This window comes from Actinoplanes sp. NPDC024001 (assembly GCF_040638955.1).
GTDB lineage: Bacteria > Actinomycetota > Actinomycetes > Mycobacteriales > Micromonosporaceae > Actinoplanes.
This window is the reverse complement of sequence record NZ_JBEZZB010000034.1, coordinates 1-56,025: the sequence shown is the minus strand read 5'-3', so window position 1 is coordinate 56,025 and position 56,025 is coordinate 1. Positions and strand designations below refer to the sequence as shown.

At 69.2% G+C, this 56,025-nt stretch carries 53 protein-coding genes (1 of these 53 only partly in view); 28 read left to right on the top strand and 25 right to left on the bottom strand.

Annotated features, from left to right (window positions below; all coding sequences use genetic code 11):
• On the top strand, positions 1 to 1,085 hold the 3' portion of the coding sequence (locus tag AB0F81_RS15835) for a PP2C family protein-serine/threonine phosphatase (protein ID WP_360197167.1). Its footprint begins 124 nt before the window's first position; the window shows 1,085 of its 1,209 coding nt (coding positions 125-1,209); the start codon falls outside the window, past its left edge; it ends in the stop codon at positions 1,083 to 1,085.
• Positions 1,086 to 1,093: 8 nt separating this feature from the next.
• Positions 1,094 to 1,441: an STAS domain-containing protein gene (locus AB0F81_RS15830; RefSeq protein WP_360197164.1), complete on the top strand. Its 348-nt coding sequence runs from the start codon at positions 1,094 to 1,096 to the stop codon at positions 1,439 to 1,441.
• On the opposite strand, the gene AB0F81_RS15825 is transcribed toward AB0F81_RS15830, so the two are convergent.
• The 3 genes from AB0F81_RS15825 to AB0F81_RS15815 all read right to left on the bottom strand — a co-directional run bounded on the left by AB0F81_RS15825 (position 1,436) and on the right by AB0F81_RS15815 (position 3,670).
• Complete coding sequence (locus AB0F81_RS15825; protein ID WP_360197161.1) at positions 1,436 to 1,876, bottom strand: SitI3 family protein; 441 nt, start codon at positions 1,874 to 1,876, stop codon at positions 1,436 to 1,438. The genes AB0F81_RS15830 and AB0F81_RS15825 overlap by 6 nt on opposite strands.
• 136 nt (positions 1,877 to 2,012) lie before the next feature.
• On the bottom strand, positions 2,013 to 3,077 hold the full coding sequence (locus AB0F81_RS15820) for a nitronate monooxygenase (RefSeq protein ID WP_360197158.1): 1,065 nt from the start codon (positions 3,075 to 3,077) through the stop codon (positions 2,013 to 2,015).
• Entirely contained in the window at positions 3,074 to 3,670 is a 597-nt protein-coding gene (locus tag AB0F81_RS15815; protein WP_360197155.1) for a flavodoxin family protein, read from the bottom strand. The genes AB0F81_RS15820 and AB0F81_RS15815 overlap by 4 nt, the downstream gene beginning before the upstream one ends.
• Positions 3,671 to 3,753: 83 nt before the next feature.
• Here AB0F81_RS15815 and AB0F81_RS15810 point away from each other — a divergent pair, with 83 nt between their 5' ends.
• Positions 3,754 to 4,392: a TetR/AcrR family transcriptional regulator gene (locus AB0F81_RS15810; protein ID WP_360197152.1), complete on the top strand. Its 639-nt coding sequence runs from the start codon at positions 3,754 to 3,756 to the stop codon at positions 4,390 to 4,392.
• Between the two features lie 151 nt (positions 4,393 to 4,543).
• Here AB0F81_RS15810 and AB0F81_RS15805 read toward each other — a convergent pair whose 3' ends face one another.
• From AB0F81_RS15805 to AB0F81_RS15785, 5 genes are read right to left on the bottom strand one after another with little or no spacing between them, the layout of a single operon-like run.
• Positions 4,544 to 5,368, bottom strand: a complete 825-nt coding sequence (locus AB0F81_RS15805; protein ID WP_360197149.1) for a carbohydrate ABC transporter permease — start codon at positions 5,366 to 5,368, stop codon at positions 4,544 to 4,546.
• On the bottom strand, positions 5,358 to 6,299 hold the full coding sequence (locus tag AB0F81_RS15800; RefSeq protein WP_360197146.1) for a sugar ABC transporter permease: 942 nt from the start codon (positions 6,297 to 6,299) through the stop codon (positions 5,358 to 5,360). The genes AB0F81_RS15805 and AB0F81_RS15800 overlap by 11 nt, the downstream gene beginning before the upstream one ends.
• Positions 6,296 to 7,537, bottom strand: coding sequence for a sugar ABC transporter substrate-binding protein (locus AB0F81_RS15795; protein WP_360197143.1), 1,242 nt, complete (start codon positions 7,535 to 7,537; stop codon positions 6,296 to 6,298). The genes AB0F81_RS15800 and AB0F81_RS15795 overlap by 4 nt, the downstream gene beginning before the upstream one ends.
• A 15-nt stretch (positions 7,538 to 7,552) precedes the next feature.
• Positions 7,553 to 9,151 carry an FAD-dependent oxidoreductase gene (locus AB0F81_RS15790; RefSeq protein WP_360197140.1) on the bottom strand — a complete coding sequence of 533 codons (1,599 nt, stop codon included), beginning with the start codon at positions 9,149 to 9,151 and terminating at the stop codon, positions 7,553 to 7,555.
• Positions 9,144 to 10,148 (bottom strand): LacI family DNA-binding transcriptional regulator, encoded by a 1,005-nt coding sequence (locus tag AB0F81_RS15785; protein WP_360197137.1) that lies wholly within the window; start codon positions 10,146 to 10,148, stop codon positions 9,144 to 9,146. Before AB0F81_RS15785 ends, AB0F81_RS15790 begins: the two co-directional genes overlap by 8 nt.
• Positions 10,149 to 10,460: 312 nt before the next feature.
• Here AB0F81_RS15785 and AB0F81_RS15780 point away from each other — a divergent pair, with 312 nt between their 5' ends.
• Together AB0F81_RS15780 and AB0F81_RS15775 are read left to right on the top strand one after the other, a co-directional pair.
• Positions 10,461 to 11,411, top strand: coding sequence for a hypothetical protein (locus AB0F81_RS15780; protein ID WP_360197134.1), 951 nt, complete (start codon positions 10,461 to 10,463; stop codon positions 11,409 to 11,411).
• An 84-nt stretch (positions 11,412 to 11,495) separates the two neighbouring features.
• Entirely contained in the window at positions 11,496 to 11,987 is a 492-nt protein-coding gene (locus AB0F81_RS15775) for a hypothetical protein (protein WP_360197131.1), read from the top strand.
• Here AB0F81_RS15775 and AB0F81_RS15770 read toward each other — a convergent pair.
• A complete protein-coding gene (locus AB0F81_RS15770) occupies positions 11,984 to 13,045 on the bottom strand; it encodes an alpha/beta fold hydrolase (protein ID WP_360197128.1) in 1,062 nt (353 codons plus the stop codon). The genes AB0F81_RS15775 and AB0F81_RS15770 overlap by 4 nt on opposite strands.
• Positions 13,042 to 13,380 carry a hypothetical protein gene (locus tag AB0F81_RS15765; RefSeq protein ID WP_360197125.1) on the bottom strand — a complete coding sequence of 113 codons (339 nt, stop codon included), beginning with the start codon at positions 13,378 to 13,380 and terminating at the stop codon, positions 13,042 to 13,044. Before AB0F81_RS15765 ends, AB0F81_RS15770 begins: the two co-directional genes overlap by 4 nt.
• A 74-nt stretch (positions 13,381 to 13,454) precedes the next feature.
• Between AB0F81_RS15765 and AB0F81_RS15760 the strand changes: the two genes are divergently transcribed.
• Positions 13,455 to 14,006 carry a helix-turn-helix domain-containing protein gene (locus AB0F81_RS15760; protein ID WP_360197122.1) on the top strand — a complete coding sequence of 184 codons (552 nt, stop codon included), beginning with the start codon at positions 13,455 to 13,457 and terminating at the stop codon, positions 14,004 to 14,006.
• 205 nt (positions 14,007 to 14,211) lie between these two features.
• On the opposite strand, the gene AB0F81_RS15755 is transcribed toward AB0F81_RS15760, so the two are convergent.
• Together AB0F81_RS15755 and AB0F81_RS15750 are read right to left on the bottom strand one after the other, a co-directional pair.
• Entirely contained in the window at positions 14,212 to 14,514 is a 303-nt protein-coding gene (locus AB0F81_RS15755; RefSeq protein WP_360197119.1) for a hypothetical protein, read from the bottom strand.
• Entirely contained in the window at positions 14,511 to 14,699 is a 189-nt protein-coding gene (locus AB0F81_RS15750; RefSeq protein ID WP_360197117.1) for a hypothetical protein, read from the bottom strand. The genes AB0F81_RS15755 and AB0F81_RS15750 overlap by 4 nt, the downstream gene beginning before the upstream one ends.
• A gap of 71 nt (positions 14,700 to 14,770) precedes the next feature.
• Between AB0F81_RS15750 and AB0F81_RS15745 the strand changes: the two genes are divergently transcribed.
• The 3 genes from AB0F81_RS15745 to AB0F81_RS15735 all read left to right on the top strand — a co-directional run bounded on the left by AB0F81_RS15745 (position 14,771) and on the right by AB0F81_RS15735 (position 17,092).
• Positions 14,771 to 14,920 carry a hypothetical protein gene (locus AB0F81_RS15745; protein ID WP_360197114.1) on the top strand — a complete coding sequence of 50 codons (150 nt, stop codon included), beginning with the start codon at positions 14,771 to 14,773 and terminating at the stop codon, positions 14,918 to 14,920.
• 195 nt (positions 14,921 to 15,115) lie between these two features.
• Positions 15,116 to 16,684, top strand: coding sequence for a DEAD/DEAH box helicase (locus tag AB0F81_RS15740; RefSeq protein ID WP_360197111.1), 1,569 nt, complete (start codon positions 15,116 to 15,118; stop codon positions 16,682 to 16,684).
• 54 nt (positions 16,685 to 16,738) lie between these two features.
• Entirely contained in the window at positions 16,739 to 17,092 is a 354-nt protein-coding gene (locus tag AB0F81_RS15735; RefSeq protein ID WP_360197108.1) for a nucleotide pyrophosphohydrolase, read from the top strand.
• Here AB0F81_RS15735 and AB0F81_RS15730 read toward each other — a convergent pair.
• On the bottom strand, positions 17,083 to 18,183 hold the full coding sequence (locus AB0F81_RS15730) for a cellulose binding domain-containing protein (protein ID WP_360197105.1): 1,101 nt from the start codon (positions 18,181 to 18,183) through the stop codon (positions 17,083 to 17,085). The genes AB0F81_RS15735 and AB0F81_RS15730 overlap by 10 nt on opposite strands.
• Positions 18,184 to 18,583: 400 nt before the next feature.
• Between AB0F81_RS15730 and AB0F81_RS15725 the strand changes: the two genes are divergently transcribed.
• From AB0F81_RS15725 to AB0F81_RS15705, 5 genes are all read left to right on the top strand, one after another.
• On the top strand, positions 18,584 to 18,832 hold the full coding sequence (locus AB0F81_RS15725) for a GntR family transcriptional regulator (protein WP_360197102.1): 249 nt from the start codon (positions 18,584 to 18,586) through the stop codon (positions 18,830 to 18,832).
• 1,348 nt (positions 18,833 to 20,180) lie between these two features.
• Positions 20,181 to 21,407 (top strand): IS21 family transposase, encoded by a 1,227-nt coding sequence (gene istA, locus AB0F81_RS15720; RefSeq protein WP_360197099.1) that lies wholly within the window; start codon positions 20,181 to 20,183, stop codon positions 21,405 to 21,407.
• The gene (gene istB / locus AB0F81_RS15715; protein ID WP_360197096.1) at positions 21,407 to 22,201 is read left to right on the top strand and encodes an IS21-like element helper ATPase IstB; all 795 of its coding nucleotides are present in this window, start codon (positions 21,407 to 21,409) and stop codon (positions 22,199 to 22,201) included. The genes istA and istB overlap by 1 nt, the downstream gene beginning before the upstream one ends.
• A gap of 299 nt (positions 22,202 to 22,500) precedes the next feature.
• On the top strand, positions 22,501 to 22,986 hold the full coding sequence (locus AB0F81_RS15710) for a nucleoside deaminase (RefSeq protein ID WP_360197093.1): 486 nt from the start codon (positions 22,501 to 22,503) through the stop codon (positions 22,984 to 22,986).
• Positions 22,987 to 23,214: 228 nt separating this feature from the next.
• Entirely contained in the window at positions 23,215 to 25,023 is a 1,809-nt protein-coding gene (locus AB0F81_RS15705; RefSeq protein WP_360197090.1) for a DUF2075 domain-containing protein, read from the top strand.
• A 48-nt stretch (positions 25,024 to 25,071) separates the two neighbouring features.
• On the opposite strand, the gene AB0F81_RS15700 is transcribed toward AB0F81_RS15705, so the two are convergent.
• Together AB0F81_RS15700 and AB0F81_RS15695 are read right to left on the bottom strand one after the other, a co-directional pair.
• Positions 25,072 to 25,749: a hypothetical protein gene (locus AB0F81_RS15700; protein WP_360197087.1), complete on the bottom strand. Its 678-nt coding sequence runs from the start codon at positions 25,747 to 25,749 to the stop codon at positions 25,072 to 25,074.
• Between the two features lie 442 nt (positions 25,750 to 26,191).
• Positions 26,192 to 26,566 (bottom strand): hypothetical protein, encoded by a 375-nt coding sequence (locus AB0F81_RS15695; RefSeq protein WP_360197084.1) that lies wholly within the window; start codon positions 26,564 to 26,566, stop codon positions 26,192 to 26,194.
• 722 nt (positions 26,567 to 27,288) lie between these two features.
• On the opposite strand from AB0F81_RS15695, the gene AB0F81_RS15690 reads away from it, so the two are divergent.
• From AB0F81_RS15690 to AB0F81_RS15670, 5 genes are read left to right on the top strand one after another with little or no spacing between them, the layout of a single operon-like run.
• Positions 27,289 to 28,011: a hypothetical protein gene (locus tag AB0F81_RS15690; RefSeq protein WP_360197081.1), complete on the top strand. Its 723-nt coding sequence runs from the start codon at positions 27,289 to 27,291 to the stop codon at positions 28,009 to 28,011.
• Between the two features lie 35 nt (positions 28,012 to 28,046).
• Entirely contained in the window at positions 28,047 to 29,612 is a 1,566-nt protein-coding gene (locus AB0F81_RS15685; RefSeq protein WP_360197078.1) for a TIGR02677 family protein, read from the top strand.
• On the top strand, positions 29,609 to 30,931 hold the full coding sequence (locus AB0F81_RS15680) for a DUF2398 family protein (protein ID WP_360197075.1): 1,323 nt from the start codon (positions 29,609 to 29,611) through the stop codon (positions 30,929 to 30,931). Before AB0F81_RS15685 ends, AB0F81_RS15680 begins: the two co-directional genes overlap by 4 nt.
• 12 nt (positions 30,932 to 30,943) lie before the next feature.
• Positions 30,944 to 35,185: an SbcC/MukB-like Walker B domain-containing protein gene (locus AB0F81_RS15675; protein ID WP_360197072.1), complete on the top strand. Its 4,242-nt coding sequence runs from the start codon at positions 30,944 to 30,946 to the stop codon at positions 35,183 to 35,185.
• Complete coding sequence (locus AB0F81_RS15670; protein WP_360197069.1) at positions 35,178 to 36,344, top strand: TIGR02679 family protein; 1,167 nt, start codon at positions 35,178 to 35,180, stop codon at positions 36,342 to 36,344. The genes AB0F81_RS15675 and AB0F81_RS15670 overlap by 8 nt, the downstream gene beginning before the upstream one ends.
• On the opposite strand, the gene AB0F81_RS15665 is transcribed toward AB0F81_RS15670, so the two are convergent.
• Complete coding sequence (locus tag AB0F81_RS15665; RefSeq protein WP_360197066.1) at positions 36,345 to 38,138, bottom strand: thiamine pyrophosphate-requiring protein; 1,794 nt, start codon at positions 38,136 to 38,138, stop codon at positions 36,345 to 36,347. It abuts the gene before it with no gap.
• 65 nt (positions 38,139 to 38,203) lie between these two features.
• Positions 38,204 to 38,965 (bottom strand): SDR family oxidoreductase, encoded by a 762-nt coding sequence (locus tag AB0F81_RS15660; RefSeq protein WP_360197063.1) that lies wholly within the window; start codon positions 38,963 to 38,965, stop codon positions 38,204 to 38,206.
• A 102-nt stretch (positions 38,966 to 39,067) separates the two neighbouring features.
• On the opposite strand from AB0F81_RS15660, the gene AB0F81_RS15655 reads away from it, so the two are divergent.
• Positions 39,068 to 39,967: a helix-turn-helix transcriptional regulator gene (locus AB0F81_RS15655; RefSeq protein WP_360197060.1), complete on the top strand. Its 900-nt coding sequence runs from the start codon at positions 39,068 to 39,070 to the stop codon at positions 39,965 to 39,967.
• A gap of 90 nt (positions 39,968 to 40,057) precedes the next feature.
• On the opposite strand, the gene AB0F81_RS15650 is transcribed toward AB0F81_RS15655, so the two are convergent.
• Positions 40,058 to 40,363, bottom strand: a complete 306-nt coding sequence (locus tag AB0F81_RS15650; RefSeq protein ID WP_360197057.1) for a putative quinol monooxygenase — start codon at positions 40,361 to 40,363, stop codon at positions 40,058 to 40,060.
• Positions 40,364 to 40,457: 94 nt separating this feature from the next.
• Between AB0F81_RS15650 and AB0F81_RS15645 the strand changes: the two genes are divergently transcribed.
• Positions 40,458 to 41,906: a PLP-dependent aminotransferase family protein gene (locus tag AB0F81_RS15645; RefSeq protein ID WP_360197054.1), complete on the top strand. Its 1,449-nt coding sequence runs from the start codon at positions 40,458 to 40,460 to the stop codon at positions 41,904 to 41,906.
• A gap of 376 nt (positions 41,907 to 42,282) precedes the next feature.
• Here AB0F81_RS15645 and AB0F81_RS15640 read toward each other — a convergent pair whose 3' ends face one another.
• Positions 42,283 to 43,077 carry a hypothetical protein gene (locus AB0F81_RS15640; RefSeq protein ID WP_360197052.1) on the bottom strand — a complete coding sequence of 265 codons (795 nt, stop codon included), beginning with the start codon at positions 43,075 to 43,077 and terminating at the stop codon, positions 42,283 to 42,285.
• A 266-nt stretch (positions 43,078 to 43,343) separates the two neighbouring features.
• Here AB0F81_RS15640 and AB0F81_RS15635 point away from each other — a divergent pair, with 266 nt between their 5' ends.
• The 6 genes from AB0F81_RS15635 to AB0F81_RS15610 all read left to right on the top strand — a co-directional run bounded on the left by AB0F81_RS15635 (position 43,344) and on the right by AB0F81_RS15610 (position 48,103).
• Positions 43,344 to 44,210: a transglutaminase-like domain-containing protein gene (locus AB0F81_RS15635; RefSeq protein ID WP_360197049.1), complete on the top strand. Its 867-nt coding sequence runs from the start codon at positions 43,344 to 43,346 to the stop codon at positions 44,208 to 44,210.
• A gap of 487 nt (positions 44,211 to 44,697) precedes the next feature.
• Positions 44,698 to 45,084 carry a hypothetical protein gene (locus tag AB0F81_RS15630; protein WP_360197046.1) on the top strand — a complete coding sequence of 129 codons (387 nt, stop codon included), beginning with the start codon at positions 44,698 to 44,700 and terminating at the stop codon, positions 45,082 to 45,084.
• Between the two features lie 123 nt (positions 45,085 to 45,207).
• Positions 45,208 to 45,645 carry a chemotaxis protein CheW gene (locus tag AB0F81_RS15625; RefSeq protein ID WP_360197043.1) on the top strand — a complete coding sequence of 146 codons (438 nt, stop codon included), beginning with the start codon at positions 45,208 to 45,210 and terminating at the stop codon, positions 45,643 to 45,645.
• A gap of 238 nt (positions 45,646 to 45,883) precedes the next feature.
• Positions 45,884 to 46,351 (top strand): hypothetical protein, encoded by a 468-nt coding sequence (locus AB0F81_RS15620; protein WP_360197041.1) that lies wholly within the window; start codon positions 45,884 to 45,886, stop codon positions 46,349 to 46,351.
• Positions 46,352 to 46,466: 115 nt separating this feature from the next.
• Positions 46,467 to 46,760, top strand: coding sequence for a hypothetical protein (locus tag AB0F81_RS15615; protein ID WP_360197038.1), 294 nt, complete (start codon positions 46,467 to 46,469; stop codon positions 46,758 to 46,760).
• A gap of 698 nt (positions 46,761 to 47,458) precedes the next feature.
• On the top strand, positions 47,459 to 48,103 hold the full coding sequence (locus AB0F81_RS15610; RefSeq protein ID WP_360197035.1) for a hypothetical protein: 645 nt from the start codon (positions 47,459 to 47,461) through the stop codon (positions 48,101 to 48,103).
• Between the two features lie 195 nt (positions 48,104 to 48,298).
• Here AB0F81_RS15610 and AB0F81_RS15605 read toward each other — a convergent pair whose 3' ends face one another.
• The 6 genes from AB0F81_RS15605 to AB0F81_RS15580 all read right to left on the bottom strand — a co-directional run bounded on the left by AB0F81_RS15605 (position 48,299) and on the right by AB0F81_RS15580 (position 55,394).
• A complete protein-coding gene (locus AB0F81_RS15605; protein WP_360197032.1) occupies positions 48,299 to 48,721 on the bottom strand; it encodes a hypothetical protein in 423 nt (140 codons plus the stop codon).
• A gap of 1,213 nt (positions 48,722 to 49,934) precedes the next feature.
• Positions 49,935 to 50,693 (bottom strand): SAM-dependent methyltransferase, encoded by a 759-nt coding sequence (locus tag AB0F81_RS15600; protein ID WP_360197030.1) that lies wholly within the window; start codon positions 50,691 to 50,693, stop codon positions 49,935 to 49,937.
• Positions 50,694 to 50,696: 3 nt separating this feature from the next.
• Entirely contained in the window at positions 50,697 to 52,241 is a 1,545-nt protein-coding gene (locus AB0F81_RS15595; RefSeq protein WP_360197027.1) for a PQQ-binding-like beta-propeller repeat protein, read from the bottom strand.
• Between the two features lie 34 nt (positions 52,242 to 52,275).
• The gene (locus AB0F81_RS15590; protein ID WP_360197024.1) at positions 52,276 to 53,166 is read right to left on the bottom strand and encodes a carbohydrate ABC transporter permease; all 891 of its coding nucleotides are present in this window, start codon (positions 53,164 to 53,166) and stop codon (positions 52,276 to 52,278) included.
• A 7-nt stretch (positions 53,167 to 53,173) separates the two neighbouring features.
• Positions 53,174 to 54,064, bottom strand: coding sequence for a sugar ABC transporter permease (locus AB0F81_RS15585; RefSeq protein WP_360197021.1), 891 nt, complete (start codon positions 54,062 to 54,064; stop codon positions 53,174 to 53,176).
• 1 nt (position 54,065) lies between these two features.
• Positions 54,066 to 55,394: an extracellular solute-binding protein gene (locus tag AB0F81_RS15580; RefSeq protein WP_360197018.1), complete on the bottom strand. Its 1,329-nt coding sequence runs from the start codon at positions 55,392 to 55,394 to the stop codon at positions 54,066 to 54,068.
• 312 nt (positions 55,395 to 55,706) lie between these two features.
• Here AB0F81_RS15580 and AB0F81_RS15575 point away from each other — a divergent pair, with 312 nt between their 5' ends.
• On the top strand, positions 55,707 to 55,901 hold the full coding sequence (locus AB0F81_RS15575) for a hypothetical protein (RefSeq protein ID WP_360197015.1): 195 nt from the start codon (positions 55,707 to 55,709) through the stop codon (positions 55,899 to 55,901).
• Positions 55,902 to 56,025 lie beyond the last annotated feature (124 nt).

The window sequence follows — 56,025 nt, the reverse complement described above, 5'->3', positions numbered from 1 at the left end:
CCACGACCATCTATCTGGTCGATCATGAACAGCGCTCGTTGCGGCCGCTGCCGGAGCCGGGCCGCAAGACGCCGGAGCCGGCGGCGGTCGACCAGACGCTGGCCGGGCGGGCGTTCGCGCTGGTCCGCTCCTACCCCGGTGAGGATGACGGCCGGGCCCGCTGGTGGGTGCCGATGGTCAACGGCACCGACCGGCTCGGCGTGATCGACTTCCTGCTGCCGCCCGGGCTGCCGGCGGAGGCGCCCCGGGTGCGGGACCGCTGCGAGATGTTCGCCGGCCTGGTCGGGCACCTGATCACCACCTGCATGCCGCGCGGCGACGAGCTGCACCGGGTGCGCCGCTCGCAGCCCATGTCACCGGCGTCCGAACTGCTGTGGCAGCTGCTGCAACCGCTGACCGTCGCCACCGACGAACTCGCCGTCGCCGCCGTCCTGGAGCCCTGCTACGCCGTCGGTGGCGACGGCTACGACTACGCGATCGACGGGCACCTGGCCAGCCTCGCCGTCCTCGACGGGGTCGGGCACGGGCTGAGCGCGGGCCTGGCCACCGCGGTCGCGCTGGCCTCGATCCGCGCGGCCCGCCGCGACGGGCAGGACCTGAGCGGGCAGGCGCGCGCCGCCGACGCGGCGCTGTTCGCCGAGTTCCCGGACGCCCGGTTCGTCACCGCGTTCCTGGCCGAGCTCGATCTGCGGGCCGGCCGCCTGCGTCACCTCAACGCCGGGCACCCGGCGCCGCTGCTGCTGCGCCAGTCGACCGCGGTCGCCGAGATCAGCGGCGGGCGGCGGCTGCCGCTGGGGCTCGGCAACCGCGGCGCCCAGGTGGGTGAGCAGCGGCTGGAGCCGGGCGACCGGCTGCTGCTCTACACCGATGGCATCACCGAGGCCCGCGACGCCGACGGGAAACAGTTCGGCCGGGACCGGCTCATCGCCCTCGCCGAACAGCACACCGGCAGCCTGCCGGTGCCGGAGGCGGTGCGGCGGCTCTCGCACGCGGTCGTCGAACACCAGCACGGCCCGCCGCGCGACGATGCCACGCTGCTGCTCGCAGAGTGGTCGCCGGGCGCGGCCCGCCGTGTCGTGCCATGATCCCGGCCATGGCATCCGACATCCTGACCGTCACCGTGGTCGACGGTGACGGCGCCGGCGCGGTCATCACCGCCACCGGCGAGATCGACCGCGACAGCCGCGGCGACCTGCGCGACGCCGCCGAGAACACGTTGAGCCGAGGCCGCCACCAGCTGATCCTGGACCTGGCCGCGGTGACCTTCTGCGACTCCAGCGGCCTGAGCCTCTTCGTCGACCTGCACCGGCAGACCGAGGCCCGCGACGGCTGGCTGCGGCTGGCCGCCGCGTCGCCGGACCTGCGCTCGATGCTGGCCGTCACCCACCTGGACCGGCTGCTCGCCGTCTACGACACGGTCGAGGCGGCCGCGGCGTCATAGCAACGGTTGCGGCAGCCGCCGCATCGGATGCCCGGCGACCGCGTCGACCGTCGACCACAGCTCCCAGTCGCGGTCGAAGACGACCTCGGCCGGCGTCCACTGGGCGATCACCAGCTCGCCGTTGAACAGCAGCACACCGTGACAGGCGTAGCGTTCCACCAGGTCGAGCACGGAGCGCACCATGCAGGCGGTGTTGCGCTCGTCGGTCGCGTCGTCGGCCAGGTCGGAGAAGTGGAACGTCGCGGTGGCCCGGTGCTCGAACCCGAACGGCGCGGTGTCCCGCGGCGTCTCGCCGTCCGCGACGGTCACATACATCCCGTGGCAGAAGACGGTGTGGCCGCAGCAGCCGTCACCCTCGATCTCGGTGGTGAGGAAGGCCCGCAGGGCGGTGGTGCCGCAGTCGGCATCGCACAACAGCGTGTACTCGATGGCCATGGTGGGCTTCTCTCACCGGGGCGGACAGAGCTCGAGCCCAGTCTATGCACCGCCGGGGACCCGGCCTGCTTCTCCAGCGGCTGCGCCGGAAACCGGGTGGACGGAAGGCCACCGCCTTCCGTCCACCTACTCGGGCTCAGATACTCGTGAACCGGTCGGTGTCGTCGGCCGTCAGCATGGCGAGGTATTGCTGCGCGGTGACCGGCTGTGACAGCGCTGCTGACTGTCCCGCCCAGAGGTTGACATAGCGGGCGTCGTTGCGTGCGGTGGCGGCTCGGCGCAGGGGCTGCATCAGCCCGTTCTGTACCGGGTACCGGGGCACGGTCGCCTCCTCCGCCGCGAGCTCCCGGATCAGGGGGTTGATGATCGCCCGGGCGTGGCGGCCGGAGAACAGCCGGGTGAGTACGGTGATCCGGGCGTCGGGGCCGGTGAGGGCGGCCTTGTGCAGTGGGCTGGCCCCGGACTCCGTTGTCGCCAGGAAGCCGGTTCCGATCTGTACGCCGGCGGCGCCGAGTGCGTGTGCCGCGGTCACGCCGCGGCGGTCGGCGATTCCGCCGGCCGCGACGACGGAGATGCGGACCGCGTCGACGACTTGCGGAACGAGCGAGAAGGTACCGACGAGCGATTCGGTGACCGGCCGCAGGAAGGCGCCCCGATGACCGCCGGCGTCGCTGCCGGAGGCGACCACGATGTCGAGTCCGGCGGCTTCCACTGCCACTGCTTCGTCGACGGTGGTGGCGGTGCCGATCGTCACGATGCCGCGGCGGCGTGCCTCGGTCACCACGTCGGCGGACGGCACGCCCATGACGAAACTGATCACCGGTGGTTGCGCTGCCAGTAGCGCGGCCACCTGATCCTCGAAGGCCGGCGGCGGCGTGTACGAGGTCGGCGCCGGCGTGCCGAGCCGCTGGTAGAGCGGCCGGAGCCGTTCGAAGTCGGCGGGTGCGGGGCGCAGACCCGCCTCGTACGGGTGCGGTACCCACAGGTTCACGTTGAAGGGCCGGCCTGCGGGCACCGCCGACTTGAGGTTGGTGACGAGGGCCGTGATCGAGTCGGGGTCCAGGTGGTGGGCGCCGAACGAGCCGAGGCCGCCGGCGCCGCTGACCGCGGCCGTGAGTGCGATGCTGGAGAGGCCACCGCCGAACGGTCCCTGGATGATCGGGACGTCGATGCCGAGAAGTCCGGTCAGGCGGGCGCTCATGCCGCACCGACCAGTCGGCCATGGCGCAGCTCGACCGCGACCTGGGCGACCCGGCGCCCGAGGTGCTCGGCGGTGCGCAGGTCGGCTGTCGCCGGCGCCTCGTCCGGGCCCGCGTCGGAAGGCGCCTGTGCCATCGCTCCGAGGAAGCCGCCCAGCCGGTTGAGGTCTTCCGCGTCGCCGCCGGTGGTGTAGAGCCAGCCGGGCGGCAGGCCGAGCGATACCCAGTGCATGCCGTGCTGTGCGGCGAACACCGCCAGCGACGAGAGGGTGTTCAGCTTGTCCCCGTTCACGCCGGCGGACGTGGTGAATCCTGCGGCGATCTTGTCGCGCCAGCCCTGTTGCGCCCAGACCTGCCCGCTGGCCTCGGCGAAGGCTTGGAAGACGGCGGACTGGCTGCCCATGTAGGTGGGAGTGCCGAAGATGATCGCTTCGGCGTCGGCGAGCGCCTGCCACAGCGCCTCGTCCAGTGCAGCGATGTCGTGCAGGGCAACGGCGACGCCGGGCACTGATGCCGCCCCTGCGGCGACGGCCTGAGCCTGACGCGCGGTATGGCCGTAGCCGCTGTGGTACGCGATGGCGACACTGATGGACATGTCGCTCTCCTTTCGAGAGGTGATGCCCAGAAGGTAGACGACCGGTCAACTAAAAGATAGTTGACCGGCCGTATACTCGTCGCATGGGTCGAACCAGCACCGCCCGTGACCGGCTCCGCGACAGCGCCTGTGAGCTGCTGCACACCCGCGGCTATGCAGCCATCGGCGTGGCCGAGATCTGTGCCCGCGCCGACGTCCGCAAGGGCAGCTTCTACCACTTCTTCGAGTCCAAACAGGCACTGACCATCGAAGTGATCGACACCCACTGGCAGGCCCAGCGGACAGCCTGGCGGGAACGGCTCGCCGGACCCGAACCGGCTGTCGACCGCCTGCAGCGGCTCATCACCTGGCTCGTCGAGACACAGCGCGAGGAGTGGCAGGCAACCGGCCGGGTCGACGGATGCCTCCTGGGCAACCTCGCGATCGAGCTGAGCAACCAGGAGGATGCCGTTCAGCAGCGCCTCACCGCCGCCTTCGACGAACAGGCCGCATTCGTCCACGCCACCCTCGCCGAAGGCGTCCAGGACGGCAGCATCGCGCCCGAATACGCTGATCAGACCACCGCCAAGGCCGTGGTCGCACAGATCGAAGGCGCCGTACTGCTGGCGAAACTCGCCGGTGACGTGAAGCAGCTCGACAATCTGTGGCCGCACGTCCGGCGACTGGTAGCGGTCACCTCCCCGCGGCTGGAGCGGTCACACCAACTCCCTCAGATCAGCTGAGCCATCAACGGGGCCGAACGCACCCCTCGTCGGCATGTGTGTGCGCGCCCCGGCGCCCACGGACGGTGGCGGCGGCTCGGCAGTCGGCGAATCACTGCCCTGCCTCGCCGCGGCGGCCGGGAGCGGGCCGGCTGCCGCTCCCGGCCGGTGGTCAGCCTTTGAGGCCGGTGTGGGCGAGGCCCTCGATGAACTGGCGCTGGGCGATCACGAAGACGATCAGAACCGGGATGGCGGTCATCGACGCCGCGGAGAGTTGGACGTTCCAGAGTTGGCCCTGATAGGCGTCGGTGAACTGGGTGAGCGCCTGCGGCAGCGTGTATTTCGTCTGGGACGAGATGTAGACGACCGGCTCCAGATACAGATTCCAGCTGTGCAGGAACGTGAAGATGGCCACCGCGCCCAGTGCCGGGCGGGCCAGCGGGAGGGCGATCCTGCGGAAGATCGCGGGGCGGCCGAGGCCGTCCATGCGGGCGGCCTCCTCGAGCTCGCCGGGCAGGGTGATGAAGAACTGCCGCATGATGAAGGTGGCCAGGACGCTGGGCGGGCCGAGCATCGGTACCAGGATCAGCGGCCAGTGCGTGTCGACCAGGCCGAGGCTGTTGAAGATGCGGAACAGCGGGACGATCGTCACCTCGCTGGGGATCAGCAGGCCGGTCAGCACGACCAGGAACAGGACGTTCTGCCCGCGGAAACGGATGCGGGCGAACGCGTACCCGGCCATCGCGGCCACCGCGAGGGTGCCCAGGGTGACCACCACCGCGATGTACGCGCTGTTGAAGTACTGCTGGGCGAACGGCTGCATGGTGAAGACCTGCCGCCACGGCTCGACGGTCCAGTCCGAGGGCCACAGGGACGGGGCGAAGATCTCCGCGTTCGGCTTGAACGAGCTGGTGATCATCCACCAGGTCGGGAAGACGAACGGGATGCACAGGACGGAGAGCAGCCCGTACAGAAAGATCTTGGTTTTAGGACTCATGGAAGACCCACCTCTTGCGCATCTGCCACTGCAGGACGGTCAGCGCCAGGACGATGAGGAACAGCAGGACGGACAGGGTGGCGCCGTAACCGAAGGCGTGGAACTGGAACGCCTGCTGGTACAGGTAGTAGACGAGCACCGTGGTGGAGGTGCCCGGACCGCCCTGGGTGAGGACGCTGATCTGCGCGAAGACCTGCAGCGAGCCGACCACGGTGATGATCGAGGTGAGCAGGATGGTGGGGCTGATCAGCGGCAGGGTGATGCGCCGGAAGATGGTCCACGGTGCGGCGCCGTCGGTGCGGGCGGCTTCGTAGAGCTCCTGCGGGACGCCCTGCAGGGCGGCGAGGAACAGCACCATGTTCAGGCCGACGTTCTTGAAGACCTGGACGATGACGACCGAGGCCATCGCGGTGCCGCCGGAGCGCAGCCAGTTCGGCCCCTCGATGGCGACGGCGTTCAGCAGGCCGTTGATGCCGCCGTTGTCCTGCAGCAGGAAGCCCCACACGATGGTCCAGGCGAGCAGGGACACCACGACGGGTGAGAAGAACAGGACCCGGAAGACGGTGGTGCCGCGCAGTTTCTGGTTGAGCAGGACGGCCAGCAGCAGCGCCAGCGCGAGGTTGAATACCACCAGGCCGACCGAGAACAGGCCGGTGGCGCGCAGCACGGCCGGCACGTTCGGATCGTCCAGCAGCTTCTGATAGTTCTCCGACCCGACGAAGGTGAACGTGTCGGCGAGGACGTTCCATTCGTGCAGGCTGTACCAGACCACCAGCACGAGCGGCAGGAAGACGAAGGCGACCGCGCCGATCAGCGCCGGCGTGATGAATACGTAGCCGGTGAGCTGGTCCCGGCGGCGGGTGGTCCAGAACGACGGCTTCGGGGTGGGGGCGGACCGGGCCGAGACGGCCCGGTCCTGAACCACGGTCACTTGGCGAGCAGCGGCTGGATCGCGGTGCAGACACCGCGCAGCACGCCCGGTACGTCGGCGTCCGCCTTCCACATCGGGTCGAGCGCCGACCGCACGGCCTGGCCGATCTCGGCGCTGCCGGTGTGGCTGGGCTTGACCACGCCGGTGGCGATCCCGTCGATCACCACGTCCTGCAGCTGCTCCGGCTTGAGCAGCGGGTTCGCCTTGGCCAGCGTCTCGGCGTTGAGCTGCGACTGGCGCGGCGGCGGGAAGAACTGGGCGAGCTTGGCGGAGTTGTCCGGGCTGGTGAAGAACTTGACGAAGTCGGCCGCGGCGGCGGCGTTCTTGCCCTTCTTCAGCACGCCGAGGCCGCCCTGCCCGATCACCGAGTACTCGCCGGACGGCCCGGCCGGCAGCGGCACCAGGGTCCAGCCGAACTTGCCGTCCTTGAGCAGCGAGGCCCGCGAGATCTGGGCGATGGTCATGGCCGATTCACCGGCGAAGAAGTCGGCCGCGACGCCGGGAGCGGGCAGCGCCTTCTGCGTGAAGATCGCCTTGTGCAGGAAGGTCATCGCGTCGACCATCGGCTGCTGGTCGAAGCCGCAGGTCTTGCCGTCGGCGGTCCACGCCTCGGCGCCCCAGCCGCGGAAGACGGTGGCCAGGTTGGTCCAGTCCTTGTAGTCGAAGTCGCGGATGACCAGGCCCTGCTTGCCGGTCTTGGCGGCGGTCGCGGCGGCGACGGCCATCGCGGTCTCCCAGGTCCACTTGTCGCCGGCGGGCAGCGACTGCCCGGCCTGCTTCAGCAGGTCGGTGTTGACGAAGACACCGAACGGCGAGGTGGAGAACGGGTACCCGATCAGCTTGCCGTCCTGCTTCCACAGGGCGGTGGCGGCCGGGGCCAGGTCGGCGGTGTTCTCGATGCTGTCGTCGAGCGGGGTGAGCGCGCCGGAGGCGACGAAGTCGGGGGCGGAGCCCTCCAGGATCCAGGCGATGTCGGGCGGGTTGCCGCCGGCGATCTGGGTGGTGACCGTGGTGGTGTAGTTCTCCAGCGGCAGCGCCTCGAAGGTGACGGTGACGTCCGGCTTGGTCTTCTGGTAGTCGGCGGCGATCGCGTTGAACAGTTCGACGTGGGCGGGGTTCGACGACCAGGTGGTCATTCGCAGGGCGACCGGGCCGCCGGCTTCGGTCTCGCCGCCGCAACCGGCGGTCAGCGTGCCGAGCAGGAGAAATGAGGCAAGGGTGCCGCGCAGCAAGCGCATGAGGGACGTCCTTTCTCAGTAACCGCTGATGTCGGGCCAGCGCAGCTCGACGCCGTCGGCGCTCAGGTGGTTCTGGAACTCGGTGAGCAGGTCGGGGGTGTTGCGGACGGCTCGCGGGGTGACGCCGCGGTCGAGGCAGAAGGCGGCGAGCGCCCCGGCCACCTCGCCGGCGTTCCACTCGACCGGGTGCAGCCGGTAGGAGCCGTTGGTGATGTGGGTGGTGCCGATGTTCTTGCCGGCCGGCAGCAGGTTCTCCACGCGCTGCGGGATGAAGGCGCCGAGCGGGATCTCGAACGGGCAGGACGCGACGTCGATGTAGTTGTCGCCGCCGGTGGACGGGTGCAGGTCGATGCGGTACATGCCGACGCCGACCGAGTCCGCGTACGACACCGCGCCCTTGTCACCGCGGACCGCGAGGGACAGGTCCTGCTCGACCACGGTGTATTCGGCGCGGATGCGCCGGCCCTCCCGCACGTAGGGCGCCATGGCGAGGCCGTCGGGGCTGCCGGTGACGTCGCCGCGCAGCCGCAGCCCGCGCCAGCCGGTGCCGCCGTCGGGCCGGGGGGCCTCGGTCTGCAGCCAGTAGAGGACCGAGTAGGACAGTTCGCGGGCGGCGCGTTCGACGGCGGCCGGGTCGGGCACGTCGACGTACGGTTCCTCGAAGTAGTCGATCATCGGCCAGTTCACCAGGCAGATGTCGCTGGGGTAGAAGCCGTCGGTGAAGTTGCGGCGGGCGGCGATGCGGCGGAACGTCCACAGGTTGCCGTCGCCGGGGTTGACCCGCTGGTCGGCGTCGACCAGCCACGGGTCGTCGTCGGGGTTGGGGGTGAACGAGCGGGTGGAGATCTCCAGGGTGCGCGGGTTGGGGGTCTGCCAGGAGAGCATCGGCGCGCCCCAGAACGGCGGCTGGTAGGTGCGCCAGAAGTCGTAGCGGGCGGGCCGGTCGATGGTGTGGTCGCCGTCGACGTGGTCGATCGCGAAGCACACCGACAGGGCCTGCATGTTGGCCGGGTCGCCGGTCTCGGGTGCGCTGGGTTCGCCAGTCTCGCCCTGCGACTCGGCGCCGGTCACATATTCGGTTCCGGTCATCGGCAGCAGTTCGCCGGTCTCGGTGGCGTCGAGCACGTAGGGCGCGGTCAGCACGATGTCCTCGCCGTGGTGACGGAAGGTGACCGCGGTGACCCGGTCGCCGTCGGTCTGCGCGCTCACCGGGATCGCCGGCTGCAGCACGGTGAGCCGCCCCGACCCGCGGTAGGGCGCCAGCATCGCGTCGATCACCGCGACCGCGACGCGCGGCTCGTGGCAGAGCCGGCTCACGTGCCCGGCACCGGGGTTGAGGTCCCTGGTGGTGCGGGCGCGATCGGTCAGCGGGAAATTCGCCCGGTAGTAGTCGCGGATCCCGTCGCGCAGCGCCCGGTAACTCGCGGTGACACCGAACATCTCGACCCAGCTGTGCTCGTCCGGGGGCACGGCCTGGCTGGTCAGCTGGCCGCCGAGCCACGCGTACTGCTCGGTCAGCAGCACGGTGCGGCCGGCCCGCAGCGCGGCCAGGGCGGCGGCGACACCGCCGAGCCCGCCGCCCACGACGACGACGTCGGCATGCAGCTCACGCACGGGCCACCGCCAGCGTCGCGCCGGCCACCGGCTCGCACGGCAGCAACCGCTGGGTGTCCCCACCGGTGCCATCCAAGATCGAAGAAAGCACTTCCACCGCTTGCCAGCCCATCTCTCGCCGGGGAATTCGATAGCCGGTGAAATCCAGGTCAGTGCTGGCCGGCCGGGTGGGGTCGCCCAGGGCGACAAAAGACAGATCCCGGGGTACGTGAAGAGCACGCCGTTCCGCCTCCTCGGCGAGCACCGCCCCGTCGGCGAACTCCTCGACGAAGATCGCTGTCACGCCCCGTTCGAGCAGCTGATCCATGACGTCCGCGGCGTCGGTGAACCGCACATGCACGCCGGTGATCCCGGCCTGCGCCACGGCGGCCGTGAAACCCCGCATGCGGTCGGCGTGCGACTCCGGTCCGGCGCCCTCCCCGACGTACGCGATGGTGGTGTGACCGAGCCCGGCCGCCGCGCGCACCTGGGCGGCGGTGGCCGACGGATAGTCGGCGCCGACGTAGGGCACCGGCCCGCCGGCGTCGTCGCGGCGGCCGACGCTGACGAACGGCTGGCCCTCGGCGATCAGCCGGGCCAGTTCGTCCGGGTCGAGCCAGCGGCCGAGCAGTATGCAGCCGTCGGCCAGGCGCAGCCGGTTGTCCTGGTGGAAGATGCGGCGCCGGCCGTCGACGACCGGGGCGCTGGTGAACAGCAGCAGGTCGCAGCCGATGCGCTCGGCGCACTCCTCGATGCCGACCAGGAACGGGTGGTAGAAGTCGCCGAGCCCGGCGGGGAAGACCGGCTCGTAGGTGAACACGCCGAGGAACCGGTTGCGCTGGTCGGCGAGGCGCCGGGCGATCGGGTCGGCCACGTACCCGGTCTTGCGGATCGCCTGGAGCACCCGTTCCCGGGTCTCCGGGGCGATGCGGACCGCCGCGTCGTCGCGCTCGTTGAGCACGATCGAGACGGTGGTCTGGCTGACGCCGGTCATCCGGGCGATGTCCTGTTGCGTCACCCGTCTGTTGCTGGATGGCACGTCCGGGTCCCCTCTGTTACGGCGTTAATACGCATTAGCAACGTGGAGCAGATCGTGGGTCACGGCATCGGCGGCCGTCAAGGGTCCGGAGCGAGAAAGCCCAGCACTAATAGGTATTAGTACCTTGACCGGGGTGCTTAACACTCGTGAAACTTCGATGCATCGGGCCGGCTCTACTGCGGAGAAGCTCCTGGTTTGTCGCCGGCCGCGCTGCCCCCGCTTCGCTCGCACCCCGAACTCCCCCGTGCCGCGGGACGAGCCTGTGGCCGTACCCCTCAAGGAGGTCTCCCCATGGATCGCCGTTCACTGCTTCGCGGCGCGGCCGCGCTCGGCGCGGCAGGCGTCGCCGGGTTTGGCGCGCCGAGCGTCGCCCAGGCCGCCGGACCCGCCGGCATGCCTACCTACCGTTACCTTCGTGACGCGCTGAAGCTGCCGCTGGCCTACAACCCGACCGGCGAGTTCATCTTCCCGTGCATCCGCGGCGTCTACGACAAGATCAGCGGAGCCCGCGGGCGCTACTACCTCTACTACGCCCCGCACGAGAAGCCCGGCGGCATCTGCGTGGCCTGGGCGAACTCCCTGGAAGGGCCGTTCACCGAGCACTCCGGAAACCCGGTGATCGACAACGTGCTGCCCAGCACGACCGTGTCGCACGTGTCATCGCCGCACGTCACCTGGGACGCGGGGACGCGGCAGTTCTTCCTCTACTACCACGGGGAGAACACCACGACCCGGGTGGCGAGGTCGTCCGACGGGCTCACGTTCCGTGACGAGACGCCGATCCTCAGCACGCGGCTCGTGCCCGGTTTGACCGAGACGTCGTATGCCCGGGTGTTCGCGCACAGCGGGCGCTACGTGATGGTGTACATGGGGGTGCTGTCCGGCCGGCGGCGCATCTATCACGGGTGGTCGCCGAACGGGTGGGACCAGTGGCAGTTCGCCCAGACCCCGCTGATCAACCCGGAGCCGGACGGGCTGACCGACATCTCCGGGCCGACCGTGGTGGTGCGCAACGGGACGACGTACGTCGCCTACCACGGCAATGACGGCAAGATGCGGATCACCGAGGTCGGCAACGGGTTCGACCGGGAGAACCATCTGGGGGTCTTCCACTCCCCCGCGGCCTCGGACAACGGCCGGGCGGCGGCGCCGTCGTTCGGGACCGACGGCGGGGTGGAGTACATGTTCTACGAGGCGGGGCCGCGGTTGAGCGCCCGGATCTGCATCGCCCGCGCCGTCTGATCTTGCTGCCGGGTGGCCGGCATGGCTGCCGCTTCTATTCGCGCGCCGTCTGATCTTGTTGCCGGGTGGCGTTACGGTCGCGGTATGGCTTCCGCTTCTTATCCGCGCGCCGTCGGCATGGCGGCCCTGCAAGCAGCCCTGACCAGCACCTGGATCGCCGCCGGGGAACTGTCGCCGGTCCGGCGGCGACTGGCCCGGACCGGGCTGGTCGCCGCCGTGGGCGCGGTCAGCTACGCGGCGTCGGACAGGTCCGGCGGCACGTCCGCTGACGAGATCGTGGTCGGCAAGCGGCCGGTGCTCGTCTCCGAGGGCGGCCCGGTGGTCGACGAGGAGCCGTTCACCTTCGACAAGCGCAAGGCCGCGATGGGCGCGGCGGTCGTGACCCTGTCGCTCGGGGCGATGGTCGGCCGCCGCCAGCTGGAGAAGCGCTGGCTGGCCCGGCTGATCCGCAACGGGCACCCGCATCCGACCCGTGGGCTCGCGGTGCGGGTGGGCGCCGTGGAGTTCGCGGCGCAGCTGGCGTTCCAGCTCGCCGACATGCGCAGAGCCGGCGGGAAAACGTCGCGACAGGGCTAACGTGAGTGCGCCGCGACCCACTCCAGGATTGCGGAAAGCACGCGTGAGTCGACCGGGCGGATCACGTCACGCCGGTAACTGCGCAGGGTCGCCGGGCCGGGCTGGCTGCGCAGGATGTGACTGAGGTCGTCGACGAGCACGGTGGTCGCTCGGTCGCCGAGCCGGTCCCGGATCACCGCCAGGTCCCCCGGTGGCGCCTGCAGGTCCTTGCCGCCCGCGACAGCCAGCACCGGGACCTTGATCCGGTCCAGATCGGTCGCCGGGTCGTAGGTCATGAACTCGCGGAACCAGCGGGCGTTGACGCGGGCGCCGCCGAGCCGGGCCACGTCGGTCGTGGTGGCGCGCAGCTTCTCGTGGTTGCGGGCGACCTTGGCGACGAGATCGACGCGGAACAGCCGGAGCAGGAACCGCACCGCGGGCGGCAGGTCGCCGGCCACCTGCTCGGCTTGCCAGCGCAGCACGTCGGCGCCCGGGCGAGCGGTCGGCGAGAGCAGGATGCCGCCGGCCGCCGGGGCGCCGTCGGCCAGCATCGCCACCGTGATGATGGCGCCCTCGCTGTGCCCGAGGACGAACACCCGCTCCGGGTCGACGCCGGGCTGCGCGCGCAGCGTCTCGAACGCGGCGCGTGCGTCGGCCACGTTGTCGTGCAGCCCGGTGGCGAGAAAATCGCCTCTGCTCGCGCCGGCGCCGCGCTTGTCGTATCGCAGGCTGGCAATGCCGGCGTGGCGCAGCGCCACCGCGATCTGGCGGGTGATGTCCAGCCGCAGTCGCTTGTGGCTGCCGTCCCGGTCGATCGGGCCACTGCCGCTGATCAGCAGCACAGCCGGCCCGGCCTCGGATGCTGACGGCCGGGTCACCACACCGGCCAGCGTGAAGCCCTGCGAGGCGAAGCTGACGTCGACCTCCGTCAGGCCGGCATCGCGCTCGTTCGCGGCGGTGCTCATCTCGCTCACACCAGCGCCGATCTCGCTCATGCCGGCGCCGACCTTGCTCATGCCGGCACCGACCTTGCTCACGCCGGTGCCGATCTCGCTCACGCCGGTGCCGATCTTGCTCATGACAGTGCCGTGGCGAGGTCGGCGGCGTCCGGGGTGGACACCAGCACCCGGTCATACCGCTCGCCGGTGAGGCTGAGGCACAGGGTGGGCTGCCCGCGCCGGACCACTGCGAAGCTGCGGGAGCCACGCCCACGCCACGTACCGATCTTGGTCCGCCTGGGAACCGCGAGTCCCGGCGCTCGCAGGCCGGAGACCGCGGCCGGGCCGTCCGGCACGACCTGCGCCGCCCGAATCGCGGTGCGCGGCAGGTCGAGGTCGCCGCGCAGGCCGGCGACCTTCTCGCCGGGGGTCAACTGGATCCGGACGCGGTCGGCGGTCACCTCAACGTGGGCCATGACGATCACCTCTCATTGGTATCAACAATGAGAACGATATCAGAACTGATACCATTCGGGCCGGGAGGGTGACCATGAGCACTGACGGGGCGGATCTACTGCTGCATCCGGTGCGCCTGCGGATCGTCCAGGCGTTCCTGGGCGAGCGGCGGCTGACCACCGCCGACCTGCGAGCCGAGCTCGGTGACGTGTCGCCGGCGACGCTCTACCGGCAGGTCGGCACGCTGGTCGACGCGGGCGTGCTGGAGGTGGTCGAGCAACGCCAGGTGCGCGGGGCGGTCGAACGCACGCTGCGGCTGCGCGGTGACCGCGCCTCGGTTTCGGAGGAGGCGCTGGCCGCGATGTCGGCGGAGGACCACCGCGCGGCTTTCCTGGTGTTCGTGGCCGGGTTGATCGCCGACTTCGAGCGATATCTGGCCACCGGCAAGCCTGATCTGGTCCGTGACCTGGTGGGTTACCGGCAGGCCGGCTTCTACGCGACCGACGACGAGATGCGCACGATGATCGAGGCGGTGCGGGCCGCGGTGCATCCGCTGGCCGCGGCCGGTCCGGCGCCGGGCCGCAAACGGCGGTTGTTCACCACCGTGCTGCTGCCGGCGCCGGAGCGGCCACCGGCTCAGGAGTGACGACGGGCCGGCGGGGCCGTCGTCGTTATCAGCATTGACGAACGGCCAGCGGGGCTGTCGTCGGTCTCAGCAGTGACGACCGGCCAGCGGGGCCGTCGTCGGTCTCAGCAGTGACGACCGGCCAGCGGGGCCGTCGTCGGTTGCAGGATTGACGACCGGCCGGCGGGGCCGGCGTCATTCTCAGGACTGATGACCGGCCGGCGGGTCAGAGCTCGGACGGCGTACCGGGGCTGTCGTCGGTCGAACCCTGCCCGAAGTTGCTGCGCCGGCCACCTACCGCCGGATCCGGCGACAGGTTCGGCTGGCCGCCCTGCTCGCCGGCCTGCGGCGCGTGCTCGGACTCCGGGTCGTAGGCCGGCTCGTCCTTGCCTTTCACGTCGCTCGCGTCCCGGGCAGTCGCGTCCTCCCCGGCGCGCTGCTCACCGAGATTGGCGACGCCCTCCGCGGTCGGCTCGCTGCCCTCGTCGAGCGGATTGTTCGCGTCCACCCCCCACGGCTGCTCGCTCACGGCCTCAGCTCCTTCTCCTCGTTCGCCGGCCGTTCGGCGTCGGCGGCCTCGTTCGCCGGCCGTTCGGCGTCGGCGGCCTCGCTCGGCGGCCGGCGGTCCGCCTCGGCCTCGGTGGGTGTGACGGGAACGCCGGACGCCTCCTCGGCGGCGCCGCGCTCGACGGGTTCGTTCGGTTGCTCGGTCATGCTCGGCGACTTCCCCTCGGCGACGCGGGCAAACGTCGTTTATCCGGCGCCCGGACGGGCAGTCGTCCACCATGGAACCCATCGGTGACCCTGACGAGGAGACCGGCGACTTCGCCGAGGAGCACGAGCTGACCGAGGTCGAGACCGAGGAGGAGGGCGACGGCGAGACCGAGAGCCCCGAGCGCTGGACCGGAGGGATGGACCAGGACGGACCACCGTAACCGGCGCCCAATAGGTCGAAATTCGGTGAATAATCGGCTGGCAGAAATGGCCGATCATCCGCCCCGCCTTGAATCCGAGAACCCGCACGTCCCGGTAATTTCAATGTCCTTCATGGTCGAACGGACGGCTGCCGCGACGCCACACCACTTCGCATTCCCTCAGCGCCGGCAGCCACGAACAACGGGAGCCGTCGGATGCTGCGGGAATCGAACCTGATCCAGGCGACACTGAAGGATCTGCTCGCTCAGGTTCCCGGCCAGAACAAGCGGCAGTTGCTGCGCGGGCTGTCCGCTCAGGGCCTGCGCGATCTGACCGCCCGGGAGGTCAACCGGGCGCTCTACGCGAATGTCGGCGTGTTCACGCATGACGGTGCCACCCCGCCGCGGTGGCGCCTGGCCGACCCGGGCGCGGCCGGGGTAACGGGGAGCTCCGGTGGGTTCCCGCTTCCGCGTAGCTACGCGGGGCTCGAGCCGCGGCAATGGCAGCGCGAGGCGTTGTCGCAGTGGCAGGCCCAGGGCCATCGCGGTGTGGTGGAGGCGGTGACCGGCACCGGCAAGACCACAGTCGGCGTGCTCGCGGCCGCGGCGGCGGTCGACAGCGAGATGAGCGTGCTCGTCCTCGTACCCGGGCAGGAACTGCTCGATCAGTGGCACGAGGTGCTGCAGCGAGACATCCCGGGATGGGCGGTCGGTCGGCTGGGCGGCGGACACCGCGATTCGCTGGTCACCCACCGGATCCTGGTGTCGACGGTTCAGTCGGCTCTCAACTGCCCGCCCCTGCCGGTGGGGACGAGCGCCCTTCTGGTGGCTGACGAGGTGCACCGTTACGGCGCCGAGGGCTTCGCCAGGGCTCTCGCGCCGGGGTTCGTCGCGAGACTGGGCCTGACCGCGACCTATGAGCGCATGGACAACGGCAAAGTGCAGTTCCTGGAACCGTACTTCGGCGACATGGTGGCGAGCTGCAGCTACGAACGCGGCCTGACCGACGAAATCCTCGCGCCTTTCCGCGTAGCATTCCTCGGAGCCCGTTTCACGGACGAGGAGAAGCAAGCGTACGAAGAGCTGAACCGCATCGCGAAATCCACGCGGCAGCGGCTGATCGCTGCCCACGGCTGCCCCAGCGAGCCGTTCGGTGAATTCATGAAAGCCGTCACCGATCTCAACGAGAACGCCTACGGCGCGGCGATGATCGACGCCCGCCGGTATCTGAATGCGTTCAGCAAACGGCGCAGGATGCTTGCCGACTCGCCGGGAAAGTTCGAGGCCCTGCTCCGGGTGTCGCCCATCTTGGCGGCCTGCGGCCGTGGCTTGGTGTTCGGCGAGACGACCCACTGCGCTGAGCAGTCGACGGATCTGCTGAACGCGCTCCATGTTCCGGCCGCGTCGATCACCAGCGAGGTCCCTACCGAGGAACGCAAGCTGCGGCTCTCGATGTTCAAGGCCGGGCAGTTGCGGGTTCTGGCGGCGCCGCGAGTCCTGGACGAGGGAATCGACGTGCCGCAGGCGGACGTCGGCGTCATCCTGGGCGCGAGCCGCTCCCGGCGCCAGATGATCCAGCGCATGGGCCGCGTCATCCGCCCGAAGTTCGATCGCCGGCCGGCCACCTTCATCGTCGTGTACATCGAGGGCTCCACCGAGGACCCTGAGCAGGGCGCCCACGAGGACTTCCTGGAGGAGATGACAGAGGTGGCGAGGGAGGAACCGACGATCTTCCCGCACGGCACCTCCGCGGCGGAGCTCCTTGCCTGGTACCGAGAGGTCTAGAGTCCGCGGAGCTGATGGCGCACGACTACGATCCCCGCAGGAGGTTGGTAGCCGTTGTCTTCTCTCACCGAGCTGACCGAGGCCGTGCGCGCTTTCGCGAGCGAACGCCACTGGGAGCAGTTCCACACCCCGAAGAACCTGGCGATGGCCCTGGCCGGCGAGGTCGGTGAGCTCCTGGCGGAGCTCCAGTGGCTCACCCCGGAGCAGTCGGCCGCGGTCATGCAGGATCCCGATCTCGGCCCGCGCGTGCGGGCCGAGATCGGCGACGTCACGATCTATCTGGTACGCCTGGCGGACGTCCTCGGCATCGACCTGATCGAGGCGGCCGTCGACAAGCTCGGTGAAGCCGGCCGCCGCTACACCGTTGAGGCGGCGCGCGGCTCGGCCGCCAAGATCGATCAGCTGTAGTTGAGCGAGAAGCTGTTCACCGTGAAGTTCGACTGGCCGGCGGTGCCGCTGATCTCGAAGCCGAACTGGGCCTCGCCGATCGTCACGTCACCCCACCAGTTGTTGGTGCGCAGCCAGTTCAGCATGGCGCGGATGTCGATGGTGCCGGAGTTGGTGTTGGTGCGGATGAACGAGAACACCGCGTTGGCGCCGTTCGACCCGCGGTAGACGTTCCAGGTGTGCCCGCCGACCGACAGGTTGCGCACGTTCGGCACCGCGCCGTTGGCGTCGTACTGTTCGGCGATCGGCCCGACCGCGCCGCGCTGGTTGGTCCAGATCATGACCTCGTAGGCGTGGTTGTTCGCCCAGATGTCATAGGTCGTCGAGTAGTCGCCGTCCGCCGGAACCGACACGTTGAACGAGCTGGTCAGGGAGTTGAGCGAGCTCAGCGTACGGTTGAGGGTCTTGCCGGTGTTGGGGTAGCTCTTGACCCCGCTGGTGCGCGGGTGGTTCGCGACGACGCCCCAGTTGGTGCCGGAGCGTGCCCAGATGGTCTGCGTGCCGGCGCCCGAGCCCCAGATGTTGTTGTAGAGCTGGTAACCGTTGTTGGTCCAGTTCGCCCACTGGCCGGAGTCGACCCACACGGCGTCGCTCGGCACGCCGTTGGTGGGCGGGTTGCTCGTGGGTGACGTCGTGGGGTTGGTGACGCCGCCGGTGCACGCGGTGCCGTTGAGGGTGAACGCCGTCGGCGCCGGCGTGCTGCTGCCGGAGCCGTTGAAGCCGAACGACACGGTCCCGTTGGTGGCGACCGACCCGTTGTAGCCGGCGTTGCGGGCGGTGACCTGCGATCCGCTCTGGGTCAGGTTGGTGTTCCAGGATTGGGTGACGGTCTGCCCGCCGGAGTAGGACCAGACCAGCGTCCAGCTGGTGAGCGGGTCGCCCAGGTTGGTGATGGTGACGTTGGCGCCGAAGCCGCCGGGCCACTGGCTGCTGACGGCGTAGGTGACACGGCAGCCTGCGGCTGCCGACGCGGGCAATGCGGTGATGACGCCGGCTGACGCGGTGAGAGCGGCTGCTGCGGCGAGAGAAACCGCAAGGGTACGTCTACGCATGCTCGTTCCCATCTCGGGTGGGGGATCACACGACGGCCGTCGAAGCGCTTCGATTCGGAGCGCTGGGGATTCCACGACCGTCGATGCGAGATTGCGCTGATGCTAAGCCGAGCGAGCCGAGCGGGGCAACCAAAGCATCGATTTCTACCGATTTCTAAGTCCGCTGACTAGCGGCGATAGACATGCCACTGTCGGACTGGCGCTGCACCGGGATTCCCGCCGTGCGCAGGAACGCCTGAAGATTCTGCGCCAACACCTCGAGCTTGTCGTCCTCAACGAAGGCGTAGCCGCGCTGCGAGAGGCAGTCGGCGACTCGCGCGGCGATCTCTCGGAGGGCGTCGTCGGTCGGCTCACGCCCCTTTGACGTTCACGGACTACTCCGAGGTGAGACAGTCAAGTCGTGATCGACCACGAGGGACCGACGCCGCTCTATGTGCAGGTGGCTGATGCCATCGAGGCACGTATCGCGGCCGGCGAGCTTCTTCCCAACCGGCCGATCCCCTCCGAGAACCAACTCGTGCAGGAATATGGCATCGCGCGAGGCACGGCTCGCAAGGCTCTCCAACTCCTTCGCGAGCGCGGGCTGGTCATCACCGTGGTCGGCCGCGGCACCTTCGTGGTTGGCCAACCAGGCACATCCAACGAATAGTGCGCAGTTCCGGCACGCCAACTGCAGTGGCAGGCTGATGGACATGACCGAGCCAGCGGACCGGCTACCGCACAGCACGCCCCGAGATGGGCGTGCCACCGGCTGCGCTCGATCGAAAGTCGCTGGCCGAGGCCCTGGCGGCAGAGCTGCGCGGTCGCGCACCCGCAGCCGGTTACGGAAGGCGCGTAGGCCGCGCACGGCCAGGCCGAGGGCGAGGATGCGGTACGGCTCCGCGCCGTCCGGATCGCGGGCCCCAGCGATGACGGCGCTCCAGATCATGTCCCGCTGCGGATAGTCCGCCTCTTCGAGCAGTAACCGGGCGAGCCGGCGTGGAGCCATGGCGCGGGGCGGCAGATCCTCGCCGAGGCTGCCGGCCGCGCGCAGGTCGTCGAGGCGGAGGCCTTCCGTGATCGGCTGGATCGCCGCAGCGCTGCCTGCGGTCGGCTTTCTGGCCATGGTGAAGATCGCTCTCGGACGGGCCGGGACCGGTCCGCCGACCACGGGCGACGTCTCGACCGCGGTCCCGGACCGCAACCGAGCGGCCCGGAAGATATCCCGTCGGCGGCCAGTCGTCCGGGACGGTCCCGGACCGCGACAGAAGGTTGTCGACCTACACAACCGGCGCCCAACCGATAAAACCTCGGTTGCCCAACTCGACCGGGACGTCCGGCAGTTGCTTCCGGCTGCGCGGCTGGCCGCCGCCGAGTTGACCCGATCGGGTCGGCCGTTGTCGCGTCACACCGTCATGGAGATCATGCGGGCCAAGGGATACGCGATGTCGAACGCTCGCGGGTCCGCGCTGGTCAAGCTCATCCGGGAGGAAGCCGAAAGCGCCCGGCTCACTGGGCCCTCCCGCTCATCGACGGGTGTCGCCACGGGGCAACCTTCAGGAGAACCCCCGGGTGGACCCCCAGGTCGGCAGGTAGCCCTCCAACCTCTGTCTCAAACACCCAACTGCCCAGGTAGCAACCCCCAGGGACAGGACCAACGCGTACCCCGAAATGTCCTTCAGGGGACAATCCCCGACCGGGGAGGTAGAGCTTGACTCAGCTTCTCAGCATCTCGCGGACCGACAAGCTGGTGCGCCGGAAGCGGCCGCCGGCTTGACAGCGCGCGGGCTGTCGCGGCGGCAGCACCCACGCGCTACTGGGACCTCGCCAGGGGCGGCGTCGGCGGTCAGGCTGAACCCGGACCGCCGTCGCCCCCGACGATCGATCTCCAGCACCCGCCTTCGCGACATCGGCATGCCGGAGGATCACAGCAGGGCAGGTTGGGTCTGTCGGCGACGCGTGAAAGCTGACCCTTAGGCGGCGGGCGAATCTGGACCCCCCTCTCCAAGATCGGGAGGGTGTTGAGCGTGGAGGACTGGGCGGAGATCCGTCGTCTGCATCGGGCTGAGGGGATGCCGATCAAGGCGATCGTCCGCAAGCTTGGGGTGGGGCGCAACACGGTGCGTCGGGCGTTGGCCTCGGATGGCCCGCCGGCGTATTCGCGGCCGGCGAAGCCGTCGATCGTGGATCCGTTCGAGCCGCAGATCCGGGTGTTGCTGGTGCAGTGGCCGTCGATGCCGGTGCCGGTGATCGCTGAGCGGATCGGCTGGCAACGGTCGATGACCGTGCTCAAGGACCGGGTGCGAATGTTGCGGCCGTTGTTCATAGCGCCGGATCCGGCGCAGCGCACTGAGTATCAGCCGGGTGAGCTCGCGCAGTGTGATCTGTGGTTCCCGCCGGCTGATGTTCCGTTGGGGTTCGGTCAGGTCGGCCGGCCACCGGTGCTGGTGATGGTCTGCGGCTACTCGCGTTGGCTGTCGGCGACGATGATCCCGACCCGGCAGGCCCCGGACTTGCTGGACGGCCATTGGACGCTGCTGATGCGGCTCGGAGCGGCCCCGAAGGCGCTGGTCTGGGACAACGAGTCCGCGGTCGGGCAGTGGCGGGCCGGGCGGCCACAGCTGACCGAGGCGATGAACGCGTTCCGCGGCAGCCTCGGGATCCGGGTGATCCAGTGCCGGCCCGCGGATCCTGAGGCCAAGGGCCTGGTTGAACGAGCGAACGGCTATTTGGAGACGTCGTTTCTGCCGGGCCGTTCGTTCTCCTCGCCGCAGGACTTCAACGCCCAGCTTGAGCAGTGGCTGGACCGGGCGAACCAGCGGATGCATCGCCGGTTGCAGGCCCGCCCGGCTGACCGGATCGACGCTGACCGCCACGCCATGGTCGCCCTGCCGCCGGTCGCACCGGTGGCCGGTTGGCGGCTGTCGACCCGGCTGGCCCGTGATCATTACGTCCGCGTCGACGCCAACGATTACTCGGTGCACCCGGCGGCGATCGGCCGCCGCGTCGACATCCGCGCTGACGCCCAGCACGTCGATGTCGCCTGCGAGGGTAAGCCGGTCGCACATCACGAGCGCTGCTGGGCAGCGCATCAGAGCATCACCGACCCGCTGCACCGCGACGCGGCCACGCTGCTGCGGACCGTCGCCCGGCAGACCAGGGTCAGCCCGGTCCGGACTGAGGTCGAGCACCGCGACCTGGCCGACTACGACCGGATGTTCGGTCTCGACAGCGAGGTGGCCTGATGCCCGCCAAGAGCAACAGCAGCCGCAACGTCCGCTCGGAGATCGCGTTCCTGGCCCGGGCGATGAAGGCCCCGTCGCTGGCCGCCTCGGTCGAGCGTCTCGCTGAACGAGCCCGGGCCGAGTCGTGGACGCATGAGGAGTTCTTAGCCGCCTGCCTGCAACGCGAAGTGTCGGCCCGCGAGTCACACGGCGGTGAAGGCCGCATCCGCGCCGCCCGGTTCCCGGCCCGCAAGAGCCTGGAAGAGTTCGACTACGAGCACCAGCGTTCACTCAAACGCGAGCAGATCGCACACCTGGGCACCCTGGACTTCGTCACCGGCCGCGAGAACGTCGTGTTCCTCGGCCCGCCCGGCACCGGCAAAACCCACCTGTCCATCGGTCTGGGCATCCGCGCCTGCCAGGCCGGGCACCGGGTCGCATTCGCCACCGCCGCCCAATGGGTCGCCCGCCTCGCCGAGGCCCACCAGGCCGGCACTCTGCAGACTGAGCTGGTCAAGCTCGGCCGCATCCCGCTCTTGATCATTGACGAGGTCGGCTACATCCCGTTCGAACCCGAGGCCGCGAACCTGTTCTTCCAACTCGTCTCGGCCCGCTATGAACGCGCCAGCCTGATCGTCACGTCGAACAAGCCCTTCGGCCGCTGGGGCGAAGTCTTCGGCGACGACGTCGTCGCCGCCGCCATGATCGACCGCCTCGTCCACCACGCCGAAGTGATCTCGATGAAGGGCGACAGCTACCGACTCAAAGACCGCGACCTCGGCCGCGTCCCCGCGGCCACCAAGAACAACGACTAGAAAAGGTCAACCATCAGAGGGGGTCCGTTTTCGGGCGCCCGCAGGGGGTCCAGATTCGGCCGCCGTTGACAGGGTCGGGCGGCTACGGTGGGTTTCACCTCTCCCCCATCGCACACGCGCACTCTCCGGCCTTGCCCGCCGCTTGCGGTACCGCGCCGCGCCCACCCGCCTACGGTGCCGGTCGGCCGCCCGGATCCACCGCGACAAGTGCTCACCACGGCACGTCCTCGGTCGGTGAGCCGCAAAATCCGCATAACCTCGCAGTCGAACGGCACCGCTACGCCGAGAGGACGCCACGCATGACCATCACCGAAACCGACCTGGTGCATCTGCGCCGATGCGTCGACCTCGCACGGGAGGCGCTCGATGACGGCGACGAGCCGTTCGGCTCGGTCCTGGTGTCCGGTGACGGCAAAGTGCTGTTCGAGGACCGCAACCGGGTCAAGGACGGCGACGCGACGCAGCACCCAGAGTTCGCGATCTCCCGTTGGGCGGCAACGAATCTGACACCGGCGCAACGCGCGCAGGCGACGGTGTACACCTCCGGCGAGCACTGCCCGATGTGCGCGGCCAGCCACGGCTGGGTCGGTCTGGGCCGCATCGTGTACGCGGCATCCACCGCCCAGTTGTCCGACTGGCGGGCCGCTTGGGGCGTGCCACCGGGACCCGTGGCGGCCCTGCCGATCACCACGGTGGTGCCCGGGGCGGTAGTCGACGGCCCTGCCGCAGAGTTTGAGGCCGAACTCCGCGATTTGCACCGGGCCCGCTGCACGCCGGTGGCATAGCGATCCACCGGCCGTGTCCTGGCGACCCGATGATCGGGCCACTACAGTCTGCGTTGTCCGTATGCGGTCCGACAGGCTTCCGAAACCTGGATATGCCTCCCATCCGCACGATCAATTCGTGCTGCCCGGGGGCAACAGCTCATGTCGGCGTACCGCGTCTCCGCGGCTGCTCTTCTCCGTCTCGCCACCGAAGGAACCCTCGCTGACCGCGTCGCCGAGCATGTCCGGATGAGCGGCCACGGGGTCGGCCAGTCGGAGCGCAACTCCTGGGCCCGAAGTCTGTCCATCCTGGCTCAGGATCTCGCCGACGCCGGCTTGGATGACGTCGAGGTCCTGATCGAATACCAGCTGCCGCTGACCAGCCGCCGCGTCGACGCGGTGCTAGCCGGCGTGCACCCCGAGAGCGGCGCGGACTCGTTCGTCGTCATCGAGTTGAAGCAGTGGTCGTACGCCACCGGATACGAGGACTCTGACACCCTTGTCGACGTCGAGCACGTCGCCGGACCGCGGCTGCACCCCGGTATCCAGGTCGGCGAGTACTGCGAGTACCTGGTCGACTTTCTCGGCCTGCTGTCCGACCAGCGCAACACCGTGCGCGGCGCGGCCTACCTGCACAACGCTGTCGACCGCGACGTGGCCGACCTGCTGCAACGGCCCGCCACCGAGCAGAGCCGGATCTTCACCAAGCAGCGGCGCGGCGCATTCCTGGACTATCTGCGGGCGTCTCTCGACGCCGCAGAGCCCGGCGCCGGCGCCGCCGACCGTTTCCTCAACAGCACGGTACGCCCCAGCCGGCACCTGCTGACGTACGCCGCCCGCGAGATCCGGGAACGCTCGCACTTCACCCTGCTGGATGAGCAGCGCATCGCGTACGAGCTGGTGTTGCACGCTGTCGAGCGCGCCCGTTCCGCGGACCGCAAGCGCGTGGTGGTCGTGTCCGGCGGACCCGGAAGCGGCAAGAGCGTGATCGCGCTCAGCCTCCTCGGCGAGCTGGCCCGTCAGGGCCGGCCGGCGCTGCACGCCACCGGCTCTCGCTCATTCACCCAGACGCTACGGCGCTACGCGGGCCGCGGCTCATCGCGGACCAAGAACCTGTTCATGTACTTCAACAGCTTCATGACGGCTGAGCGCAACGGCATCGACGTGCTGATCTGCGACGAGGCCCACCGAATCCGGGAGACCTCGGTCAACCGGTTCACCCGGGCCACGCAGCGACAGAGTGCCCGCGCCCAGCTGGAGGAGCTGGTCGCAGCGGCCTGGGTGCCGGTCTTCCTGCTCGACGAACACCAGGTGGTCAAGCCGGGCGAGTTGGGCAACGTCGAGATCATCACCGCGTACGCGAAGCAGCTCGACCTCGAGGTCGACGTGGTGCCGCTGCATGACCAGTTCCGTTGTGGTGGCAGTGAAGCCTACGAGCAGTGGGTCCTCGACCTGCTCGGCCTGGCCGGAGGAAAGCCGTCGGTGTGGGAGGGCGATGGCCGCTTCGACCTGCGCGTCGCCGACTCGCCTGAGGAGTTGGAAGCATTCCTGGCGACGAAGGAGGCCGCCGGAGAGACCGCCCGGATGTCGGCCGGCTACTGCTGGCCGTGGAGTGATCCGAACCGCGACGACACCCTCGTACCCGACGTGAAGATCGGCACCTGGTCACGGCCGTGGAACGTCAAGAGCGACCGCAGCGTCGGTGAGGCTCCTGGGAGCCCGTTCTGGGCCACCGACCCGAACGGCTTCGGTCAAGTGGGTTGCGTCTACACGGCACAGGGCTTCGAATACGAGTGGTCAGGCGTCATCATCGGGCCGGATCTGGTGGCCCGCGACGGCCGGCTAATCACCCGGCGCGAGGAATGCAAGGACCCGGCGTTCCGCAGTCGCAAGTCGGTGAGCGATGACGAGGCCGACAAGCTGATCCGCAACACCTACAAGGTCCTGATGACACGCGGCATGCGCGGCACTGTCGTCTACGCCGCCGACGAGGAGACTCGAGCATTCCTGCGCGGCCTCGTGCAAATACATCGAGGTCTTGAAACCGTCTACGAATGAGCCGTCGGGCCCCGGCCGCACGTCGCGCTCTCGGGCCGACCAGCGAAATCACCACGGCGGGCTGTGCGGCACCGTGGCCAATATCCGCAGTAGGCGCGAGTCGCTGACCTCGTCCGTGTCCTCCTCCAGAAGCACTTCTCGAACCACACGCTCCGCAGACTTCGAACTCTCCCAAGCCTTCTGCACCTCGAGTGACCCATGGCCGTTCTTGCGGCCCACAGCAAGAACCTCACCGCATCCGGTCTCGGCGAGCCGGACAAGTTCGCGGATCGCCCGGTCCCGAACGTCAACGCCGTCGCCCGATCGGAGATCGATTGTCAAGGTGCCGTGCTTCGGCGCGAAGAGGGAACTGAGCGGGCCCGGTATGTTCCCCTCGATGATCTGGGAGCTGTCGGCGCGAAATCGGAATCGATGCACTAGATCTACGCCCTGCGCCCATTCGTCGAAGGTCGCTTTGCTGTCCACCGGAGCCACGTCCCAGTTGCGGTGACCATCGAAGGCCCGCAGCAGAATGCGAAGGCCGGTCGTGAAGTCCTGCTCGGACAAGCCGTTTCGGTGCCGCTCGTAGACGACCACCAGGTCAGTGAACCGCACGACAAAGGTGGCAGTTCGCCCACGAAGAATCGCCTCGTGCCTGAAGTCTTCGGCTCCACTGTCGTACAGATCCGTTTCTTCTTTGGTCTCGTAGCCCAGGCGTGCAAGCACATGATCACCGTCGGCGCGCACACCGCCGATCAGCCAAATCCTCGAGCGCGCCCGATGCCGCCTACCAGCAACAAGATTGTGCCGTACGGATTCCGGTGGGCTAGGGAACAAAGTCGGAGGATCTGGCGGGATGATGCGAGCACGCGCAAGCCGACTTACCGAGCCAGTACCCATGCATCGAAGGTATTCGAAGAGTAGTCATTGCATAGCTTGGCGTAACTGGCAAATCATGGACACGGCGAGCCAGCCGCTCGGGCAGCGCCTTAACCCTTTGAGGGCCCTTTTGCTGGCCTCGGAAGGCGCATGCGCTGACCGGCATCGGTGATGAGCGCTCGCCATTCCGTCGGAGTCACGTTTTCGCGAAGTCGGACATGCTGATCGTCGAAGCGCTGCATTGTGCGTGACCTGAGCAAGGCGGGCCTGTGATGCAGCCGTTGCAGCCCTCCTGGTCGCCCGTCGCTGCTCACGGCGTCGCTCCTTGCGACCGGGATTGCGTCACCGCGCGGACGATCATCGCGATCGAGAACACCGCATGCACCAGTAGGACCGCGAATATGATCGAGGCTCCACCCCCGAAGAGGAAGGCGAACGCGATCAGCGCCAGGAGTCCGCCGACGATACCCAGTACGAGAGCGACAACCGTGGCCAAGAACCCAGCCGTACGTCGAAAGGCCAGGACCGCGCCGAACGCCGACAGCACGGCTGCCGCGACACCGACAGCAATGGTGCCGACCCGCCCCAAGGGCGATGCGTCCGCGATCTCGGGGAACACCGCGGCAGCCAGCGCCGTCACGCCGGACTCCACCACGGCCGGCACAGCGAACAGGAAGAGGCCCAACCCTCCCGTTCGCTGCGGCTTGACTGATCCTCTTGGCACCTGACTACCTCCGAAGCCCGAAGAGGCCAGGGTGTCCGGCCCCAGGGTGAACAACCCGAACACGGGAATGGATCTCTCGCCCGGAGTTGCTGTCACCCTCGAAGTGGTACACGCCAGCCGCGAGCCATGGGTTCAGCGCTTGCTCATGGTGCGAATCGTTCAGCGTTCGCCCGAGTCCCCATGCCTGGAATCGGTTCCGCAAGGTTTAGCGCTCCGCCGGCAGCGAGCCGGGCAATGTGCGGGGCAAACGTCATGGCCGCGTCCCCGTCGAGGTCGCCGTTCCCCGGTTCACCCGATGACGCGTGCCTGCACCTTCGGCTGGACACTTTCCTGACGGCCGGATCCTTCTCGCCTCGGGCGTAAGACAGGCAGCGGTCCAACAGCTCAGGCGCCATTGCGGTGCGCGCCGCCGGCAAGGTGATCCACTCCAGCAACGGCTACGCTGCGACGGTCGAGCAGCACCAAGAAGGGCACCTCCGGGAACGCCCTTCAGGTACGGATCGAGGGCCACCCGGAAATCACCAACATCCAGGTGCATCCGGACGGTGGGCGGCACACCCCGGAGGGCTCGCCATACTGGAAGATCTCCACGAGCACGGCCGGGAAGATTTGGGTGATTCCCCAGGACTTCCGGGGAGCTGATCAGCTGGGCGGGAGTGTGGTCCGCTATGACAAATAAGATCATGAAAGTCGACCGCGTGGCATCTCTCGCGGAAGCAACCACGCTGGAATCCATCGGCGCCGGAATGATCGGTGTCGAAATCGCCCCGAATCCGCGCTTTGCCGACAGCCGGACGGTGACCGTCGACCAGGCCGCTCAGATCCGGCAGATGCTCCGGAACTCGACCTTGACGGTCTCGATGGATCTCGGCACCGATCCCGACCACGTCGTCCGCCTTGCCCTGCGCTCCGGCGCCGACTTCGTCCAGCCTTTGACCAGCGGTATCCCACCACACCCGGTGCGCGTCGCCCTGCGTGACGCCGGCATCGGCATCGTCTACGCCGGCGTCGAGATCTCGCACGACGACGACCCCGGTTGGATTTTCAGCGCCCACGATGGCACACCAGACCTCAATGCCGCGTTCTTCCAGGTGGAAGTCCTGCCTGAATACAGGGATTCGTGGGCTTTCCTGCGCGACCGTTCTCCGGAATTCGAGGAGGAATTCCAGATCGAGGATCTGGACGAGCTCGGCGGCAGTCACCCCCTCATCGCCGGCCTCGATCTCGGGCCCGGCAACGTCGGCCAGATCGCGACCAGCCTGCCCCGCGTGCGTGGCCTGTCACTGACATTGGCCGAACGGACCGAACGGACCGACGTGCATTTCCACTCGTTCTCCGAAGCGACAGCGGCGCTGGAGGCCGCGTCACCCGATGGGCTACGGGCATTCGGGCGGACCGCCCGGTAGGGTGCGGAGTGTCCAGTCCCAGGAGGAACCGCCTGATGCCGGAAACGCAGTCGCCGTCGTTCGGGTTGGACGACTTCGGCCTGGACGACCGGCTTCGGCTCTTCAGCTACGTCAACGCTGAGAACCGCCTCGCCTACCTCTGGGTGCTGCGCGCTTTCGAAGCCGCCCGCTCCTCCTACCAGGTCGTCCTGCACACCTCCGAGGTGCAGGAAGCCCTCGTCCGGCTCGATCAGGACCCCACCGCCATGGAGCTGCCCCGGCTGCTCGACGCGCTCGTCGACTGGGGTGTGCTCGACCGCAGCCAGGACGGTGCCCGCGCGGCCACCCTCGCCGAATACCGCAACCGGCACTCGGTCTACCAGTTCACCGAAGCCGGTTACCGCGCCCACCGCGCGGTCGAGTCCGTGCTGGCCGCCGGGCTCAACGACAGCACGCTCTCCCGGCTGGTCTTCGCTGACCTGCTCGCCGACCTGAAAGCTCTCGGCACGGCCAACCGGGACGGTGACGCCGAGGAGGTCTACCGCAAGCTCAACCGCCTCGACCGGGCCCTCGCCGACGTCGCCGAGCGAGCCGCGCGGTTCTATCACATGCTCGGCGACCTGGGCCGCACCCACGACATCCGGCCGGAGGTCTTCCTCGCCCACAAGGACGCCCTGCTCGCGCACCTGCGTGACTTCCACGACGAGCTACAGCGCTACACACCTCGGTTGCGCGAAGCGGTCCTCGAGGTCGAGGCCACCGGCCTGGACCGGATGATCGAGGCCGCGGCCGAGGCAGACGAGCGGCTGTTCACCTCACCGGCCGAGCGGCTCGCCGACTGGCGGCGCCGCTGGGAAGGGCTGCGGTCGTGGCTCGCGCCGGACAACGACGCGATCAGCGAAGCGGACCGGCTGTCCAGCGCGACCATGGCGGCGATCGGTGACGTTCTGGCGCTGCTGCGCCGGGTGACCGAGGCCCGCCGCGGCGGGGTCAGCCGGGAATCGCAGCTGCGGCACCTGGCTGCCTGGTTCACCGGCGCCGGCTCCGACGAAGCCGCGCACGCGATCTTCGAGGTGGTGTTCGGGCTCGGCGCGCCCCGGCACGTCGGTGTCGGCTATGCCGATCCGGAGGCGATCGCGAGCCGGCTGTCCTGGTGGGAGGCGCCCGCCGTCGAGCTGTCCCGGTCCCTGATCCAGTCCGGCCGGATGCCGGGACAGGGCAACGGCCGGCCGGCCCGGATCGAGCGTTCGGAGGCGTCGCGGCGGGCGCTGTGGGAGCGGCAGGTCGCCGAGGAACGCCGGCAGGCTGAAGCCGCCGCCGGCCTGGTGCGAGCCGGCCTGGACACCGGCGGCACAGCGGGGCATGACGAGCCGGGCGTGCTGGACGACGCTCAGGCCGGCGCGTTGCGCCGGCTGCTGGACATCGCCCTCGCCGCCCGCCAGGCCAACCAGCGCGATGCGCCCCTCGCCGCGGCAGCTTTCGGCGTACGCCTGACGTTGACGCCATGCCCCGGCCGCTTCACCACGGTGCGCACCGCGTCCGGGCAGCTGCACCTCGACGGCTACGCCCTCACCGTGAGCGCCGCCGAGCACACCAGCGTGCGCCGCACCGTTGCCGCATGAGATTCGCCGCCGAGGTCTCCGATCTGGAGCTCGCCGACTACCAGCGGGCCGTCCGCCTGCTGCTGCGTCACCCGCTGGTCACCGCCACCTGGCCGGACGAGAAGGCGCTGCCCCGTATCCGCCGCTTCTCCGCCGAACTGCGGCGTGACCTGTCCGAAGCCTTCGGCTACCGGCTGGAACTGCACGGCAGCACCGCCCGCCTGGTGCGCACCGCCGACCGTCTGGAACCCGATCGGCCGGCCCTGACCCGCACCGGCCGCCCGTTCGACCGCCAGCGCTACGCGTATCTTTCGCTCTGCCTGGCGACGCTGGGCCGCGCCGGCATCCAGATCACCCTGACCGAGCTGGCCGACGCGGTCGCCGGCGACGCCAACCGGATCGCCGGACTCGGCCTGGACCCGGACGCCGGCGCGGACCGCCGGGCGTTCGTCGACGCGGTCGCCTGGCTGGAGGATCGCGGGGTGCTGCGGCTGGCCGACGGCTCCAGCGCCGCCTGGGCCAGCGACCCCGGGACCGGCGAGGCGCTCTACGACATCGCCCGTGACGCCGTGTTCGCGCTGTTCCGGCCGCCGCGCGTGCTGCAGCACATCGACTCGGTGACCGCCCTGCTGGAACGGTCGCTGAGCAGCAGCGGCAACGCCGAACGGCGGGCCGCCGCGCAGGCCGCCCGCCGCGCGGTCCTGGAACGCCCGATCGTCTACTTCGACGACGTGCCCGCCGAGATCGGCAACCATCTGCGCGGCCAGGCGCTGCCCGCGGACCTGTACCGGCTGACCGGGCTGCGGCTGGAACGCCGCGCCGAGGGGGTGCTGCTGGTCGACACCTCGAACTGGTCGGTGGAGCGGTTCCCGGGCACCGGGTCGGTGGCGCAGGCCGCGGTGCTGCTCGCCGTGGCGATCGCCGAGCGGGTGTCCGATCCGGACGGCCGCCGGGCACGCCGGATGCCGATGCCGGATCTCGCCGAGGCACACACCAAGCTCATCGCGCAGGTCGACGCCGGCCTGCCGGCCGGCATCCCGATCGCCATGGACACCGCCGAACCGGCGGCGCAGCCGCCGCCGGAGGAGACCGAGGAACGCAAGCTTCCGCTGATCACCGACAGCTTCCTGCGCGAGGCCACCGCGGAGATCCTCACCTCGTACGGGTCGGCGTTCGGCGCCGCGTGGCACACCGATCCGGACCGGTTGCGTGCCGAGGCGGTGGCTCTGCTCGTACGATTCGGCGCGGTGCTCGCCGTTCCCGGCGGAGTCCTCGCGCGCCCGCTGATCGGCCGGTACCGCAGCACCGTCGCGCAGGTGAAGCAGCGCACGCTCTTCTGACGAGGGAGTGACTTGGCACGTTTCGCACCGACCCGGGCCGGCATCGTCAACCTGTGGGACTACCGGGACGAGGAGTTCCTGTTCGTCGACGGCTGGCTGGTGCTGCGCGGCCCGAACGGTTCGGGCAAGACCAAGGCGCTGGAGGTGCTGTTCCCGTTCGTGCTGGACGGGCGGATCGAGCCGCGCCGACTGAACCCGTTCGCCGGTGAGGACCGCACGATGAAGTCGAACCTGCTCTACCGCGGGCAGGACTCGTCGTACGCGTACGTGTGGATGGAGTTCGGCGACGGCGAGCGGTTCGTGACGATCGGGATCGGGCTGCGGGCGCACCGGCACAACGACCGGGTGACCCGCTGGCACTTCGTCGCGGACGGGCGGGTCGGTGTCGACGTGTCGCTGGTGGACGCCGACGACCGGCCGGTGTCGCGCCGTGACCTGATCGACCGGCTCGGCGCCGAGGCGGTGCGCGACTCCGCCGAGGAGTACCGGCATCTGGTCGACGCCCGGCTGTTCGGTCTCGGGCCGGCCCGTTACGAGCAGCTGCTCGACCTGGTGCTGACGTTGCGCAAACCGCAGCTGGCGAAGGACCTCAACCCGGTGGAGCTGTCCCGCACCCTGCAGCGGGGTCTGCGCCCGGTCGAGGATCACCTGCTGGTCGAGGCGGCCCGATCATTCGACGACATGGAGGCGGTCGCCCGTACCCTCGAAGGGTTGATCGCGGCGGACGCGGCGACCGCCGCGTTCCTGGGTGTCTATGCCACCTACCTGCGCACCCATGCCCGCGCCGCCGCCGATGCGCTCACCGCACGCCGCGACGGCATCGGCGAACGCCGGGAGGCGCTCGCCGTCGCGAGGCGCGACAGCGCCGAGGCCGAGCGGCTCGCCACCGCGGCTGAGCAGCGGCTAGCCGAGGCGGACGGCGAACCGGGCCGGCTGCGGGCTCATCTGGAACGGTTGAAGGGTTCGGCCGCTTACCGCTCGCACGAGCAGCTCGCCGACCTGGAACGGCACGTCCACGACCTGGGCGACGCGGCCCGCCGCGCGGACGCCGCCGTCACCGCTGAGCGGGCGACTGCCGGCAAGCGGCAGGCGGAGTCGGTCACGGCGGCCGCGGCCGCGAAGGACGCGCAGCTCCGGGTGGGCCGGATCGTCACCGACCTGGCGGGTGAGGCCGAGGCCGCCGGCGTCGAGTGGCGGGCTGGTGACGCGCACGTCGACGGGCTGGGCGCGCGGCTCACCGCCCGCGTCGAAGCTCGCCGCGCTGACGTGCGGGCCGTGCGCGCGCTGGCCGACCGGCTCGCCGAAGCCGAACGCGAGCACAAACGTGCCGCCGACACCGACCGCGACGCCCGCGCGGCCGTGGACGACGCCGCCGTGGCGCAAGACGAGGCTGTCACGGCCCTCGGCGCGGCGAAGGAGCAGACCGCCGCCGCCGTTCATGCCTGGGGCGCCGACCACGCGGCCCTGCTCGCCGAACTCGGCCTGGTCGATCTGCCGCATCGCCTGGCCGCTTCCATCGTCGAACCCGCGCCGGGGACACCGCCCGGCCACCTCACGGGAACCGCCACGTCCGGGACACCCGGCCACCTCGCGGGAACCGCCACACCGGACGAGCCCGAGGACGTCACCCGCACCTCGGAACGGGATCGCAAGGCCGGGCAGCTCCCCGACGCGCCGTCGCTACGTGATCTCTACGCGGAATATGTCGCCGCACCGGCCGGCACCATCCGTGACGTGGTCTCCGCGCTCGGCGCGCAAGCGGACCGGCTGGCCGGCAAGCGGGCCGAGGTGGCGGCCGAGCGGGCGAAGATCGCCGCGGAGCACGATGACGCTCCCCCACCATCGCCGACGCGCCCGGCTCCGCGCACCGATCGGGCGGGCGCGCCGTTGTGGCGGCTCGTCCGGTTCGCCGACGGCGTGCCCGAGGCCGAGGCCGCCGCGATCGAGGCGGCATTGGAAGCCGCAGGTCTCCTGGATGCCTGGGTCCATCCCACCGCCGAGGAGGCGAGCGCCGCCCTCAACAGCGGCGAGCAGGACACCTACCTCCGCGTTGGCAGTGCGGCGCCCGGCCATCAGCCGGCCGCGACAGGGCCGGAGGTGAACCTGTCGCATGCGGCCGGCCAGACCGGCGGCCTTTCGCTGGCGTCGGTACTCGTGCCCGAAGAGCAGGATCTGGTCGCATCCGAGCGGATCTCCGCGGTGCTGGCGGGCATCGCGCTCGGCGATCTCACCGGCCCGTCCGGGGTGACCGATTCCGGCCAGTGGGCGCAGGGCGCGGGCATCGGCCGGTTCGCGAAGGAGCGTTGCGAATACATCGGGGCGACCGCCCGCGCCGCCCGCCGCGCGGCCCGCATCGCCGACTGTGACCGCCGCATCGCCGCCCTGGACGCCGAGATCGCCCAAGTGGTGCAGGCGCGCGAGGCGCGCCGGGCGGTGCTGGCCGAGGTGGATCGCGCGGGCGCGGCGTTGCCGCCGCGCACCGCGATCACCCAGGCCGAACGCAGCCTGGATCGGGCGTCAACCCTTCTTCGGGTACGGCGTGAAGCCGCCACCGAGGCCGCCGGCCGGCTCGACGCGTCCGTGGCAGAGCAGGCCGCCGCCGCGGCGGGACTGCGGCGAGCCGTCGCCGAGCGGTCCCTGCCGGTGCAGCGACTGGAATCGACCGCCACGGCACTCGACCGGTTCGACCGGCTCGGCATCGAGTTGCGCCACGCCTACGAGACGGCCGAGCGGGCCGCGACGCAGGCGGACGACGCGGCCGACCGGCACACCGAGGCGGAACAACGCGCGGAGGCGGCGGCCCGCACCGCACGAGACGCCCGGTTGCGGCACGCGGAGAAGGACGAGGAGCTGCGGACCCTGTCAGCCGCGATCGGCGCCGAGGCCGCACAGGTGCTGGCCGAGGTCGCGCAGACCGAGCAGGCCGTCACCGAAGCAGAATCGGTGCTGGCCACGGCCCGCGACGAGCACACGTCAGCGGTGCGCAGACAGGAACGGGCCACCGCCCGGGTGGAACTCGGTGCGCAAGCCCTCGACGAGGCGGTCGTGGAGGCGCGGCGGGAGGCGGTGCGGCTCCGCCCGTACGCTCAAAGTGATCTTCTGGGTCTGATGCGGTGCCCGCCGCACCTGCGGTGGCCCGCTGCCGAGGCCGCGGGAACCGATGTGGACCCGGCGGTCGCCGCGCTGCATGAGGCGATCCTGACCGCGACCCGGGAGCTGAGCCCGACCGAGACGTCGCTGAAACAGAGCGCGACCCGGCTGACCAGCGCGCTGACCGAGTTGCAGGCGCAGCTGCCGGCGGCCGGATTGGATCATCGGCCGGAGTGGGACACCGACGAGGGCGTCATCGTCGTGCGCGTCGCCGACGAGCAGGGGCTCACGCCGGTCGCGAACTTCGCCGAGCGGATCGCCGGGGAACGCCGTGACCAGGAACAGCTGCTCACCGAGGCGGAACAGCGGGTGTTCGAGGACGCCCTGCTGGGCCAGCTCGCCGGGCAGATCCACCGCCGCACGATCGAGGCCCGCGACCTGGTCGACGCGATGGACACCCAGATGCGTGCCCGCCGGATGTCCTCGGGCCTGACCGTCGGTGTCGGCTGGCGGCTCTCCGACGACCTGGACCCGGAGCAGCGTGAGGTGTGCAAGCTGCTGGAACGTGATCCGGCGCGGCTCGGGCCCGGCCAGCTCACCATGCTGCGCCGGCACTTCGCGGCCCGGATCAAGACGGCCCGGGCGCAGGCGCCGGAGAAGCCGTACCGGGAGTTGCTGGCCGAGGTGCTCGACTACCGGCAGTGGCGGGTGTTCGCGTTCACGCTGCACCGGCCGGGCGGGGTGACCGAGCCGCTGACCCGGGCCCGGCACAGTCAGCTCTCCGGCGGTGAGCAGTCGGTGTCGCTGCACCTGCCGCTGTTCGCGGCCGCGAACGCCCTGTTCGGGTCGGCGCGGCCGGACGCGCCCCGGCTGCTCGGGCTCGACGAGGCGTTCGCCGGCGTGGACGAGAACGGGCGCGGTGAGCTGATGTCGCTGGCCAAGCAGTTCGACCTGGACCTGTTCATGACCGGCTACGACCTGTGGGCCACCCACCCGGCGGTGACCGGTTGCGCCCACTACGACCTCTCGCACTCGACGGTCGAGCACACCGTGTCGACGGTGCTGCTGGTCTGGGACGGCGCCATGAACATCGCCGACTTCGACGGCACCCTGGCCCGCGCGCTCGGCTCCCCGGAGACCCGCAGGGTGGCCTCCGATGCCTGAACTGCCCGGCTGGGAGCGGCTGCTGGCCGCGGCCCGGCGCAGCCTGGAACGGACCGGCGGCAGCCTGACCGGCTCGGTGTCGCTGTCCGCGCCGGACGAACAGGAACGGCTCGCGGTGATCGGGGTGACCGGCGTGCACCGGCCGGCCGGGGTCAGCCGGGTCACCGTGCGGCTGGCCGAACTGGACTCGTTCCTGCGTGCCGCCCACGGGATCGGCCTGGCCGAGGCGGTGGGCCCGTTCCGGGACCGGCCCGGCGAACGTGCCCGCGAGGCCGTCGGCCGCGATGCCGTTCTCGCCGTCGCCGCGGCCGGCCGGCACGCCACCGAGCCCTGGTACCTCGCCTTCGTGGAAACCCTGCGACGCGACGGGACACTGACCCGGATCGTCCGTAGTGGCCTGCCGTTTGAACAGGTTGTCGCGGTGCTCGACGCGCTGCCGGCCGACGGTGAGCCGATGCCGGTGTTCGCCGAGCAGGTGCTCGGGGACACCAAGGCCCTGGCCGACGGCCCGGTGCGCGGGCTGGTTCTGCGGGCGCTCGCGGCCTGGCACGAGGTGCCGGCGCCGGCCGGCGCGGAGCAGGAGCGGGCGCTGTGGGAACTGGCCGGGGTGGTCCCCGACGACCTGGCCAGTCAGGTGCTCGTTCTCAACCTTCCGGCCGCCGGGGGCCTGCTCGGTGAGTGGCTGACGTCAGCCGCCGCAGCGCAGGTGCCGTTACGGGTCACCCTGCATCAGCTGCGGCTCGCGCCGCTGGCGATCTCGGCCGCGGAGGTGTTCGTGTGCGAGAACCCGGCGGTGCTGCGGGCCGCTGCCGGGCTGGTCACCGCCCCGCTGATCTGCACCGAAGGGGTGCCGTCGGCGGCACTGCACGCGCTGCTCGGATTCCTCGCCCCGGACACGGTGATCCGCTGGCGCAACGACTTCGACTGGACCGGGGTGCGGTTGACCGCGGCCGCCCTGCACCGCTACCCCGGTGCGGTGCCGTGGCGGATGACCGCCGCCGACTATGCGGCGCCAGGGTCGCACGGCGTGGCGCTCGCCGGTGCGGCGGCGGCCACGCCGTGGGACCCCGAGCTGGCCGCGTCGATGGCGGCGACCGGGCGCGCGGTCATGGAGGAACGACTGATCGACCTGCTCCTGAACGATCTGCGCCGCCGCTGATCACGCCGGGTCGTCGAAGCCCTCGTCCGCCCGCTCACGCCGCAGATGCGCCTCGGCCCGGCGCGCCTGATCCCCCTTCTCCGCCGACAGCCCGGCATACATCGGCTTCACCTTCTCGTACGGCTGGCCCGGCGGCAGCAACGGGATCGCCGGGTCCACCACCGCCTCGATCAGCACCGGCCGGTCGTCCGCCAGCGCCGACTCCCACGCCTTCGCCAGCTCCCCCGGATCCGTGACCCGCACCCCGCGCAACCCCAGCAACTCCGCGTACTTCGCATACGGCACGTCCGGCAGCTCCTGCGACGTCTCGAACCGAGGCTCGCCCTCGGTTTCGCGCTGCTCCCAGCTCACCTCCGCGAGATCCCGGTTGTTCAGCACGCACACCACGAACCTCGGGTCCGCCCAGTCCCGCCAGCGGGCCGCCACCGTCACCAGCTCGGCCATCCCGGCCATCTGCATCGCGCCGTCGCCGGCGAGCACCACCACCGGGCGGTCCGGTGCCGCCAGTTTGGCGGCGAGACCGTAGGGCAGGCCGCACCCCATCGACGCGAGCGTGCTGGACAGGTGCGCGGGGACACCGGGCGGCAGCCGCAGATGGCGGGCATACCAGTAGACGACCGAGCCGACATCGACCGCGACCTGCGCGTCCGCGGGCAGATGGTCGGTCAGCGAGCGGACCACCTGCTGCGGGTTCAGCGGTTCGGCGGGCGCTGCGGCCCGGGCCGCAGCGATCAGATGCCAGCGCTGCACCCACTCCTCGACGCGGGCGCCCCAGGCGCCACGCGGGCGCGCCGGCACCAGATCAAGCAGTTCGCGCAAGGTCTCCACGGCGTCACCCAGCAACGGCACTTCAACCGGATACCGTACGCCGAGACGCCGCCCGTCCACGTCGATCTGCACCGCCCGTGCCTGGCCGGGCCTCGGATAGAACTCGGTCCACGGGTCGTTGGTGCCGACGAGCAGCAGCGTGTCGCAGTGGCGCATCAGTTCCGCACTGGCCGTGGTGCCGAGATGCCCCATGACGCCGGTGTGGAACGGCAGGGTCTCGTCCAGCACCGGCTTGCCGAGCAACGACGCCGTCACCCCCGCCCCGAGCCGCTGGGCCAGCTCGGTGATCTCGTGCTGCGCCCCGTACGCCCCCTGTCCCACCATGATCGCCACCCGCTCGCCGGAACCGAGCAGCTCGGCCGCCTCCCGCAGGTCTTTCTCGCGGGGAACGATCCGCGCGGGGCGCAGCCCCGCGCTGGTCGCGAGCACACCGTGCTCATGGGTCTCGGGGTCGGGCGCCGGCGCCGACTGCACGTCGTGCGGCAGGATCACACACGTCGGGCTGCGGGTCGCCAACGCGGTCCGGAACGCCCGGTCGAGCAACATCGGCACCTGCTCCGGCGTGTGCGCCGCCTGCACGAACTGCGCGCACACGTCACCGAAGAGCCGCACCAGGTCGATCTCCTGCTGGTACGCGCTGCCGAGCACCGTCGACACCTGCTGCCCGACGATCGCCACGACCGGCTTGGAGTCGAGTTTCGCGTCATAGAGGCCGTTGAGCAGATGCACCGCCCCCGGCCCCTGAGTGGCGAGGCAGACGCCGACGTCGCCGGTGTACTTGGCGTGCCCGACAGCCATGAACGCCGCCGCCTCCTCGTGCCGGGCCTGCACGAACGTGGGCTTCCCGGCCCGGCGCAGCGCGCCGATCACCCCGTCGATGCCGTCGCCGGAATACCCGAAGACCCGCTCCACATGCCATGCAGTCAGACGTTCCACCACGACGTCCGACACGGTTCGCTCGCTCACCAGCGCCTCCTCACCCTTTCGAGGAGGGCTACCCGCTCAGCCCGCCGGTACTCACTCCCGGGCGGTCAGGCCTGGGCCGTTGGCAGCACGATCACCTGACGGAGGTTGACGTGGCGCGGGCGGGAGGTGACGTACGCGATGAGGTCGGCGACGTCGTCGGCGCTGAGCGCCGGCATCGCCCGGAACATCGCCCCCAACTGCGCGGACAGCTCCCGGTTGCCGACGTGCCCGCTCAGTTCGGTGTCGGTCAGACCGGGTTCGATGTTGGTGACCCGGACCGTCTCGGCGCCCAGTTCGGTGCGCAGCGACGCGGAGAGCTGAGTGAGCGCCGCCTTGGTGGCGGAGTACACGGCGTACTGCGGAAAGGTCACGTGCGCGCCGATCGACGAGATGTTGACCAGGTCCGCAGGGCGGCCGTCGGCCGCGGCGGCACGCAACCCCGGCAGGAAGGCCCGGATGACTCGTAGCGCGCCGGTCAGGTTGGTGTCGATCATGCGGGCCCACTCGTCCTCGCGGCCGTCGCCGATCGGGTTCGGCAGCATCACCCCGGCGGCGTTGACCACCAGATCCGCGCGGCCGTAGACGGCCGTGACCCGGTCGTAGACGGCCGTCACGGACGCGGCGTCGGTGATGTCGACGGGTACGGCCAGCGCGTTCCCGCCACCTGCCTCGATCTTGGCGGCCAGGTCCTCGAGGCGGTCGCGGCGACGGGCGAGCAGGGCGACGCGGGCCCCGCCGGCGGCGAGCAGGACGGCGGTCGCCGCACCCATGCCGCTGGCGGCTCCGGTGACGACGGCGGTGCGGTCATGCAGTTCGTAGCTGTTCATGGCGAAAGCTTGTGCCCGGCCGGGATCGAGTGGCAGGGCTGTGCTGTTACCTGGGTCTGACAGACCCAGGATCCGGTTCGCGGGAGGGGGCAGACTGTGGGCATGACCGCCTCGCCCGGGCAGGCCCGGGAACCGGATATCGGGACGTTTCTGCGTGCTCGCCGCGCCGCCATCCGGCCGGAGGAGTTCGGATTGCCGGTGCTGGGCCGCCGCCGGGTGCCCGGCCTGCGCCGCGAAGAGCTGGCGCAGCTGGCCGGGGTGAGCCCCGACTACTACGTCCGGCTGGAGCAGGGCCGCGGGCACAACGTGTCCGACTCGGTGCTGGCCGCTGTCGCCCGCGTGCTGCGCTTGACCGAAATCGAGCGTGAGCACCTGGTCAATCTGGCCCGTTCCACCGCCGGCCGCTCCCGACCGGCCCCGGCACGGCGTCAGCAGGTGCGTCCAGGCATGCGGGTGCTGCTCGACATGATGCAGACCGTGCCGGCGTTCATTCTGGGCCGGCGCTTGGATGTGCTGGCCTGGAATCCGCTGGGCGACGCCGTGAACGGGTTCAGCACCTGGCCGGCGGGGCAGCGCAACGTCGTCTGGCGTACGTTTCTGGACCCGCGGGCACGCACGTTCTACCGGCAGTGGGACACCGTCGCGGCCGAGACCGTGGCCTTCCTGCGGCTCGACAGCGGACGTCACCCCGGCGACCCACAGCTGGCCGCGCTGGTCGGTGAGCTGTCGGTCACCAGCCCCGAGTTCGCCCGGCTGTGGGCCGCCCAGCGGGTCAAGGACAAGACCTCCGGTGCCAAGTTGCTGCACCACCCGATCGTCGGCGACCTGGAGCTGGCGTTCGAGACTCTGGCGCTACCCGGGGAGCCCGATCAATTGCTTGTCACCTACACGGCGCCGCCGGGCAGCTCGGCGTACGAGCGCCTGCAGCTGTTGGCAAGCTGGACCGCGCCGCAGACCGATCCAGTCCCGAGGGTCGCCTCATCGCCGGCGAGCGGCGCATGAGCATCCGCGTGAAGAGCTGATTTCGATAGATCGGCCAGGTGGCGCGCCGTCATGCGAATCCAGGCCGCGTACTGGAAACGATCCGACCGGTCATGATCCTGGTGCGAGACGACGGAGCAGGGTGACTTGGATGTCGCCGTCCAGGAGTTCGGGTGTGCGCGCGAGGAAACTCCGCAGGTGCGGCGTCTTCAGGTTGGCGGCGTGCTCCTCGGGGCTGCGCCACACCTCATAGAAGTGGAACGATCCTTGATCGTCCACGGCGCGGTGCAGGTCGTAGGCGATGCATCCCGGCTCAGCCAGCGTGGGTGGGATGAGCGCGGTCAGGGCTTCCCGCAGCGCCGTCTCCTGTCCCGATTTGGCGCGCAGCTGGGCGATGACGGTCAGATTCTCTGGCATCGGTGTGGTGCTCCCGGTTCGTGCCCGGTCCTGAGCGCCGGGCTGGCGAGTACCGACGCTAGGCAGGACTGGTCCTGGCGTACAGTCCACTCGCGTGCCTGCTGACCGGACCAATCGTGCTACTGCCCTGCTCATCGAGCTGCCCGAGGACGACCGGCCGATGCATGAGCGGCTCGCCAGCGCGATCAGGACCGCGATCGCGCGAGGCCGTCTCACGCCTGGTCAGCTGCTTCCGTCCAGCCGGACCCTCGCAGCCGAGCTCGGGTGTTCCCGCTGGGTGGTCAATGAGGCATACGTTCAGTTGGCCGCCGAGGGCCACCTGGAGACCCGGCAGGGCTCCGGCACTCGGATCGCCGCCTACACCACCACTCGTATCGAACCGTCCGGCGCCGAATCCGCCGACCCCGAACCGCCCACGTCACATGTCGATCTACGACCGGGCGCCCCCGACGTCAACGGTTTCCCCGCCACGGCCTGGCTGCGTTCCCAGCACCACGTCCTGACCGACCCGGCCTGGTCACCGCCGGTCTTCCCGCCGCCTGCCGGAGCAATCCGCCTCCGGCAGACCGTCGCCGCCTATCTACGCCGCGCCCGGGGCATCCTCGTGGACAGCGACGACGTGATCATCACTTGCGGCACGTCCCACGGCATGGCCGCAGTCGCCCGAACCCTGGCGCCGGCCGCGTCCGGGATCGCGGTCGAAGACCCCGGCTGGTTCCGCCTGCGAGAGGTAGCCGCCGCGGCCGGACTGCGAATCGAACCGGTCACCGTGGACGCCAACGGCATCGACGTCGACGCGGTTCGCCGCGCTGATGTAACGGCAGCAATCTGTGCCCCCGCCCACCAGTTCCCCACCGGCGCGCTCCTGTCCCCGCAACGCCGCCGAGCCCTGCTGACCTGGGCGACCGATGCCTCGGCAATCATCGTCGAGGACGACTACGACGCCGAGTTCCGCTACGACGGCCGCCCTGTCGGCGCGCTGGCCGGCCTCAGCCGCGACCATGTGATCTACCTGGGCTCCGTCAGCAAGACAATGCACCCCGGCCTGCGACTCGGCTGGCTGGTGCCGCCACCCGCTCGGCGTCGCGCACTGCTCGCCGCCGTGGAGACCGCCGGCGCCGGCCCCAGCATCCTGGACCAACTGACCTTCGCCCATCTCGTGGAAACCGGCGCCTACGACCGCCACCTACGACAGACCCGCAAGACATACCGGCTTCGCCGCAATGCCCTGCTCACCGCCCTGCAGCGGCACAACGTGACCGGACGGCTCGGCGCACCCCAGGGCATAGCCGCCGGCCTGCACCTAACCCTGCCGCTGCCACCGAAGTCCGACGAACACGCCGTGGTGGCCCGGCTCGCCGAGCTGGGTGTGACAGCGATCCCGTTGTCCCGTTACACGATCCGTCCTCAGCCACCGGCACTCGTCCTCGGCTACGGCCGCCTGACCCCATCCCGGGCCGAGTGGGTCGCCATGCGGATAGCCAAGGCTCTTAAGACCCACAGTTCGTCCTCTTCAGATGTTGCTCGGCATGGCAACGCTTGAGGCCCCAATGGCAGCGCACGTAGACACCACAGAACTCGCCCCCTCGCCGGGTGTCCGAGCCGAGGCGCTCCCGTTTCACGTATCCCGCGTCGACGAGGGCGGTAACCTGCTTACTCAGTGCCGACGGGCTCAGGTCCAGATGTCCCTTTGATGACTGACAGCTCCACTGTGCTGCCCGCGACGGGCTTCGCACAGATGCGCAGCGGGTGCGTCGGGTGGACGATCAGGTCGAGCTCCGCAGTCACTGCGGCGCTCCGGTCAACCGCCGGTGCACTACGCCGCCGGCGAGGTGCAAGACGGTCACCGCGAATCGCGCCGCTGCGGCTGGTCGCCGACTAAGCGCCGGCCACCGGGTCAGGGCGCCTCAGATTCCGCGTCAATGCCAGATGCCCGCGATCGGACGGTCCCCGGCGGCGCCGTACCGCACGGCGGGGTAGTCGTGGCTGCCACCACTGAGATGGCGGTCGAGGTAGAACGTCGCGGTGCTGGGCCGGAAGACGCCGATCTCGTCGCGCCCGTCACCGTCCCAGTCACCCGCCACCGGGAGGTCGCCGGAGGTGCCGAAGGAGGGCCGATAGTCGGACACCCCGTCCAGGTCGGCGTCGAGGTACCAGCGGCCCTCGGACGGGCGGAAGACGCCGATGCCGGAGATGTCCGCCGCGTAGGTCCACCGGCCGGCGACGGGCAGGTCCCCGGCCTGGCCGAACGAACGCGTGACGTTGGCGGTGCCGTCGTTGTTGGTGTCCAGCAAGAATTGGCCGGTCGACGGCCGGAACACACCGACGTCGTCGAGGTGGTCGTTGTTCCAGTCGCCGGCGACCGGCCGGTCCCCGGTCCGGCCGAACGAAAAGGTCTCTTCGGCCGTGCCGTCGTCGGAGTCGTAGTTCAGATAGAACGTCGCGGTCGAAGGCCGGTAGAGGCCCGCCGTGTTCTCCTTGAGGACGTTGTACCAGCTGCCGGCGATCGGCAGGTCCTCCGAGCGGCCGAAGTGGAAGTTGTGCTCGGAGCTGCCGTTGCGGTTGGTGTCGAGGCAGAAGTCGGCTTCGGACGGCCGGAACACGCCGATGCCGTGCGGCAGCCCGTCGGCGGCGAGCGCCGGGGCGGCGGACGAGGCGACCAGACCGGACGCGAGGAGCAGCGCCGAGGCGCCGACGCCAAGGATCTTTCGCATTCGCCCACAGTGGAGTATGTCGATGGAAGATCGCAAGGTAACACCTGCGAGGCGCGCGGCTCGCGGCAAGAAGCCGGACAGTAGCGTCCTCACGATGTGCGCGCTCGGCGGCATGAGAGTTAGTTCGATCCTGAAGCCGTGTCGCTGCTCGGCGAAATAGCCTGTGATCAGATCCCGTAACCGGCCAAGCTCCACACTCGACGGAAATGTTGAAATCCGGCCGAAAATCTCCATAGGCTCCGCGCATCGTCAGATTGGAACCGCAGATGACCACGCAGAGCGCACTCCAGAGCTACGCCGAACCCGGGCCACTGACAACGGCCGAACCGGGTACGGCAGCAGTCCTGACCGGACTACCGTCCACGCTGCCCGACCTGATCGTCGCCGTTCAAGGTCTCTTGATCCATGAACCGGGTTCTGCTCAGTCGGCCACCGGCCACCTTCGCATGACCCACCAGATCCTCGCCCACCTCCTCGCGGCCGACCCGCGACCGCTCATCGAAGCGCGTCCCCCGGCCCAGCGACTGGCAGGATGCTGCCGCCACTTCACCCTCCTCGCTGTCGCCGTACTGCGCGCGCACGGCATCCCCGCACGCGCCCGCTGCGGCTTCGCCCGGTACTTCGTCCCTGGCCTGCACGGCGACCACTGGGTAGTCGAATACTGGAACGCGGCCACATCACGCTGGATCCTCGCCGATGCCCAACTCGGCCCCGTATTGTGTGCGGCGCTTGGCGTCTCCTTCGAACCCAACGACGTGCCACGGGAGCAGTTCGCCGTCGCTGGCGACGCTTGGATCCGCTGCCGCAAAGGCGAGCTCGATCCGTCCCGGTGCGGTCTCGAAGGCGAGGGTCAATCGGGATGGTGGTGGATCGCCGGCAACCTCATACGCGACGTCGCCGCGCTCGCCAAAATGGAGATGCTGCCCTGGGACGTATGGGGCGCAATGCCGGGGCCTGACGAGCCGATCAACGACGTCCTCGCCGATGATCTCGACCAACTGGCCGCAATTACCGCAGATCCCGATACCGCCGCCGAAAGTCGCGCCCTATACGACAACGGGCGGTTCCGCGTCCCGGTTCGGGTCTACAACTTCCTCCGGCGAACGGACGAACCAGTAATCGAAATCACCTGACCAGGGAAGCAAATAGAAAGTTTATTCGTCAGGCACAGGCCGCGCACTGCCATCGGCACGTGAAGGCGTTGGGCCGGTAATGCCTCGGTCGAACTGGAGTATCGCAGATGACCGGACACAGAAACCGTTCTTACAGAGAAAGAATCCGGGGAGTTGTTGATGGCTGACACGAAACCGCCGCCCGAGGGAACGGGAACTGTCTTCGTCAACTCCCTTTCCGATGGCACGTTTGTTGGAATTTAGCAAGGAGATGACGCTCATCCCGGCCGCTACATTGACACGGACGGCTCGCGGGATGAAGTTCTTCGTTGGGCAAGACGCTGCCCTGCTGCCAAGCATTTAGTCTTCGATGAACAAAAGGATCTTTACATCCCGCTGGACTTGTAGTGCGTCACACTCTCATCGGCAGGAGCGTGCAGCGGAGACGGTGCGGGCCGTACGGAGCGTAACTGCCGAGCTGGCCGAGCACGGGCGGCGGCAGATGCGGATGCGCATGGCGTTGCAGGGAGGGATCATCATCGCCATGACCTTTCCACTCCAGGGGCTGCCGTCGGCAATCGAGGACCGGGCGTCTGCCTGGGCGGCGCTCCGGTTGTGCCAGCGTGCGCGTCCGGTACACCCGAATCACGGAAAGGCGGTCACGGGCGTCGAGTTCGAGTCCGCCGAGTGGTTGGTGGATGTCGCGCCTTGGGACAGCGGCGAGGCCGATCTTTCTACCGTACGCCTGATCGACGACCGGGTCGCCAGCACCGCCGGAGCCTGGACCGAAGCCGCGACCGGACATCGCCTCGGCCGGATGGCAACGGCGCGGTCACGGGCCACGTCAGCTGTGGGGGCCACCGCGGTGCAAATCAGCCGGATTCGCCACCACTGACGCCGAAATGGCCGGCTTGCGGCTTGATCCCGCCGGATTCCTTGGCTCGGTATTCGATCTACCGATATTCCCGGTGATCCGTCGCGGCATGGCTATCGGCGGACATCATCCCGGGAGTTGCGCATGTCGAATCGCCAGTTCGTCACCTTCGAGGTCGCCGACCAATTCTTCGGCGTGGACGTGGACGCTGTGCAGGAGGTGTTGTCGTACAGCGAGTACACGCCGGTGCCGATGGCGCCGAACGCGGTCGGTGGCTTGTTCAATCTGCGCGGGCAGGTGATCGCCGCGGTGGACCTGCGTGTTCAGTTCGGGTTGCCGCGCCGGGACATGTCCGGCCTGGTGATGAACGTGATCGTGCGGTACGCCGGTGAGCCGGTCAGCCTACTGGTGGACCGCATCGGGCAGGTCGCCTACCTGGATGCACAGATGTTTGAGGAGCCACCGGCAACACTGACCGGCCCGTCACGCGCGCTGGTCACCGGTGCGTACAAGACCGAGGGCAGGCTGATGCTGGTGCTGGACGTCGCCGAGTGCGTAAACACCGCCCGCGTCCCGGCCTAAGACCCATACTGGTCACGCCGTGACTCGCCGGGAGACCTTCGGTACCGGAACGTGGGCATTCACGGCCGCGACTGGGTGGCGCAGCATCTGCGGGCTTATCAACAGCTGCGGGCGTATCACCGGCATCCGGATCCCGACGGAGGCGGTGCGGTACTTGAGTCGGCGGGCCGCGGCGTGCTCGATCCGGAGGGCCACCGTGACCGCGTTAGGTGTCACTAGCCCGGATTAGAGTGCGATCATGACCGACGCATCCGTGCACCTCGTCGCCCAGCCCCGTCTCGACACGCTCGTGACGGAATTCCGCTCCGACGCCCAGCGGCTGCGCACCGACTTCGCCGGGACGGCCTGGCTCGGTGACATCCCCGACCCGGAATCGGGGATGATGGGACCGAACTACCAGCGGCGTGTTGTCGACTCGCAGTTGTTTCTGCCTGACACCCACTGGTACACCGTCCGCGAGCTCGACGACGCCGAGATCCAGATTTCCGTCGGCCTTCTCCAGGTGCCGGGCACCACGCAGGGCTCACAAGGGCTGGTCGGCGCAATCGCGGATCCACGTGCAGATTTCTTCGAGCACCCGGAACACGACGACCGGGTCGGCATCTGCCTCACGCTGCGGGGCCGGATCTGGTCCAACGTCGGTCTGTCATATCGAATCACCGTACTGTGCCGGCCGGAGGCCTTCATCATTAGCGCATTCGCGTGACGCAAGGGCCGCACTGATCTCGGCACCAGCGTGCGTGTCGGCTCGCCGCCTGGCCACCACGAGCGCTCGGCGGCAAATCAGTGCATTGGCCGCTGACGTGCGGCAGCCTGTGGGAATGGTTCGCCAACTGCTTCCGCCCGCACGAAAAGAGGTCGAGGGGTGGTTCACCGCCGTGTTGGCCGGCACGCGCACCCGTGACGAGGCAGATCGGTGGGCTGCTCAATGGCACGGAACTCCAGCCGACCGTCTGTTCACTGATGACGTGACTTGGTGGGCTCTCGGGCATCTCCACGGAATCGACCTGCAGGACCAAGACGGCAGGTTCCTGCACGACGACGAGCAGGTGGCGCAGTGGCTCGAGGAGTTTCGCCACCGCTGTCAGATCTCACCAGCTCCAGACGAGGTCTGACGCAGGGCGACCACCAGCCTGCCGAGCACGCACCGTCCGCGGCAGGTCCGTGCGAGGCAGCCATTAGCGCTGCCCGATCATGGGGTGCATACCCTGGAGCAGTGCCGGGTGACAGTCTCACGTCGTGAGGTTCTCCCCGAGCGATGGCTGGCACCCGGCAACCTGACCCTTCGGATCGCAGGCGCTCAGCGCCTTATCAGCGGCATGAGAGGGCGTTCGACGGACAGGGCCACTTTCGCCCAGCTCCCCGCTGACTGTAGATGCCGCCCATTGAAGATGGACAGGCCGCTCAACGTTGGTACTCAGCCGATCTCGCAACGCGTCCAGGTTGGCACCCTAGTACGAACCGAAGTCGAGTAACCTCGCCAACTCGCGATGGAGTTCATCCTCCGACTTCACCCGTTGCCGTCAAGGACCACGCGCACTCGACGATCCTACTGACCACGCAAGATCAGAATCTGGTTGAAAAATCCCGACTGCCGATCATCGAACTCATGCAGAACGTCCTGGATCCGGAACGTCGCCAACTGTCTATAGTTCGCGCAGGCCGTTCACCGGGTCGAAGTGGAGAGCGCCGTTCAGCCGGTGGTCGGTAGCGCTCAAGCTGGACAGTGGGGCAATATCTCCGCCGAGGCGGAGGGAAGAACAAATTGCAAAGTTCAGCGGATGAACCTCGTCGTATCCGGTTCGAAACCTGGGTGAGCATGATCGTCGGCTTGGTGCTTACGGTTCTCGCGGCTGGTAGCGCACCGTGGTGGTGGCCGAAAGTGACAGATGGTCAAGGGGGGCCGATCGCGCCTCCGTCGCGGCCGCCCGTAACGGCGCCTGCTTCAAGTGCCACGCCGGATGAACCGACACCCTCGCCCACGCCCACACAGACGACGACACGTCCGCCCACCATCGAACCGAGCTTCGAGGAGGTCGACCTGCAGCCGCTTTGCGACAGCGGGGACTGCTCCGGCACGCAACGAGTGGGTGACACATTGTTCTCGTACACGGATAAGGCGCAGGCTAATAGGTATCCGAACTACCGGGAGCACAAAGCCTTCGATGGTGGTCGGACGAGCTGCCGCTCGCTGAAGGTGGAGTTTGCCGGTGACAAATGGGTGCAGGACGACGAGCGTCCTGGCATCGACTACCTCAAGTTTGTGCAAGAGACCCGCCCACCCGTCTACGCCAAGGTTGGTGTTGGCAAGGTAGGTAGCGTGGAGGTGCAGCTTGATGGCGGGCCGCTGCTCATCACCGCTGCACGCGCAAATGATCCAGGCGTACATAACTCATATGTGCTACTGAGAATTACTGGTTCGTGCGCGACGCCCGACGGTCTCGCCATTGGGCAATGAGGGCGATCCCGCACGGCCTCTCATCCCGGCAATTCCTCATGTTGAATGATGTATGACAAGTAAGCAGTAGGTCTGCCAAGCTTCGCCAATCGTTCTCTATCGACAACCCTTCGCGCTCTCATCGGCATGAGAAGACACCGGCCTGCCATCGGCCGCCGGTGGCTGCGGTGCCGTCCGGCGTCACGCAGACGCCCGTCACTCAGCAACCAACGACATCACAAGTGTCGTAACGCCTACCAGAAATACGAGTACATGTAGAGCCGACCATAGCTTATTCAGGCGAATCTTGAAGAGAAGCGGGTGAGCGCTTTCATTGATTGATTCCCCAGCCCTTCTTGTGGCAGCTATCTGCAGCGCCTCATCCATCTCGTCCAGCCTCCGCTCAAACTCGACCGCCAGGGCGGTAGACCTTTGAGAGCGTTCGTAGTGCTTGGCGCTGAGTAGAAATCCAAACGCTCCCAACAGGATGATAGCGACTGCAAGTGGCACCGTGCGGTAGCCAAACTTGACCGTTACCATAAGGCCCACACTGGCCGAAGTTAGCAGTAGAACCATGTTGGTAGCGATCGATCGCTGCGCCTCATGCTGACGTGCATGCTCGCGAATCTCCTTCCACATCGTCAGAAGGGTCTGCCGCCTAGCCTCCATTGCTTGATCTTCTTCGCGCCTCCGGCTCCTCATGCACTCCAGCGTGGGACATGAATACAAACTCCCTCCTGCAAGCCCGAGCGGTGACGGACGAGAATGCGCACTCTTCTCGGCACGAGTGCGTATATCCGGCTGGTGTGGAATTTCGGTGGCCTGCTGCGAACGGCGCCCCACCGCCTTAAGGCCAGAGCTCTCTGGCGGGTTCTGGCCGCTTCGGACGTTCGGGGTTGCCGGGCGCCCGTAACCCGAAGACGCGACCGTCGTTTTTGGCCTCATGGGGAACGAAGATCGCCAGTACATCTGCCGGGAATGTTCGCGCAAGGTAACTGACGTGCGCATGGTGCCGGGCCAGCCGACGCAAAGCGCCTTCTCGTCGGGCGAAACCAGGCGTGACCTGGTTCCGGTCGGCATCTGCGAGAAGCATGGCGAGGTGCGGGCACGATGATGGACGAACGCTGGCGTGAGGTCGACAGCGCTTTGCTGCTGTGGATGCAGGCGGCGACGGCTGGTCTGATCAACGAGAAATCCGCAGGCGGTCAGCGGTGCGGTGATGGGCGACAACGATGTGCTGGGGCATGCACGGTTGCTTGGGCGGATGGTCCAGGCATACCCGCAGGTGCACGAGTCGCTGTTGGTGAGAGGTGCAAACTACGAGGACAACGTGCGAGTGGGGCAGGAGGTGCTGAGCGTGGCTTCTTGGCGGTAGCCGCTGCACCTCACGCGCCGATCGGGCAGCCCGAGCGCTGGATGGAAGTCGGCAAATGGCCACCCTTCGGCTAGGACACAGTTCGCGCCCGCACCAACCTGCGACGCACTCACATCGGCAGATCCGTGAAGCGACCATGCCTGGGTGATCTGCCTCGACTATCGTGCGTAACCGCGAGCCGGGTGGTGTGCGCGCCGTCCTCGACGACTCGCGGCAACCGCGCGCCGGCGCCTCCGGGGCCGACGTCGCCGAGCTGGCCCACGACGTGCCGGCGGGCCGGGTGGCGCTTCGGGTTCTCGGGCGCACCGAGGCCTGCGGCTGGCAGTTCCGGGGAGGCGTTCGACCGCGTCGAGCGGTGGGAAGCCAAACAGCATCCGCAAAGGCTCGACCGCACGGTGGAGTGCACCACGGCGATCCTTGAAGAGGATCTACCGGAGGCCGGCATGTCCGTGCATTGCCGATGGCAGCGGCGGAAGGCTACTTGCGGGCAACCCCGCTGTATTGGCTGGCGCCGCCGGTTACGTCGTCGCCCGGGTCGGGGTGCCACTGGCGGGAAGGGACGAGACCGGGCGGGACCAGCTCCAGGCCGTCGAAGAAGCCGGCGATCTCGTCCGGCGTGCGCATCAGATACGGCACGGCGCCGCTCTCGTTGTAATTGTCCTGGGCCTTGTTCAGGGCCTCCTCGTCGGCGCGTACGCCGTCGTTGATGGAGACGTAGCTGCCGGGCGGCAGGCCGGCCATCAGCTGCGCCACGATGTCGCGGGCTTCGGCTGTGCTGGGGATGTGGCCGAGCACGCCGTTCAGGATCAGCGCCACAGGCGAACCCATGTCGAGTTCCTCGGCTGCCAGCGCGACGATCCGGGACGGCTGCTGCAGGTCGCCTTCCAGGTAGATGCCCGAGGAGCCGGCCAGCATTTTGCGGCCGTGCTCCACCACGTACGGATCCTTGTCGACATAGACCACCCGGGCGGAGGGAGCGACCCGCTGGGCGATCTGGTGGGTGTTGTCGACGGCCGGCAGGCCGGCGCCGACGTCGAGGAACTGACGGATGCCGGCTTCGCCGGCCAGGTAGCGCACGGCGCGCGACAGATAGCGGCGGGATTCGCGGGCGACCTCGTCGATGCCGGGAAAGACGGCCCGGAACTCGTCGCCGGCCGCGCGGTCGACCGGCAAGTTGTCGGTGCCGCCCAGCCAGTAGTTCCAGATGCGGGCGGACTGCGGTACCGAGGTGTCCACTGATCACTCCAGACCGAAGGCGAGCAGCACGTTGCCGTGCTCGCTGGGATAGAACGGGTAGTAGCCGACCTGCACGTAGAGCATGCCGTTGGACACCACGGCGCCGCCGTTGCCGGAGACGGCGCCGCCGAAGCCGGTGCGGCCGTTCACCGCGGTGAAGGTGCGGACGGTGTCGTATTGCCAGAGCACGGCGCCGGTGCGGGACGAGTAGATGCGCATCTTGCCGTCGTTGCTGCCCTCGTAGACCAGGCCGGGGGTGCTGGTCGCGGCCGGGGTGTGAGCGAGGGCGCACACGTCGGGGAAGGCGGCGGCGCCGCCGGTCGTGCAGCCGTCGGCCGGGTTGGGGGTCTCCCACAGCACTCTGCCGGTGGCGGGATCCAGGGCGAACAGGGTGCCGGGGCCGGCGAAATAGGTCGCCACATAGATGCGGCGGCCGTCGTAGCTGCTGCCCCACTGGATGCCGGAGATACCGCCGCTGGGCAGCGGCACGCCGATCTGCCGCCGCCAGAAGACCGCCCCCGTGCGGGCATCGAAGGCGTGATAGACCCCGCTCTTCTGCCCGACACCGACGAAGGTGCGGCCGCCGACGCGGAACAGGTTCGGTGTGGCTCCGATGTCGTAGTCCAGCGCGGTGCCGTCGCGCAGGCCGGGACAGTAGCCCTCGGCGTCCGGTTCGTTGCACAGGCTGCGCCAGGTGTCCGCCCTGGTCACCTGCTGTTTCCAGCGCACCGAGCCGTCCCGGGCGTTGAGCGCCAGCAGCGAGTCGTAGTCGCCGGCGCTGCCGGTGTAGTTCTGCCCGGTCCCGACATAGAGCGTGCCGGTGGCCGGGTCGATGACCGGGGAGCTCCACACCCCGGCGCCGGACGGCTCGAAGCGGGGCGCCCCGCTGGGCCAGGTACCGACCTGGACCGGCTCGGGCACCGTCCAGTAGCGCCAGTCCAGCTCACCGGTGTCGGCGTCGAGGGCGTCGATGTGGCCGCGGAAGGTGCAGCACGGGGTGGTGGCGTCACCGGTGTTCTCGGCACTGGACGCCCCGATGTAGATCTTGCCGCGGTAGTACAGCGGGGAGCTGGTGTGCATGCCCGCGGAGTGGGACTCGGTGTCGGTCGCCCAGCGCAGACGGCCGGTGCGCTGGTCGAGCGCGTACACGTACCCCCGGTTGTCGCCGAAGAAGACCTTGCCGCGCGCAACGGCCGGGCCGTCCAGCACGATCGCGCCGCCGGAGGCGGGATCGACCGAGCTCAGGGCGAAGGTCCACCGGGTCGCGCCGGTTCGCGCGTCGAGCGCGTAGAACATGCCGTCGGGCCCGCCGAAGTAGATGCCGCCGTCGACGACCGCCGGCTGGCTCTTCACCGGCGCGCCGGTCGCCGGATAGGCGAACGCCCACTTCAGCTTGAGCTTGCCGACCGTCCGCGGGGTGATCCGGTGCTCGGCCGCGTTGTGCCGTGAGCCGGTGACGTCGCCCTGCCAGGTGGGCCAGTCACCGGGCGCGGCGGATCCGGTTGCCAGCAACAGGACCGCGCCGAGTGCGATTCCGCTGAGGGACATGACGGTCACCCTAGACGAAGACGGAGATCGATATTTACCCCTTGCGGCCCTGGGTGGCGACGCCCTCCACGAAGTAGCGCTGGCACAGGAAGAAAGCGATGATCATCGGTACGGTGGTGAGCACCGCGCCGGCCAGCACGATCTCCCAGCGCGCCTCCCCCGCCTGCCCGAACTGGTCGAGGATCGACTTCATCCCGCGCGGCATCGTGAACAGCGCCGGATCACGCAGGTAGATGAGTGGTTTCAGCAGGTCTGACCAGCTGGCCCGCAACTCGAAGACGAACGCCACGATCAGCGCCGGCCGGCACAGCGGGACCGCGATGCGCCAGAACAGCCGCCAGTATCCGGCGCCGTCGACGCGGGCCGCCTCGAACAGCTCCCGGGGCAGGCCGAGGAAGAACTGCCGGATCAGGAAGATGTAGAACGCGCTGCCGAACAGGTTGCCCGCCCAGAGCGGCACCTGCGTCGCCGCCAGCCCGAGCTCGTTCCAGATCAGGTACGTCGGGATCATGGTGACCGCGCCGGGCAGCATCATGGTGCCCACGACCAGCGCGAACAGCACGTTGCGGCCGGGGAAGCGGAAGTACGCGAAGCCGAACGCCACGATCGCGCTGGAGACGGTGACCGCCGCCGCGGCCGCCACCGCGACGATCACACTGTTCATCAGCCAGGTCAGCACCGGCGCGGCGGTCCAGATCGCGGTGTAGTTCTCCGGTGCCCAGTCGGACGGGATCAGCCGGTTGTCGAACACCTCCGGCCGGGGTTTCAGCGAGGCGCTGACCAGCCAGAGGAACGGGTAGAGGAAGACCACCGCGGCCAGGGCCAGGGTGGTCCACAGCACCCACGGATGCGGCCGGCGGCGGCGTGGGCCGCTCGGCGGTGCGGGCGGAGCGGCCACGGCCTGCGGCGCTTCGAGCGCGGTCATCGGTCCCTCACTCGTTCTCGTAGTAGACGAACCGGCGGCTGAGCCGCACCTGCACCACCGTGATCACCACGATGATCAGGAACAGCAGCCAGGCGAGCGCGGACGCATAGCCCATGTGCAGGAACTGGAAGGCCTGCTGGAACAGGTAGACGACGTAGAACAGGGCGGCGTCGTTGCCGTACGTCTGCTGGTTGGCACTGCCGTAGAAGGCCGTGTAGACCTCGTCGAAGGTCTGCAGCGAGGCGATGGTGTTGATGATCAGGGTGAAGAACAGCGCGCCGCTGATCATCGGCACGGTGACCGCCCGGAACCGCGCCCACGCGGACGCCCCGTCCATCTCGGCGGCCTCGTAGAGGTCACGCGGCACGTTCTGCAGCGCCGCCAGGTAGATGATCACCGTGCTGCCCAGGCTCCAGGCGCCGATCAGCACCAGGCCCGGCTTGATCCACGGCCCGTCGACGGTCCAGTTCGGCCCCTCGATCCCGATCTTGCCGAGTCCCGCGTTGACCAGGCCGACCTGGCCGTTGAACAGCAGCAGGAACAGCACACCCACGGCCACCTTGGGGGTGATCGTCGGCAGGTAGAAGATCGTCCGGAAGAACCCCGCCGACCGGCGCCCCACCCTGGCCAGCAGCATGGCCAGGGCGAGCGCCACGATCATGGTGACCGGTACGTGCAGCGCCGTGTAGATCAGCGTGTTGGCGATGCTGGTGCGCACCCTGGGATCAGCGAGCAGCTGCCGGTAGTTCTCCCCGCCGACGAAATCGGTGCTGGTCAGCACGTCGTAGTCGGTGAACGACAGGACCAGGCTGGCCACCATCGGCCCGGCCATGAACACGGCGAAACCGATCAGCCACGGCGACAGGAAACTGTAGGCGGCCCAGGTCTCCCGGCGCATCTCAGGAACCGCTGTTGGCCTTGTCCAGCGCGGCCTGGGCCTGCTGCTGGGCCTCGGCCATCGCCTGGGCGGGTGTCTGCTTGCCCTCCAGCACCCGGTTGACCGCGTTCTGCCAGGCGGCCTTGAACTCCTCGCCGGCGGCCATCGCCGGTTCGGAGAAGCCGGACTCCTGCGCCTTGAGGACGGTCTGCACCGCCGGGTCGGGCTTCACGTGGTCCCGGAAGATCACCTCGTCGGCCTTCTTGTTGCCGGTGAAGACCCCGAGGAACGGCTTGTTCTCCTTCTGCCGCACCTCGGCCCGGGCTTTCGCGGCCGCGATCCAGGTCTGGCTGTCGGTCATCGTCTTGATCCACTCGCAGGCCTGTTCGGCGTGCGGGCTCTTCGCCGGGATGGCCCAGGCGTTGCCGGTGATCCAGTCGACCGGCTGGCCGTCGACGCCGCGGAACGGGGCGACGGTCACCTTCGCCTTCGGCGAGTTGGCGGCGAGCACGTTGAGGTAGAAGTCCTCCATCGGGAACGCGCCGAGCTGGTTGCTCGCGAACTGGTTCTTCGCGCCGAAGAAGTCGAACGAGTCGCGGAACGACTTGAAGTTCGACCAGCCGCCCTGCTCGTTGATCAGCCCGACGGTGTACTCCACGACCTCGATCACCTTCGGGTCGTTCAGCTGCGCGGTCTTGCCGTCCTGGCTGACCAGCGAGGCGCCGTTGGCGCGGGCCCACAGCGGCAGGAACTCGGGCATCTTCGGGTCGAAGCCGATGCGCTGCAGCTTGCCGCCGCTCATCTTGGTCAGCCGGGCCGCGGCGGTCGACAGCGCCTGCCGGTCGCCGGTGTCGAGCGCGGCCGGATCCAGGTTGACCTCGGCGAACGCCGCGTCGCTGAGGATCAGCACGCGGTTGTTGTAGAAGTCGGGCATGCCGTAGAGCTGGCCGTTCAGAGTGGCCTCGGCGACGGCGGCCTCGCGGAACTGGCTCATGTCGATCTTCTCGCGCTCGACGCAGTCGCCGAGCGGCATGATCGCCTTCTTGGCGGCGTAGGTGCCGAGCAGCCGACGCTCCATGTAGACCAGGTCGGGCGGGCTGCCGGAGGCCACCGCGGACAGGAACGCCTGCGCGTCGAAGCTGCCCTCGGACGCCTGCGCCCTGCTGGGCGCGATCGCGGCGTTGGCCGCGTCGAACCGGGTCTTGGCGATCTCGTCGGCGGTCCCGAACCCCATCGTGGTCAGCGTCACGGCCGCGGTGTCGTCGGACTTCCAGCCGCCCACCCCACCGCAGCCGGCGAGCACGAGCGCCAGGGCACATCCCACCACAAACCGGCTTGATCGGATGAACATCATTGTTCTCCTCATTGCGCATGTTCCGGTGTGCGAAGCATAAGTTCGCTTCGATGCGCCCGCACGCGGAGCGGCGGCTGTCAACCGCCGATCGGGTGGTCCCCGCCCTGCCGGGCCGCAGCCGCCCTCCCTCCGGCACGCGGGTAGGCAGACACCGATCGGCGTCGCTCTAATCGATGGCAGGGATACCGGCGGTCACACCGGCCGATTCCCACGCTTCATCCGGACGGAATCGCGTCCATGGCGCCGTGGTCGCGTTTTGTCGATATCTCCGGGCAACCGCCCGGGAAGTCCACCGAAAGGAAAAGACACATGTCTGCTCTCGCCATCGAGAAGTCCTGGAAGGACATCGACCTCCGTGACGGGGCGACCAGCCACCCGGCCGGCCTCGGCTTCGGCGAGCTCACCTTCGAGGACCTCCGCGAGGACCGCACCATCTACGCCGCCAGCAGCGGCTGGGTGTGCACCCTGACGATCGAGTGCGGCACCGTGATCTGCGCCTGCTGATCTTCGATCGGTCTCGGCCCGGGGCGGGCACTGCCCGCCCCCCGCCCCCCCCATAAGGGTGGGGGGGGGGGCGGCCCGCTGAATACAAATAAGAGAGGTAAGCGACCCCGCCCATAACAACCAA

Bases quoted from the DNA above. Each gene is read 5' to 3' on its own strand.
- AB0F81_RS15795 (WP_360197143.1), bottom strand. From the start codon at position 7,537: ATGCGCTTGCTGCGCGGCACCCTTGCCTCATTTCTCCTGCTCGGCACG.
- AB0F81_RS15810 (WP_360197152.1), top strand. From the start codon at position 3,754: ATGGGTCGAACCAGCACCGCCCGTGACCGGCTCCGCGACAGCGCCTGT.
- AB0F81_RS15685 (WP_360197078.1), top strand. From the start codon at position 28,047: ATGCCGGAAACGCAGTCGCCGTCGTTCGGGTTGGACGACTTCGGCCTG.
- AB0F81_RS15705 (WP_360197090.1), top strand. From the start codon at position 23,215: ATGAGCGGCCACGGGGTCGGCCAGTCGGAGCGCAACTCCTGGGCCCGA.
- AB0F81_RS15585 (WP_360197021.1), bottom strand. From the start codon at position 54,064: ATGCGCCGGGAGACCTGGGCCGCCTACAGTTTCCTGTCGCCGTGGCTG.
- AB0F81_RS15740 (WP_360197111.1), top strand. From the start codon at position 15,116: ATGCTGCGGGAATCGAACCTGATCCAGGCGACACTGAAGGATCTGCTC.
- AB0F81_RS15765 (WP_360197125.1), bottom strand. From the start codon at position 13,380: ATGGCCCACGTTGAGGTGACCGCCGACCGCGTCCGGATCCAGTTGACC.
- AB0F81_RS15830 (WP_360197164.1), top strand. From the start codon at position 1,094: ATGGCATCCGACATCCTGACCGTCACCGTGGTCGACGGTGACGGCGCC.
- AB0F81_RS15615 (WP_360197038.1), top strand. From the start codon at position 46,467: ATGGTTCGCCAACTGCTTCCGCCCGCACGAAAAGAGGTCGAGGGGTGG.
- AB0F81_RS15690 (WP_360197081.1), top strand. From the start codon at position 27,289: ATGAAAGTCGACCGCGTGGCATCTCTCGCGGAAGCAACCACGCTGGAA.
- AB0F81_RS15670 (WP_360197069.1), top strand. From the start codon at position 35,178: ATGCCTGAACTGCCCGGCTGGGAGCGGCTGCTGGCCGCGGCCCGGCGC.
- AB0F81_RS15635 (WP_360197049.1), top strand. From the start codon at position 43,344: ATGACCACGCAGAGCGCACTCCAGAGCTACGCCGAACCCGGGCCACTG.
- AB0F81_RS15820 (WP_360197158.1), bottom strand. From the start codon at position 3,077: ATGAGCGCCCGCCTGACCGGACTTCTCGGCATCGACGTCCCGATCATC.
- AB0F81_RS15630 (WP_360197046.1), top strand. From the start codon at position 44,698: ATGCGCATGGCGTTGCAGGGAGGGATCATCATCGCCATGACCTTTCCA.
- AB0F81_RS15780 (WP_360197134.1), top strand. From the start codon at position 10,461: ATGGATCGCCGTTCACTGCTTCGCGGCGCGGCCGCGCTCGGCGCGGCA.
- AB0F81_RS15730 (WP_360197105.1), bottom strand. From the start codon at position 18,183: ATGCGTAGACGTACCCTTGCGGTTTCTCTCGCCGCAGCAGCCGCTCTC.
- AB0F81_RS15625 (WP_360197043.1), top strand. From the start codon at position 45,208: ATGTCGAATCGCCAGTTCGTCACCTTCGAGGTCGCCGACCAATTCTTC.
- AB0F81_RS15775 (WP_360197131.1), top strand. From the start codon at position 11,496: ATGGCTTCCGCTTCTTATCCGCGCGCCGTCGGCATGGCGGCCCTGCAA.
- AB0F81_RS15590 (WP_360197024.1), bottom strand. From the start codon at position 53,166: ATGACCGCGCTCGAAGCGCCGCAGGCCGTGGCCGCTCCGCCCGCACCG.
- AB0F81_RS15605 (WP_360197032.1), bottom strand. From the start codon at position 48,721: ATGTGGAAGGAGATTCGCGAGCATGCACGTCAGCATGAGGCGCAGCGA.
- AB0F81_RS15815 (WP_360197155.1), bottom strand. From the start codon at position 3,670: ATGTCCATCAGTGTCGCCATCGCGTACCACAGCGGCTACGGCCATACC.
- AB0F81_RS15760 (WP_360197122.1), top strand. From the start codon at position 13,455: ATGAGCACTGACGGGGCGGATCTACTGCTGCATCCGGTGCGCCTGCGG.
- AB0F81_RS15770 (WP_360197128.1), bottom strand. From the start codon at position 13,045: ATGAGCAAGATCGGCACCGGCGTGAGCGAGATCGGCACCGGCGTGAGC.
- istB (WP_360197096.1), top strand. From the start codon at position 21,407: ATGCCCGCCAAGAGCAACAGCAGCCGCAACGTCCGCTCGGAGATCGCG.
- AB0F81_RS15825 (WP_360197161.1), bottom strand. From the start codon at position 1,876: ATGGCCATCGAGTACACGCTGTTGTGCGATGCCGACTGCGGCACCACC.
- AB0F81_RS15640 (WP_360197052.1), bottom strand. From the start codon at position 43,077: ATGCGAAAGATCCTTGGCGTCGGCGCCTCGGCGCTGCTCCTCGCGTCC.
- AB0F81_RS15660 (WP_360197063.1), bottom strand. From the start codon at position 38,965: ATGAACAGCTACGAACTGCATGACCGCACCGCCGTCGTCACCGGAGCC.
- AB0F81_RS15580 (WP_360197018.1), bottom strand. From the start codon at position 55,394: ATGTTCATCCGATCAAGCCGGTTTGTGGTGGGATGTGCCCTGGCGCTC.
- AB0F81_RS15655 (WP_360197060.1), top strand. From the start codon at position 39,068: ATGACCGCCTCGCCCGGGCAGGCCCGGGAACCGGATATCGGGACGTTT.
- AB0F81_RS15680 (WP_360197075.1), top strand. From the start codon at position 29,609: ATGAGATTCGCCGCCGAGGTCTCCGATCTGGAGCTCGCCGACTACCAG.
- AB0F81_RS15650 (WP_360197057.1), bottom strand. From the start codon at position 40,363: ATGCCAGAGAATCTGACCGTCATCGCCCAGCTGCGCGCCAAATCGGGA.
- AB0F81_RS15750 (WP_360197117.1), bottom strand. From the start codon at position 14,699: ATGACCGAGCAACCGAACGAACCCGTCGAGCGCGGCGCCGCCGAGGAG.
- AB0F81_RS15620 (WP_360197041.1), top strand. From the start codon at position 45,884: ATGACCGACGCATCCGTGCACCTCGTCGCCCAGCCCCGTCTCGACACG.
- AB0F81_RS15745 (WP_360197114.1), top strand. From the start codon at position 14,771: ATGGAACCCATCGGTGACCCTGACGAGGAGACCGGCGACTTCGCCGAG.
- AB0F81_RS15595 (WP_360197027.1), bottom strand. From the start codon at position 52,241: ATGTCCCTCAGCGGAATCGCACTCGGCGCGGTCCTGTTGCTGGCAACC.
- AB0F81_RS15710 (WP_360197093.1), top strand. From the start codon at position 22,501: ATGACCATCACCGAAACCGACCTGGTGCATCTGCGCCGATGCGTCGAC.
- AB0F81_RS15805 (WP_360197149.1), bottom strand. From the start codon at position 5,368: ATGAGTCCTAAAACCAAGATCTTTCTGTACGGGCTGCTCTCCGTCCTG.
- AB0F81_RS15575 (WP_360197015.1), top strand. From the start codon at position 55,707: ATGTCTGCTCTCGCCATCGAGAAGTCCTGGAAGGACATCGACCTCCGT.